Annotated in this window: 55 protein-coding genes and 1 riboswitch (2 of these 56 only partly in view); of the genes, 25 read left to right on the forward strand and 30 right to left on the reverse strand. The window is 66.7% G+C overall.

The features are described from left to right. The 5 genes from LOC60_RS02455 to LOC60_RS02475 form a co-directional block, all read left to right on the forward strand. On the forward strand, window positions 1-1205 hold the 3' portion of the coding sequence (locus LOC60_RS02455; protein WP_230021513.1) for an isochorismate synthase. The gene continues 145 nt to the left of window position 1, outside the view; only the last 1205 of its 1350 coding nucleotides appear in the window; its start codon lies beyond the left edge, outside the window; it ends in the stop codon at window positions 1203-1205. Window positions 1206-1386: 181 nt separating this feature from the next. After that, on the forward strand, window positions 1387-2166 hold the full coding sequence (locus LOC60_RS02460; RefSeq protein WP_230021516.1) for a basic amino acid ABC transporter substrate-binding protein: 780 nt from the start codon (window positions 1387-1389) through the stop codon (window positions 2164-2166). Between the two features lie 168 nt (window positions 2167-2334). Next, a complete protein-coding gene (locus LOC60_RS02465) occupies window positions 2335-3123 on the forward strand; it encodes a basic amino acid ABC transporter substrate-binding protein (protein WP_230021523.1) in 789 nt (262 codons plus the stop codon). Between the two features lie 73 nt (window positions 3124-3196). After that, complete coding sequence (locus tag LOC60_RS02470) at window positions 3197-3982, forward strand: amino acid ABC transporter permease (protein WP_230021525.1); 786 nt, start codon at window positions 3197-3199, stop codon at window positions 3980-3982. A 5-nt stretch (window positions 3983-3987) separates the two neighbouring features. Beyond that, complete coding sequence (locus tag LOC60_RS02475) at window positions 3988-4740, forward strand: amino acid ABC transporter ATP-binding protein (protein WP_230021527.1); 753 nt, start codon at window positions 3988-3990, stop codon at window positions 4738-4740. A gap of 256 nt (window positions 4741-4996) precedes the next feature. Here LOC60_RS02475 and LOC60_RS02480 read toward each other — a convergent pair whose 3' ends face one another. From LOC60_RS02480 to LOC60_RS02490, 3 genes are all read right to left on the reverse strand, one after another. After that, on the reverse strand, window positions 4997-5191 hold the full coding sequence (locus tag LOC60_RS02480) for a helix-hairpin-helix domain-containing protein (RefSeq protein WP_230021529.1): 195 nt from the start codon (window positions 5189-5191) through the stop codon (window positions 4997-4999). 67 nt (window positions 5192-5258) lie between these two features. Beyond that, the gene (gene menD / locus LOC60_RS02485; RefSeq protein ID WP_230021531.1) at window positions 5259-6974 is read right to left on the reverse strand and encodes a 2-succinyl-5-enolpyruvyl-6-hydroxy-3-cyclohexene-1-carboxylic-acid synthase; all 1716 of its coding nucleotides are present in this window, start codon (window positions 6972-6974) and stop codon (window positions 5259-5261) included. A 62-nt stretch (window positions 6975-7036) separates the two neighbouring features. Next, entirely contained in the window at window positions 7037-8023 is a 987-nt protein-coding gene (locus tag LOC60_RS02490; RefSeq protein WP_331460767.1) for an o-succinylbenzoate synthase, read from the reverse strand. Window positions 8024-8111: 88 nt separating this feature from the next. On the opposite strand from LOC60_RS02490, the gene LOC60_RS02495 reads away from it, so the two are divergent. Then, window positions 8112-9020: a phosphatase PAP2 family protein gene (locus LOC60_RS02495; RefSeq protein ID WP_230021534.1), complete on the forward strand. Its 909-nt coding sequence runs from the start codon at window positions 8112-8114 to the stop codon at window positions 9018-9020. Here the strand turns inward: LOC60_RS02495 and LOC60_RS02500 are convergent. From LOC60_RS02500 to LOC60_RS02520, 5 genes are all read right to left on the reverse strand, one after another. Beyond that, window positions 9017-10246 carry an MFS transporter gene (locus tag LOC60_RS02500; RefSeq protein ID WP_230021536.1) on the reverse strand — a complete coding sequence of 410 codons (1230 nt, stop codon included), beginning with the start codon at window positions 10244-10246 and terminating at the stop codon, window positions 9017-9019. The two genes, LOC60_RS02495 and LOC60_RS02500, sit on opposite strands and share 4 nt — an antisense overlap. 41 nt (window positions 10247-10287) lie before the next feature. Further along, on the reverse strand, window positions 10288-11145 hold the full coding sequence (locus LOC60_RS02505; protein ID WP_230021537.1) for an MBL fold metallo-hydrolase: 858 nt from the start codon (window positions 11143-11145) through the stop codon (window positions 10288-10290). A 62-nt stretch (window positions 11146-11207) separates the two neighbouring features. Beyond that, entirely contained in the window at window positions 11208-12830 is a 1623-nt protein-coding gene (locus LOC60_RS02510; RefSeq protein ID WP_230021538.1) for a dihydrolipoamide acetyltransferase family protein, read from the reverse strand. Continuing rightward, window positions 12827-14056: an alpha-ketoacid dehydrogenase subunit beta gene (locus tag LOC60_RS02515; protein WP_230021540.1), complete on the reverse strand. Its 1230-nt coding sequence runs from the start codon at window positions 14054-14056 to the stop codon at window positions 12827-12829. The genes LOC60_RS02510 and LOC60_RS02515 overlap by 4 nt, the downstream gene beginning before the upstream one ends. A 26-nt stretch (window positions 14057-14082) precedes the next feature. Beyond that, window positions 14083-15291: a thiamine pyrophosphate-dependent enzyme gene (locus tag LOC60_RS02520; RefSeq protein ID WP_230021543.1), complete on the reverse strand. Its 1209-nt coding sequence runs from the start codon at window positions 15289-15291 to the stop codon at window positions 14083-14085. A 184-nt stretch (window positions 15292-15475) separates the two neighbouring features. Between LOC60_RS02520 and LOC60_RS02525 the strand changes: the two genes are divergently transcribed. After that, window positions 15476-15928, forward strand: a complete 453-nt coding sequence (locus LOC60_RS02525; protein ID WP_230021545.1) for an Lrp/AsnC family transcriptional regulator — start codon at window positions 15476-15478, stop codon at window positions 15926-15928. Between the two features lie 178 nt (window positions 15929-16106). On the opposite strand, the gene LOC60_RS02530 is transcribed toward LOC60_RS02525, so the two are convergent. From LOC60_RS02530 to paaA, 7 genes are all read right to left on the reverse strand, one after another. Beyond that, window positions 16107-16355 carry a DUF6480 family protein gene (locus tag LOC60_RS02530; protein WP_230021546.1) on the reverse strand — a complete coding sequence of 83 codons (249 nt, stop codon included), beginning with the start codon at window positions 16353-16355 and terminating at the stop codon, window positions 16107-16109. 153 nt (window positions 16356-16508) lie between these two features. Beyond that, a complete protein-coding gene (locus tag LOC60_RS02535) occupies window positions 16509-17276 on the reverse strand; it encodes an enoyl-CoA hydratase/isomerase family protein (protein ID WP_230021548.1) in 768 nt (255 codons plus the stop codon). A gap of 9 nt (window positions 17277-17285) precedes the next feature. After that, window positions 17286-18419, reverse strand: a complete 1134-nt coding sequence (paaE, locus tag LOC60_RS02540; protein WP_230021558.1) for a 1,2-phenylacetyl-CoA epoxidase subunit PaaE — start codon at window positions 18417-18419, stop codon at window positions 17286-17288. A 4-nt stretch (window positions 18420-18423) separates the two neighbouring features. Then, on the reverse strand, window positions 18424-18939 hold the full coding sequence (paaD, locus tag LOC60_RS02545; RefSeq protein WP_230021566.1) for a 1,2-phenylacetyl-CoA epoxidase subunit PaaD: 516 nt from the start codon (window positions 18937-18939) through the stop codon (window positions 18424-18426). A 5-nt stretch (window positions 18940-18944) separates the two neighbouring features. Continuing rightward, a complete protein-coding gene (paaC, locus tag LOC60_RS02550; RefSeq protein WP_230021578.1) occupies window positions 18945-19763 on the reverse strand; it encodes a 1,2-phenylacetyl-CoA epoxidase subunit PaaC in 819 nt (272 codons plus the stop codon). After that, the gene (gene paaB, locus LOC60_RS02555) at window positions 19760-20197 is read right to left on the reverse strand and encodes a 1,2-phenylacetyl-CoA epoxidase subunit PaaB (protein ID WP_230021581.1); all 438 of its coding nucleotides are present in this window, start codon (window positions 20195-20197) and stop codon (window positions 19760-19762) included. Before paaB ends, paaC begins: the two co-directional genes overlap by 4 nt. A gap of 2 nt (window positions 20198-20199) precedes the next feature. Then, window positions 20200-21159 (reverse strand): 1,2-phenylacetyl-CoA epoxidase subunit PaaA, encoded by a 960-nt coding sequence (gene paaA / locus LOC60_RS02560; protein WP_230021590.1) that lies wholly within the window; start codon window positions 21157-21159, stop codon window positions 20200-20202. 156 nt (window positions 21160-21315) lie between these two features. Between paaA and LOC60_RS02565 the strand changes: the two genes are divergently transcribed. Further along, window positions 21316-21975, forward strand: a complete 660-nt coding sequence (locus tag LOC60_RS02565; protein WP_230021592.1) for a hypothetical protein — start codon at window positions 21316-21318, stop codon at window positions 21973-21975. A 75-nt stretch (window positions 21976-22050) separates the two neighbouring features. Continuing rightward, complete coding sequence (locus LOC60_RS02570) at window positions 22051-24228, forward strand: S9 family peptidase (protein WP_230021594.1); 2178 nt, start codon at window positions 22051-22053, stop codon at window positions 24226-24228. A gap of 95 nt (window positions 24229-24323) precedes the next feature. Here LOC60_RS02570 and LOC60_RS02575 read toward each other — a convergent pair whose 3' ends face one another. Then, a complete protein-coding gene (locus LOC60_RS02575; protein ID WP_230021596.1) occupies window positions 24324-25148 on the reverse strand; it encodes a DedA family protein in 825 nt (274 codons plus the stop codon). A gap of 210 nt (window positions 25149-25358) precedes the next feature. Between LOC60_RS02575 and LOC60_RS02580 the strand changes: the two genes are divergently transcribed. From LOC60_RS02580 to LOC60_RS02595, 4 genes are all read left to right on the forward strand, one after another. Further along, entirely contained in the window at window positions 25359-25853 is a 495-nt protein-coding gene (locus tag LOC60_RS02580) for a hotdog fold thioesterase (RefSeq protein WP_230021628.1), read from the forward strand. Continuing rightward, the gene (paaK, locus tag LOC60_RS02585; protein ID WP_230021634.1) at window positions 25850-27202 is read left to right on the forward strand and encodes a phenylacetate--CoA ligase PaaK; all 1353 of its coding nucleotides are present in this window, start codon (window positions 25850-25852) and stop codon (window positions 27200-27202) included. The genes LOC60_RS02580 and paaK overlap by 4 nt, the downstream gene beginning before the upstream one ends. Before the next feature lie 29 nt (window positions 27203-27231). Beyond that, on the forward strand, window positions 27232-27957 hold the full coding sequence (locus LOC60_RS02590; RefSeq protein WP_230021635.1) for a TetR/AcrR family transcriptional regulator: 726 nt from the start codon (window positions 27232-27234) through the stop codon (window positions 27955-27957). A gap of 108 nt (window positions 27958-28065) precedes the next feature. Continuing rightward, window positions 28066-29112, forward strand: a complete 1047-nt coding sequence (locus tag LOC60_RS02595) for a hypothetical protein (protein WP_230021636.1) — start codon at window positions 28066-28068, stop codon at window positions 29110-29112. A 30-nt stretch (window positions 29113-29142) separates the two neighbouring features. Here the strand turns inward: LOC60_RS02595 and LOC60_RS02600 are convergent, their stop codons facing one another. After that, window positions 29143-30447, reverse strand: a complete 1305-nt coding sequence (locus LOC60_RS02600) for an MFS transporter (protein ID WP_230021638.1) — start codon at window positions 30445-30447, stop codon at window positions 29143-29145. 200 nt (window positions 30448-30647) lie between these two features. Between LOC60_RS02600 and LOC60_RS02605 the strand changes: the two genes are divergently transcribed. Further along, complete coding sequence (locus LOC60_RS02605) at window positions 30648-31298, forward strand: CGNR zinc finger domain-containing protein (RefSeq protein ID WP_230021640.1); 651 nt, start codon at window positions 30648-30650, stop codon at window positions 31296-31298. A gap of 19 nt (window positions 31299-31317) precedes the next feature. On the opposite strand, the gene paaZ is transcribed toward LOC60_RS02605, so the two are convergent. Beyond that, window positions 31318-33393: a phenylacetic acid degradation bifunctional protein PaaZ gene (gene paaZ / locus LOC60_RS02610; RefSeq protein WP_230021653.1), complete on the reverse strand. Its 2076-nt coding sequence runs from the start codon at window positions 33391-33393 to the stop codon at window positions 31318-31320. Window positions 33394-33646: 253 nt separating this feature from the next. On the opposite strand from paaZ, the gene LOC60_RS02615 reads away from it, so the two are divergent. After that, a complete protein-coding gene (locus tag LOC60_RS02615; RefSeq protein ID WP_230021655.1) occupies window positions 33647-34621 on the forward strand; it encodes an SGNH/GDSL hydrolase family protein in 975 nt (324 codons plus the stop codon). Between the two features lie 74 nt (window positions 34622-34695). Here LOC60_RS02615 and LOC60_RS02620 read toward each other — a convergent pair whose 3' ends face one another. The 3 genes from LOC60_RS02620 to LOC60_RS02630 all read right to left on the reverse strand — a co-directional run bounded on the left by LOC60_RS02620 (window position 34696) and on the right by LOC60_RS02630 (window position 37884). Next, window positions 34696-36078 carry an FAD-binding oxidoreductase gene (locus tag LOC60_RS02620; RefSeq protein WP_230021657.1) on the reverse strand — a complete coding sequence of 461 codons (1383 nt, stop codon included), beginning with the start codon at window positions 36076-36078 and terminating at the stop codon, window positions 34696-34698. 170 nt (window positions 36079-36248) lie between these two features. After that, on the reverse strand, window positions 36249-37322 hold the full coding sequence (locus LOC60_RS02625) for an ATP-dependent DNA ligase (protein WP_230021658.1): 1074 nt from the start codon (window positions 37320-37322) through the stop codon (window positions 36249-36251). Between the two features lie 10 nt (window positions 37323-37332). Further along, window positions 37333-37884 (reverse strand): RBBP9/YdeN family alpha/beta hydrolase, encoded by a 552-nt coding sequence (locus LOC60_RS02630; protein WP_230021660.1) that lies wholly within the window; start codon window positions 37882-37884, stop codon window positions 37333-37335. 73 nt (window positions 37885-37957) lie between these two features. On the opposite strand from LOC60_RS02630, the gene LOC60_RS02635 reads away from it, so the two are divergent. From LOC60_RS02635 to LOC60_RS02645, 3 genes are all read left to right on the forward strand, one after another. After that, window positions 37958-38977, forward strand: a complete 1020-nt coding sequence (locus LOC60_RS02635; protein WP_230021662.1) for an LLM class flavin-dependent oxidoreductase — start codon at window positions 37958-37960, stop codon at window positions 38975-38977. Between the two features lie 595 nt (window positions 38978-39572). Next, a riboswitch (SAM riboswitch) is annotated at window positions 39573-39705 on the forward strand. A 15-nt stretch (window positions 39706-39720) separates the two neighbouring features. After that, complete coding sequence (locus LOC60_RS02640; protein ID WP_230021665.1) at window positions 39721-40125, forward strand: hypothetical protein; 405 nt, start codon at window positions 39721-39723, stop codon at window positions 40123-40125. Window positions 40126-40270: 145 nt separating this feature from the next. After that, on the forward strand, window positions 40271-40558 hold the full coding sequence (locus LOC60_RS02645) for a VOC family protein (RefSeq protein ID WP_230022817.1): 288 nt from the start codon (window positions 40271-40273) through the stop codon (window positions 40556-40558). Window positions 40559-40699: 141 nt separating this feature from the next. Here the strand turns inward: LOC60_RS02645 and LOC60_RS02650 are convergent, their stop codons facing one another. The 3 genes from LOC60_RS02650 to LOC60_RS02660 are packed head-to-tail and all read right to left on the reverse strand — an operon-like array spanning window position 40700 to window position 43127. After that, window positions 40700-41464, reverse strand: a complete 765-nt coding sequence (locus tag LOC60_RS02650) for a CPBP family intramembrane glutamic endopeptidase (RefSeq protein WP_230021666.1) — start codon at window positions 41462-41464, stop codon at window positions 40700-40702. Between the two features lie 60 nt (window positions 41465-41524). Further along, complete coding sequence (locus LOC60_RS02655) at window positions 41525-42406, reverse strand: NAD(P)H-hydrate dehydratase (RefSeq protein WP_230021668.1); 882 nt, start codon at window positions 42404-42406, stop codon at window positions 41525-41527. Then, window positions 42387-43127, reverse strand: coding sequence for a histidine phosphatase family protein (locus LOC60_RS02660; RefSeq protein ID WP_230021670.1), 741 nt, complete (start codon window positions 43125-43127; stop codon window positions 42387-42389). The genes LOC60_RS02655 and LOC60_RS02660 overlap by 20 nt, the downstream gene beginning before the upstream one ends. A gap of 163 nt (window positions 43128-43290) precedes the next feature. Here LOC60_RS02660 and LOC60_RS02665 point away from each other — a divergent pair, with 163 nt between their 5' ends. Genes LOC60_RS02665 through LOC60_RS02675 form a run of 3 tightly spaced genes read left to right on the forward strand, consistent with a single transcriptional unit; the run spans window position 43291 to window position 46320 of the window. Beyond that, the gene (locus tag LOC60_RS02665) at window positions 43291-44244 is read left to right on the forward strand and encodes a 1,4-dihydroxy-2-naphthoyl-CoA synthase (RefSeq protein WP_230021671.1); all 954 of its coding nucleotides are present in this window, start codon (window positions 43291-43293) and stop codon (window positions 44242-44244) included. A 7-nt stretch (window positions 44245-44251) separates the two neighbouring features. Next, window positions 44252-45388 carry an AMP-binding protein gene (locus LOC60_RS02670; protein ID WP_230021673.1) on the forward strand — a complete coding sequence of 379 codons (1137 nt, stop codon included), beginning with the start codon at window positions 44252-44254 and terminating at the stop codon, window positions 45386-45388. 47 nt (window positions 45389-45435) lie between these two features. Further along, window positions 45436-46320: a 1,4-dihydroxy-2-naphthoate polyprenyltransferase gene (locus LOC60_RS02675; RefSeq protein ID WP_230021675.1), complete on the forward strand. Its 885-nt coding sequence runs from the start codon at window positions 45436-45438 to the stop codon at window positions 46318-46320. Between the two features lie 36 nt (window positions 46321-46356). Here the strand turns inward: LOC60_RS02675 and LOC60_RS02680 are convergent, their stop codons facing one another. Continuing rightward, the gene (locus LOC60_RS02680; protein ID WP_230021677.1) at window positions 46357-46662 is read right to left on the reverse strand and encodes a DUF4229 domain-containing protein; all 306 of its coding nucleotides are present in this window, start codon (window positions 46660-46662) and stop codon (window positions 46357-46359) included. 84 nt (window positions 46663-46746) lie between these two features. On the opposite strand from LOC60_RS02680, the gene LOC60_RS02685 reads away from it, so the two are divergent. Next, window positions 46747-47118: a PLD nuclease N-terminal domain-containing protein gene (locus tag LOC60_RS02685; RefSeq protein ID WP_230021679.1), complete on the forward strand. Its 372-nt coding sequence runs from the start codon at window positions 46747-46749 to the stop codon at window positions 47116-47118. Window positions 47119-47260: 142 nt separating this feature from the next. Here LOC60_RS02685 and ccsB read toward each other — a convergent pair whose 3' ends face one another. From ccsB to LOC60_RS02710, 5 genes are all read right to left on the reverse strand, one after another. Then, entirely contained in the window at window positions 47261-48289 is a 1029-nt protein-coding gene (ccsB, locus tag LOC60_RS02690; RefSeq protein ID WP_230021681.1) for a c-type cytochrome biogenesis protein CcsB, read from the reverse strand. After that, entirely contained in the window at window positions 48289-50010 is a 1722-nt protein-coding gene (gene resB / locus LOC60_RS02695) for a cytochrome c biogenesis protein ResB (protein WP_442860358.1), read from the reverse strand. The genes ccsB and resB overlap by 1 nt, the downstream gene beginning before the upstream one ends. A gap of 64 nt (window positions 50011-50074) precedes the next feature. Beyond that, the gene (locus LOC60_RS02700) at window positions 50075-50872 is read right to left on the reverse strand and encodes a cytochrome c biogenesis CcdA family protein (protein WP_230021683.1); all 798 of its coding nucleotides are present in this window, start codon (window positions 50870-50872) and stop codon (window positions 50075-50077) included. A 4-nt stretch (window positions 50873-50876) separates the two neighbouring features. Further along, on the reverse strand, window positions 50877-51512 hold the full coding sequence (locus LOC60_RS02705; RefSeq protein WP_442860359.1) for a redoxin domain-containing protein: 636 nt from the start codon (window positions 51510-51512) through the stop codon (window positions 50877-50879). A gap of 59 nt (window positions 51513-51571) precedes the next feature. Continuing rightward, window positions 51572-52234 (reverse strand): histidine phosphatase family protein, encoded by a 663-nt coding sequence (locus LOC60_RS02710; RefSeq protein ID WP_230021685.1) that lies wholly within the window; start codon window positions 52232-52234, stop codon window positions 51572-51574. Between the two features lie 159 nt (window positions 52235-52393). On the opposite strand from LOC60_RS02710, the gene LOC60_RS02715 reads away from it, so the two are divergent. From LOC60_RS02715 to LOC60_RS02725, 3 genes are all read left to right on the forward strand, one after another. Further along, window positions 52394-52933 (forward strand): YceI family protein, encoded by a 540-nt coding sequence (locus LOC60_RS02715; protein WP_230022836.1) that lies wholly within the window; start codon window positions 52394-52396, stop codon window positions 52931-52933. 213 nt (window positions 52934-53146) lie between these two features. Further along, window positions 53147-53854, forward strand: coding sequence for a hypothetical protein (locus tag LOC60_RS02720; protein WP_230021686.1), 708 nt, complete (start codon window positions 53147-53149; stop codon window positions 53852-53854). A 273-nt stretch (window positions 53855-54127) separates the two neighbouring features. Then, window positions 54128-55673, forward strand: the 5' portion of a protein-coding gene (locus LOC60_RS02725) for a hypothetical protein (RefSeq protein ID WP_230021688.1). The gene runs 161 nt beyond the window's last position; 1546 of the gene's 1707 nt are visible here — the first part of the coding sequence; the start codon lies at window positions 54128-54130; the stop codon falls past the right edge of the window.

Raw genomic sequence — 55673 nt, forward strand, 5'->3', positions numbered from 1 at the left:
CCTCCAGCGGCCCTGAACGCTTTGCCCGGGCACAGGACTGGTGGCGGTCCATCCTGGCTGAAGCCGACGTCGAGGATCCCCTGGCCGCTCCCGGCACCGGCATCGTCGCCTTTGGTTCCTTTGCCTTCTCCAAGCGCTCCCCCTTCGAGTCCCGCCTGGTGATTCCGGAAATCGTTGTCGGCCTGCGCGACGGCGCCGGCTGGGTGACGTTCACAACCGCGGATCCCGACGTCGAACTCACCGCCGAGACCGCTAAGGCCGTCCTGGCGCGTTACCTGGAGGATCTGCCGCTTTACCGCGACAGCGATCCGGCGGACCGGGTCCTGCCCGGCATGCTGAGCGAGTCCGAGTGGAAGAACGCCGTGGCACGGTCGGTGGCCCATGTAACCGCCGGCGATCTGAGCAAGATTGTCCTGGCCCGCGACATTGCCGTGGAGCTGGGCAGCCCCCTGGTGGCTTCGCAGGTGCTGCGCGAACTGGCCGTCCGTTACCGCGACTGCTGGACGTACTCCGTGGACGGATTGATCGGCTCCACCCCGGAGATGTTGATCCGCGTCGAAAACGGCACCGCAGAGGCCCGCGTACTGGCAGGCACCCTGGACCGTGCCACTGCCCCGGCCGACGATCCGGACTATGCCAAGCGGGTGCTGGCAGGTTCCGCCAAGCAGCAGCACGAACATCAAATCGCCATCGACTCGCTCACCCGGTCGCTGGAGCCGTTTACCTCCTCGATGACCTCCCACACGGAGCCGTTTGTCCTCGAACTGCCCAACGTCTGGCATTTGGCCTCCGATGTCACAGCCGAGCTGGCAGCGGATGAGAGCGGCCTGGTTCCCACGCCGCTGACCCTGGTGGAAGCCCTGCATCCCACTGCCGCCGTCTGCGGCTTCCCCACCAGCGTGGCAGGCGAACTTATTAGTGAACTTGAACACATGGACCGTGGCCCTTATGCGGGGCCGGTGGGCTGGATGGATGCCGCCGGGAACGGTGAATGGGGAATCGCCCTCCGGGGTGCGGTGATTGAAAGTCCCACCGACATACGGCTTTATGCAGGCTGTGGAATTGTGGCCGGCTCCAATCCTGCGGCGGAACTAGAGGAAACCTGGAGCAAGTTCCGCCCGATGCTTGAGGCCCTGGGCCTGGACCGGCCACGCGCGGTTCCGGTGCGCAGCCCCGACTTCGCGTCGTCTCCCGCAGGCTCCTGAACCGCGCCGTCGGCACCGTCGCAGGGCCGCTGCATAACCGTTGGGTTTCTTGCATAAAATTACAGTGGGTAGAATAGAAACTCGGAAGTTAGCCCGAGGGCGGTTTCCGCCCGATGCCGCTATGGAGACGGTTTGGTTTCCTCCTGCGGCCCGTCCTACCGACTTGAGGTTCTGAATCGCCATGCCGTACAAAGCCCGCACCATCACTGCTGCCCTCCTAGCTGCAGGGGCACTTTCCCTCACTGCCTGCGGAGGAGGAAGCGAAGCCGACGAATCCGGCCTGTCCACGGTCAACGAGGGTTCCCTCACCGTGTGCTCCAACGTGCCCTTCAAACCGTTCGAATACGTGGTGGACGGTGAATACACGGGCTTCGACATCGAGCTCACCCGCGAAATCGCCAAGGGCATGGGCTTGGAACACGAAGTGCAGAATGTTGGATTCGACGGCCTGCAGAGCGGTACTGTCCTGGCCGCCCGGCAGTGCGATGTCATCGCCGCAGCAATGTCCATCACCGACGAGCGTGCCGAGAAGCTGGCGTTCTCCGACCCGTACTACGACTCGCCGCAGACCCTCCTGGTTCCAGCCGATTCCACCGTTTCCTCCCTGGCTGATCTGTCGGGTAAGAAGGTGGGCATCCAGCAGGGCACCACTGGTGAGACCTATGCACGGGAGAACGCTGCCGGCGCAGAGATCATGTCCTTCCAGACCGATGCCGAGCTGTTCCAGGCACTCCAGGCCGGAAACATCGATGCCGTCCTGCAGGACCACGCCGTAAACATGGACCACACCGAGGACGGCAAGTACCGGATTTCGGCGACGTTCGAGACCGGTGAGTCCTACGGCTTCGCCATGAAGAAGGAAGGGAGTGAGGAACTCGTCGCGAAGGTAAATGAGCAGCTTGCCGCTCTGCAGGAGAATGGGAAGTACCAGGAGCTCCATGACCGGTTCTTCACGAAGTAGTCGCCCGGAGTACCCGGTTCCGCAGCGGCGCATTGCCGCGCTTTGGTACCGCCGCTAAACAGCCGTGGACACGTTACCGAAATATGGACTGCGTACGCTCTAGACTGCTTCCCAATACCCAGCTACGGGTGAGATCGCTCACACCGTCCGACGTAAGGTTGTAAACCAATGCCGCACAAAGCCCGCACCGCTGCCTTTGCCTTCCTGGCCATCGGCGCCCTATCGCTGACCGCCTGCGGTGGTGACGACGCCGGAGCCTCCGACGAAGCCGCCAACGGATTCAACCTGGTATCCGAGGGCACGCTCACGGTTTGCTCGGACATCCCCTACGTGCCGTTCGAGTATGAAGAAAACGGTGAGTACACCGGTTTCGACATGGACCTCGTCAAGGAGATCGCAACCGGTCTCGACCTTGAACTGGCAGTCCAGGACGCCGGGTTCGAGGGCATTGCCAGCGGTACCGTGCTCGCTGCGGGCCAGTGCGACCTTGAGGCCAGCGCCATCACCATCACCCCGGAACGTGAAGAGGCCATGGGCTTCGCCGATCCGTACTATGACTCGCTGCAGTCGCTCCTGGTCCCTGTCGGCTCGGACATCAAGAGCATCGATGACCTGGAGGGCAAGAAGCTGGGTGTCCAGGGAAACACCACCGGTGAGTCCTACGCCCGCGAGAACGCACCGGGCGCGGAAATCCTGGCCTTCCCGAGCGACGCCGAACTCTTCCCCGCCATCCAGTCCGGTAACGTCGATGCTGTGCTCCAGGACCTGCCGGTGAACATTGGACACACGGAGGATGGTGACTTCACCATCGCCGAAGAGTATGAGACGGATGAGTCCTACGGCTTCGCCATGAAGAAGGACAACACCGAACTCATCTCCGCCGTTAATGAGCAGCTCGCCGAGATGCGGGACAACGGCAAATACCAGGAGATTTACGACAAGTACTTCACCGAATAACGCCTAGACCACTGAGTCGTCCCGGGCCGGGTGCCCGGGACGATCCCGTTTCTTCCCCGGAAGGCCCCCCACTTTGAAACCCTCCACCCGCAGACGCCTGATCCAGGGTGTCCTGTACGCCGTTTTTGTCATCGCACTGGTAGCCGTAGTCCTGGCTGCCGATTGGGAAGCCATCGGCGAAAACTTCTTCGACGCCGAGGTGGCGCGTGAAGCCTTCCCCACCATCCTTACGGTGGCGGTCAAGAACACCATTATCTACACCATCATTGCCTTTGCCGGCGGGCTCCTCCTGGGCCTGCTGCTGGCCCTGATGAAGCTCTCCCCCGTGGCTCCGTACCGCTGGGCCGCCACGGCCTACATCGAGCTTTTCCGCGGGCTGCCTGCACTGTTGGTGATCTTCGGCTTCGCCTTCGCGGTTCCCATTGCGTTTAACTGGCGTCCGCCGGGAGGCCCCGCAGGCGCAGGGCTTCTTGCACTGATCATTGTTTCCGGCGCGTACATTGCCGAGACCATCCGTGCCGGAATCCAGGCAGTGCCCTCCGGCCAGGCCGAGGCTGCACGGTCCCTGGGCATGGGCCCGGCCTGGACCATGGTTTCCGTGACCCTGCCCCAGGCCTTCCGGATCATCACGCCGCCGCTGACCAACGAGCTGGTCATCCTGATCAAGGACACCTCGCTGCTCTTCATCGCCGGCATGGCCCTCCAGGACCGCGAGCTGACCACGTTTGCGCGCGACTCCGTGTCACAGACCGCAAACGCCACACCCTTGGTACTCGCCGCCCTGATGTACCTGATCATTACGCTGCCGCTGACCCAGCTGGTGGCAAAGCTCGAACGACACAACCAGAGAGGCAGGTAGCAGCCATGAGCGTCCCGAAAAACAACAACGCCCCTGCCATCGAGGTCCGCAACCTTCACAAGTCCTTCGGAAGCAATGAGGTGCTGAAAGGCATCGACTTCCACGTGGACCAGGGCGAGGTGGTCTGCGTGATCGGTCCGTCCGGTTCCGGCAAGTCCACCCTGCTGCGCTGCGTCAACCGCCTGGAGGAGCCCACCAGCGGCACCGTCCTGGTGGAGGGCGTGGACATTACCGATCCCGATACGGACCTGGACAAGGTCCGCACCCGGATCGGCATGGTCTTCCAGCAGTTCAACCTCTTCCCGCATCTGAATGTGCTGCGCAACCTGACCCTGGCCCAGCGCCGGGCAAAGAAGCGCACCTTCGAGGAAGCCTCCAAGGTGGCCCTGAAGAACCTCGCCAAGGTGGGTCTGGAGGACCGCGCCTCCGCATTCCCGGCCCAGCTCTCCGGCGGCCAGCAGCAGCGTGTGGCCATCGCCCGTGCATTGTCCATGGATCCGGACATGATGCTCTTCGACGAGCCCACCAGCGCGCTGGACCCGGAACTCGTGGGCGACGTGCTTGCCGTTATGCGCCAGCTTGCCGAAGAAGGCATGACCATGATGGTGGTGACCCACGAGATGGGCTTCGCCCGTGAAGTGGGTGACCGCGTGGTCTTTATGGACGGCGGCGTCGTGGTGGAGCAGGGACGTCCCGAGGACGTCCTGGGCAACCCGCAGCACGAACGCACCCGGGCGTTCCTCTCCAAGGTTCTCTAAACCCGTTCCCTTCAGCCTCCGGCCTATCCCAGGCCCGGCGGCCAGGACCGAGGCAACACACCCGCCGGCGCGGCCCGCACCCCTGAGGTGCGGGCCGCGCTGTGTTTCCCGGGTTAGTTGTGCAAGGTTGGTTGCCCTGGAGTTGGTTGCTTGGATTTGGTTGCCTGGGACTCGTTGTCCGGATTTGGGTGTTCTCGACTTGTCGTCCGGGCTTGGTTATCCGGGCTTGCTTATTCCAGCCGGCCCGGCGCAGCACTCAGCCGAGTGCGAGTCCGTGCTCATCCAGGGCCTGCGCTATGAGCCGCAGAGCCTTCGGACCCATGCCGTGCAGCGAGGCGATTTCTTCCTGCGGTACCCCGGCCAGCGTGCGAAGTGAGTCATAACCAGCCTCGGCCAGGGCACGGGTGGCCGTCGCACCGATCTTCGGTAAGGCATCGAGCGGTATAGCCATGCAGCGACGCTACCCTTGGCCGGTGCGGGCGTACAGGCCGTCCCGCTCAGCTCCGCAGCGTGGCCGCTTAGCTCCTCAGCACTGCCGTGACCGCGGACTGCACCTGCTGATGCAGGCCGCGCAGGGATTCCCGTGCCGTGTGTACTTCGAGCACCGACCGTCCGCTCAGCGGTTCAGCCAGTGCGGCTTCGAGTTCGTCTGCAGAGTCGATCAACCGGTGACGGACACCGTAGCCACGGCACAACCCGGCCAGGTCTGCGCGGTGCGGTGTCCCGAAGAAGCGTTCCACCAAGGCCGTGTACCGCGGGTCCTCCCCCAGCGCTCCGTGTTCCAGCACGGAGAAGATGCCGCCTCCGCCATCGTTCAGCACAATGAGCTGCAGGTCCGGCTCGGCCTCTCCGTTCCCCAGAAGGAGCGCGCCGGCGTCGTGCAGGAACGTGAGGTCCCCCAGCAGCAGCCGGGTGGGAATGCCGTTGGCCAGCGCAATGCCCGTGGCCGTGGAAATGGTCCCGTCAATGCCTGCCAAACCGCGGTTGGCGTAGACATCCAGCGGATGCCACCCCGGGGACGCAACCAGGTCCATGTCCCGGATGACATTGGAGGAGCCGAGCACCAGGTTGGCGTCCGCAGCGTCCCACACCAGATCTGCAACCTGCAGCCCGGTCAGCCGGGCCTGATGCTCCATCAGGTTGTTCAGCGTATTCAGTGCTGCCTCGGATGCCGCTTGCCACTGCTCCAGCCAGCCGGGCGCGCCTGTGCCGGCGAACTCGAAGAGCCCCGGGATGTCGCTGATAACGGTTTCCGGGCGGCGTCCCTCGGTAAACCAGTTCACCGGCCGGGGGAGATAAAGCGCCTTCTCGACGTCGTCCCGGGCCAGCAGGGCAGCCACCGGACGGGACAGCGTGGGGCGGCCGAACACCACAACGCGTTCAATCTTCGGCCCCAGTTCCGGAAGCAGCAGCCGGTATGCGCCTACCGCATTGGGACCGAAACGGGCGTTGGAGGACGGTTCCGCGAGCAGCGGCAGTCCGGCACGCCGGGCGAAGAGCGCGGCGAGTTCCCCGGCGCCGTCGCCCGCCACCACCACGGTGCGGTGCGTCCCGGGAATCCGGGGATCGGTGGCCGTCGCCCGGTCCTCAGCCGGAACCTGTGCAGCGGCGGCCGCAGCAGCCACTGCCGCCGGGCCGGATACGGGCTCGAAGGACAGCGGATCGGTTTCACCGGGGGTCAGCGGATCGCGGAACTGGAGGTTCACGTGCACCGGCCCCACGGGAATCCCGTTGCCGAGCCGAGCCAGGGCAGCTGAGATGGCTCCGGCAGGATCAGTCCCTGCCTCCACATCCGCTGCAGCCACCGGGAAATGGGCAAAGATTCCCGGTTGAACGGTGGTCTGATTGGCGCCCGTGCCGTGCAGTTCCGCTGGCCTGTCCGCTGAGAGGACCACCAGCGGGACGCCGGCATGGTTGGCTTCCATGACGGCGGGCATCAGCTCACCCACGGCAGTGCCCGACGTCGTCACGACCGCGGCGGGACGGCGGCCGCCGCGGGCAAGGCCCAGGGCGGTGAAGCCGGCAACCCGTTCATCGATCCGCACATGCACCCGCATCCGGTCCTGGAGTTCCGCTTCCGCCAACGCGTAGGCCAGCGGCGCGCTGCGTGAGCCCGGGGCGAGGACGACATCGCGCACGCCGGCGGCTGCCAAGGCAGCAACGGCGGAGCGGGCTGCCTGGAGGGAGGTAAGGCTGGCGGAAGCTGGGGTGGGGGCGTTCGAGGATCCGGTCACGCTTCTATCCTAGGGTTAGCATCAGGGACGGGCGGTGACGGGGCCAGCCTAGCTGCCAGCCTCTAGTCCAGCAGCCCGTGCACACGCTCGAGCCGGTCCAGCCACCACTGCGTGCGCTCCGGAGAGGCCGCAAAGCGCTCGAGCAGCTCCTCGGAAACCGGTACGTCCCGCACGGCCAGCGCACCGCCGTCGGGCACCAGGGACTCTTCCGTCACGTCCCCGGCCATCAGCGAGAGCGTTCCGAGACCGCAGGCGTAGGGCAGTTCCGGCAGGGCCGCAGCCAGCGCAACTCCGGTGCGGATCCCCACGGAAGTGTCGATGGCGGAGCTCACCACTGCAGGCAGCCCGGCCTGCGCCACGATCTGGACGGCACGGCGTACCCCGCCCAGAGGTGCGGCCTTGATGATGATCAGGTCCGCCGCGTCTTCCCGGGCAACCTTCAGCGGATCGGATTCCTTCCGCACGCTTTCATCCGCCGCAATCAGCACCGGCACCCCGCGCCGGCGCAACTCGGTCCGCACGGCACGAAGCCCGGAAATGCCGGCGACCGGCTGTTCGGCATATTCCAGTCCGGCCTCGGCCAGCAGGGTCAGGGTGTCGACGGCGGTGGGTACGTCCCAGCCTGCGTTGGCATCCACCCGGATACCGGCGTCGGGCAGCAGCCGGCGCACCTCGGCAACCCTGGCCAGATCCTGAAGCGGTGACTGGCCGGCTTCGGCAACCTTGACCTTTACGGCGGACACTTTTCCGAACCGGGCCAGCACACCCTCCACCTGGTCAACGGCTACGGCAGGCACCGTTCCGTTGACCGGGACGGAGCTGCGCACGGGTTCGGGGTAGCCCTGCCAGGCCGCTTCGAGGGCGGAGGCAAGCCAGGGCGCAGCTTCAGCGTCGGAATACTCCGGGAAGGGCGCAAACTCGCCCCAGCCGGCAGGGCCCGAAAGCAGCAGGGCCTCCCGGTGGAGGATGCCGCGGAACTTCACCCGCATGGGGATGGAGACCACGCGGGCTCCGGCAAGGAGGGTGGGCAGATCAGTACTGTTTGGCACCCTGCCAGCCTACGCTTTGGCGTCCGGCACCCTGCGCAGCTTCGGGCCTAACGCGTAACGTCCATCATGATGTGGCAATCTGGAAGCAATGGATACTCGCAACTTGCTGGCACAGCGCGCCCGAGCCCAACGACCGGCTGCGCATAATCCGGCGCTCTTTCTTTTCGCAGCCCTCCTGTGTGCTGCCGGCGTTGCCGCAACCTACTGGTTCTTCGTCCGCACCACCACCGGCCAGCTTGCCGACGAGTCTGCCTTCAAGGAGGCAGAACTCATCGCCCCGGGCACCGAGCGTCCAGTGATCGCCTTCCTGGATGAGCTGCCGTTGATCTCGGTGTTCATCGCGGTGATCGTGGTGGTGTTTGTAACCATCCTGCGGCACCGGATTTCACCTGCGGTGATTGCCCTGGGCACTTTCGGAGCCGCGAATATCAGCAGCCAGCTGTTGAAGCGGACAGTGCTCGATCGGCCGGACCGCGGGGTGGTGACGCTGGACTTCAATTCCCTGCCGTCAGGCCACACCACACTGGCCGCCTCCGCCGCTGCGGCGGTATTCCTGCTCGCCTCACCCCGCTGGCGGCCTCTTGTCGCCCTGTTTGGGGGCAGCTATGCAGTGCTCGCGGGAGCTGCCACCTTCCTCAACCTCTGGCACCGGCCGGCCGACGTCGTCGCCTCGCTCCTCGTGGTGGCGGCCTGGACGCTTGTCGGCGGTCTGGTGATGATGCGGACCAACCCCGATTGGAACCGCTGGCCGGCAAACCCGGCGGCGCAAAGCTCCGCGAAGGTTATTTCCGTGCTCTGCGCCGTGCCGGGAGTGCTGGCCACGGCCGCCAGCCTGGGACTGTACTTCTATGCCCGCTGGGATCCGGCGGCGGTCACCGTGTCCGCTCCGCTGTATTTCTGGGCAGGCCTGGCACTGATTGTCGGCGTCGGCTACCTCGTCAGCGCCCTCGCCTGCTGGCTTTTCAACCAGCAGGCCGGGGACCCCGCCCGACGCTAGCCGCTCTCCCGGACGGCTGCGGAATCCCGGACGGCTTTCCGTCCGGGAACCCAGATCCACAGCACGACGGCGCCCAGCAGTCCCAGGACAGCGGTGGCCCCGATCCCTGCCGACAGTGAAACCAGTGCAGTGACTCCGGCGAGGATGCCGGGCCCGCCCATGGTGCCGATATCGGCCAGCAGCCGCCAGATGCCCAGGAACTGCGGGCGTCCCGGCGAGGGTGAAAAGTCCGCCCCGAGGGTCATGACAATCCCGGAACCGATGCCGTTGCCGAACCCGATCAGCAGGGCCGCCAACAGCAGTCCGGTCGCTTCGGAGGCCAGCGGCAGCAGCCCAAGGCCAAGCCCCATGATCAGCATGCAGGGCACGGCCACGGAGCGCCGGCCCCACGTGTCCATGGCCTTGCCTGCGGGGTAGAAAATCAGCATGTCAATGGCACCGGAGAGCCCGTAGATCAGCGCCGTCTGCGTGGGATCCAGGCCGATGTGCTGGCCCCAGAGCGGAATCACGGCCTGCCGCGTGGCACGCACGGCAGCGATCAGCAGCACCCCGATGCCGATGGTCCGGAACACCCGTGCATGGCTGCGCAGGATGGACCGCACAGTGGGTGCAGGGCCGGCGTCGGCTCCGGCAACTTTCGCCCCGGAGCCACCTGACCGGACAGCAAGGTCCGGCACCTGGAGGCTGAGGATCCCGGCGCCGACGGCGGCCGCGGCACCCACCCAGTACGCTCCCGTGGTGCCGAAAAAGGAAATCGCACCGGCAGCTGCGAAGGGGCCGATAAAAACGCCGATCCGGTTCACTCCGCCGAGCGTGGACAGTGCCCGGGCCCGGAAGTGCACCGGAACCGCCTCTGTCAGGTAGCTCTGCCGGGCCAGCCCGAACACCGAACCGGCCATACCAACCATAAAAACAGCCACGGCGAACACCGCCAGCACGGGGACGACGGCGGCGAGGACCATTGCCAGCGCGCACCAGGCCGAAGCGGCGACAAGCGCCCATTTTTCCCCGAAACGCGTGGTCACCATCGTGGCCGGGACATTGGTCAGGAGCGAACCGACTCCGGTCAGGGTAATGACCAGCGCAGCGAGGGCCACGGTGGCGCCAAGCCCGCGGGCACTGAGGGCAATCACCGGCAGGATCGCTCCGGTCGCCAGCCCGTAGAGCAGGGTAGGCCCGTAGGCCGGGATCGCTATCTTCCGAAGGCTGAAATTGTCCGCTGGCACGGCCCCAGACTATCGCCGTTCAGGTCGCGTTCCCGTCCGGCCTACTTCTTGAGCCACTTCCACCGCGCCAGGGTCCGCAGCCGGGTAAGCAATGCACGGGACTGGTCCGGACCGTACGGCAGGATGGGAATCGCCTTCGTCATGTCCACCGAGGCCTGGTCCATTGCGTTGCGTGTGACGGCGACAGCGGTGCGCATCTTGTTCATCTGGGTGGTTACGAAATCCACGGTGACGGGTTTGCCGTGGCCCGGGACGAAGACCGTGTACAGATCCTCAAGTGCTGCGATCTTCCCCAGCGTGCGGATCCAGTCCTTGGGGAAGGCATCCTCGAAGGCGGGATCCGCCCCCTGTTCCACGAGGTCTCCGGTGAAGAGGACGTCCCCCGCTCCCACCAGGAGGTCGTGATCCGTGTGCCCGCGTCCGAGGTGGAAGAGGGTCACGGAAATGCCACCCAGGTCAAGGTCCACGGGGGCCTCTTCCACTAGCTTCGTGGGTTCGGCAAGTTCCGTGTTTCCGCCCATGGCCACAGCCATCTCCGGCTCCGCGTCGGCCGCCTGCGGCCGGTGGCTGTTTCCGTTTTCACGGATGCTGGCGGCACATCCGGCCGTAGCCCAGATATCCTCCACGCCGTTGGCGAGCATCAGGGCGTTGCCGAAGTAATGGTCAAAGTGGGCATGCGTGTTCACTGCCGTCAGCGGCAGGTCCGTCAGCGTCCGCACGGCGTCGTAAATCTCCTGTGCCATGCCGGGGCCTGCCCCTGTATCGATAAGCAGGGCCCGCTCGTCCCCGATCACAAGACCGGAGTTAACGGCAAAGGCAGCATTGGCGCGCACCCAGATCCGGGGTGCCACCTCCTGCCATCCGCGCTGGGTGGTGACGTGCTGCGGTGTTTCGGTCATGTCAGCTTTCCTTTTCGCCGGCCGGTTTCCAACCTATCGCGGGTCGCTGCCCGCGGCATGTATTACAGGTCCGCGAGGACACGGCCCGGGTTTTCGACGGCGTCTGCCACGTAGCGCAGGAAGCCCCCGGCCGTCGCTCCGTCGCATACCCGGTGGTCGAATGCCAGGGTCAGCTGGGTGACTTTCCGGACCGCGAGCTGCCCGGAGACAACCCATGGCTTGTCGATGATCCGGCCCACCCCGAGGATGGCCGATTCGGGATGGTTGATGATCGCAGCGCTCCCGTCCACGCCGTAGACGCCGTAGTTGTTGAGGGTGAAGGTGCCCGAGGAGAGCTCCGCCGGGGTGGCCCGGCCGGCCTGGGCGGCCGTGGTGAGACGGCGGATTTCGGTGTCCAGGCTTCGGGTGGAGAGTGTGTCTGCCCGCCGGACGGAGGGGACTATCAGACCCCGTTCGCTCTGCACCGCGATGCCCAAGTTGACGCCGTCGAAGGTTTCGATCACGGCGTGCTGTTCTTCTGTTCCCTCCCCCGTGCCCTCCCCCGAGTCCTCCCGGGCGCTCCCTGCGTCCTCCCCTGCGGGCACAAAGCGGGTGTTGAGCTCGGGGAAGCGGGCAAGCCCGGCCAGGGTGAAACGGGCCAGGAAGGCCAGCAGGGAGGGCACATCCTGCCGCTGCCGGGACAGGTCCGCCCGCAGAACCGTCAGGGCCGTGGCATCCACGTCCACCCAGACGGTTGCTTCCGGGATCAGGCTGCGGCTGCGGCTCAGGTTTGCGGCAATGGCGCGCCGAAGCCCGCGTACCGGTGTGCGCGAGGTGACGACCAGTCCTGTCCGCACGTCCGTTGCGGTCCCCGCTGACCGGGCAACCTCCGGAGCCACGGGAGCCACGGGAGCCACGGGAGCCAAAGCCACCGAAGTCAGGGCCGAGTCGATATCGCGGCGCAGGATCAACCCGTTAGGACCGGAGCCCGCCACATCCGCCAGCTTCAAGCCGGCGTCCCGGGCCAGGCGCCGGACGAGAGGGGAAATGCACCGCGGAGCTTCCGGCCGGGCAGAATTCGAAGCAGCAGCACCAGCACCAGCACCAGCACCAGCACCAGCACCAGCCAAACCTACCCGCCGGCGGGGTGCACGGGTACGCCGCGGGGCTTGGCCGTTTGCCGGGGTGCCGTAGCCGATGAGCACGTTTCCGGACCCCGCTTTCTCTTCCTCCCGGTACGCCTCCCCGGCAGCAGTTTTACCCGCCGCCGCTTTTCCCGCAGCAGTTTCACGAGCCGCCGTTTCCCCGGCAGCAGTTTTACCCGCAGCGGTTTCGCCAGCAGCCTCCGCAGCAACCATTGCTTCGGCCGCTTCCGCCGGTCCCACAGCGGCCGCAGGTGCCATTGTTTTCCCGGTTCCCGAGGCCGTCATTCCGGATGCCAACCCAGCCCCCACTGCTGCCGCAGCAGCGGTCTCCACCGAGATCAGCGGACGCCCGACGTCGAGGCTTTCACCGGCTTTGCCATGCAGCTGCGCCACACGGCCGGCAAAGGGGGACGGAACCTCCACCAGGGACTTGGCCGTTTCCACCTCCGCCACAGGCTGGTCCACCACAACGGTGTCCCCCACGGCCACCAGCCAGTTGACGAGCTCAGCCTCGGTCAGGCCTTCCCCAAGGTCCGGCAGCAGGAACGTGCGCACACTCATCGCGGGCCCTCCGTGAAGCCGGTCCCGGTGCCACCTGCCGGGCGGGTCCCGGCACCAGCTGGCGAACTGAACGCTGCCGGACCGCCACCTGCCGAATCGAAGCCTGCCGAACGGCTTGGTTCCTGCTCGCCGGCAGCCGGCTCGTCCCACTGCAGCTCATCCACCGCGTCAAGGATGCGGTCCACCCCGGGAAGGAACCAGTGCTCCAGCTTGGGAGCGGGATACGGAATGTCGAACCCGGTCACCCGCAGCACCGGTGCGGCGAGGGAATGAAAGCAGCGTTCGGAAATGCGGGCAGCGATCTCCGAAGCCACAGAGGCAAAACCCGGCGCTTCGGCGATGACCACTGCCCTCCCCGTGCGCCGAACGGACGCATCCACGGTGGCGTCGTCGTACGGAACAATGGAGCGCAGGTCGATCACTTCCAGGGACCGCCCCTCGGCTTCGGCGGCGGCCGCCGCGGCCAGCGCCGTCGACACTGACGGTCCGTAGGCCACCAGCGTCGCATCGGTTCCGGTACGTGCCACCGCCGCTGTACCGATACCTCCCGCAACCCGTCCGCCCGTACGCAGTGCTTCATCGGCAGCGCGGCGCAGGGCGGCCAGATCCACTGTTTCCTTGCTCCAATACAGCTTTTTCGGTTCCAGGAACACCACGGGATCATTCAGCCGGATGGCATCGCGCAGCAGTGTGTACGCGTCCGCCACGGTTGCCGGCGCGACAACGGTCAGGCCGGGGGTGTGTGCGTAGTAGGCCTCGGAGGAATCACAGTGGTGTTCGACCCCGCCGATCCCGCCCGCATATGGAATCCGGATGACCAGCGGCAGTTTCACCTTTCCGCGGGTCCGGTTGGACATTTTGGCCACATGGCTGACCACCTGCTCGAACGCAGGGTAGGCAAAGGCGTCGAACTGCATTTCCACCACCGGACGCAGCCCGTTCATCGCCATGCCCACAGCCATGCCCATAATCCCGGATTCGGCCAGCGGAGTGTCAAAGCAGCGGTCGGTGCCGAACCGCGCGGTCAGCCCGTCGGTGATCCGGAAGACCCCGCCGAGCGGACCCACGTCCTCGCCGAAAACCACCACCGTCGGGTCGGCGGCCATTTCGTCGGCGAGCGCGGCATTGAGCGCCTTGGCGAAGGTCAGCGTTTCCGGTCCGGAGGCCGTTCCGGCTTCCTCAGCTTCCCGGACCTGCTGCCCGGTGTCCGTTGGAGTTGCTGCCATGGTGCTGCCTTTCGGATCGTGGGGAGTCACCGCGAAGCGCCTGAGCTGCCGGAGTGACCCGCCGGCCCGGAGGAACGGCGATTGAGTGCGTCGCGTTCCGCCTCGTCCCGCTGCAGTTCGCCGCGCAGCAGTTCTGCCTGCTCGCGCAGCTGGGTGGTGCGCACGGTGTGGACATGCTCGAACAAGTCCAGCGGATTGGGTTCGACGTCGGCGTTCAGCCCGTCCCGCATGGCTGCCGCGAGCGCTTCGGCCCCTGCGGCCAGTTCATCCTCGCTGGCGTCATCCAGCAGCCCGAGGCCGCGCAGGTAGTTCCGGGCCCTGATGAGCGGGTCACGCGGCACCCAGTCCTGCACTTCATCCGCCGAACGGTAGCGGGTGGCGTCGTCCGCATTGGTGTGGGCCTGCATCCGGTAGGTATGGGCTTCCACCAGGGCAGGACCGCCTCCTTCCCGTGCCCGCAGCACGGCCGTGCCCAGTACGGAGAGGAGGGCGGCGACGTCGTTCCCGTCCACCCGCTCCCCCGGCATGCCGTACCCGACGGCTTTGTGGGCCAGCGAGGGCGCAACGGACTGGTTTTTCAGCGGCACCGAGATGGCGTATTCGTTGTTCTGGATGAGGAACACCACCGGCACATGGAACACCGCGGCGAAGTTCAGCGCCTCGTGGAAGTCGCCCTCGCTCGTGGCACCGTCACCGCACAGGGCCAGCACCACGGTGTCCTCACCCTTGAGCTTCGCCGCGTGGGCGACGCCGACGGCGTGGAGCAGCTGGGTAGCCAGCGGTGTGGCCTGCGGAGCGACCCGGTGCTCGTACGGGTCATATCCGCTGTGCCAGTCTCCGCGCAGCAGTGTCAGCACCTGCAGCGGATCCACTCCGCGGGACATCACGGCAACGCTGTCCCGGTACGTGGGGAACAGCCAGTCCTGCGTGTCCAGCACCGCAGCAGCGGCCACCTGGCAGGCTTCCTGCCCGTGCGAGGAGGGATAAACGGCCAGCCGGCCCTGCCGCACCAGGGCGTTCGCCTGGTCATTGATCCGGCGCCCGGCAACCAGCCGGGCGTACGCGTCCAGCAGCAGGTCGGCGGCGGGCAGCGGATACCGGGAATCCGAATGGGCAACGCCGTCGGCGTCGATCAGCTGGACGGGAACATCAGAGGGAAGCAGGGCATCCACGGCACCCGAACCGCTTTCGGTGCCTCTGGCAGCCTGCGGGGTCCTGCCAGTAGAGATAGTCATCACGAGCCTCCGTCCGCAGCACCGCGGCATCTTTGCGCACGGAACTTCTGTCTTGCCAGTATGCTTTCGGCCTCCGAATCGTTACCAGCATTCCCCGAAATCTTGGACGACAGCGGACTCCGGGAGTAATCTGATGGACACCTTGCACATGTGACGCAGATTACTTGGGGAGAGCGTGGACATTATGGCTACAGCGCAGGTGCAGCCACTGGATGACACTGATCGGAAGATCCTGGCCGTCCTGCGAGCCGACGGCAGGGCCTCGTTTACCGCCGTCGCGCAGGCAGTCCACATATCCCGGGCGCACGCCTACTCGCGGATTGCCCGGCTCACCGAGTCCGGTGTCCTCAGCCGCTTTACCGCACTGGTGGATCCGGAAAAGGCCGGCCTGGGCTCCTCCGCGTATGTGACGCTGAAGGTCCGCCAGCATGCCTGGCGGGAGTTGAAGGACCGGCTCAGCGAGGTGCCGGAGATCCACCACATTGCCCTGGTGGGCGGTTCCTTCGATGTCATTGTGCTGGTCCGGGCCGAGGACAACATCCATCTGCGCCGGGTCATCTTCGATCAGCTGCAGTCCATGCCCGGCATCCTGGACACGCAGACCTTCCTGGTGTTCGAGGAACGCGATACCCGCTGACCCGCGCACGGGAAGAAAACAGGAGGACAAAAAGCAGGGCCCGCAGCTGCGGGCCTTGCTTAGAAAGAGCGACTGATTCTCCGCGGGTTAGGTTATTCCCGGCCTGCTCGTTCGGCGGGACAACAGTCGGTCAGAGCCGGCCGGTGGTCAACCACAGGCCGCCCCGGTATTCGACACCCTAGTTTTCGTCGTGGCCCTGGTCGGTGCTCATCTGGTCCTCCGCGGGAGGGGTCTCTCCCGGGGGAACACCGCCGCCGGGCTCGAGGCCGGTGATGTTGCCGTCCAGCGGATCAGGATTGGTACTGCCGGCCTTCGCCTCGCTGTGGGCGTGGTTGCCGGTACCTTCCTGCGTATCGGAGCCCTTCTGCGCATCCTTGGGCTTATCCGGGTTTGCCGGGTCATTGTTCGGGTTGTAGCTGTCGGCCATGTTCGTACCTCCTCGGTCTCTCAGAGTTCTTTGCGGGCAAGCAGCTGTTGTAAGCATGCTTACGAGTTACTTCCAACCTAGTCCGGTGTCCGCCGCATCACAAGCCGGAGAGAGCCGCCCCCCGGCCGAAGGAAACGAGGTCCACCCTGCCGCTCAGCTTTGGAAAACCGGCCTGCGCTTCTCCAGGAAGGCGCTGAAGCCCTCCGCATAGTCGGGGGTTCCGCTCAGCTTTTCCTGCACGGTATTCTCGGCGTCCAGCGCCTCCCAGAAGCCCAGCCGCCGGTCCCGGATCTGTGCCACGAGTTCCCGGGACGCGGTAAAGGCCTGAGTGGGTCCGGAGGCAACACGCAGCGCCGTGTCCCGGGTCCGGCCGAGCAGATCGGCGGGTTCCAACGCGCGGCTGAACAGCCCGCCGGCCACGGCCTCCGCACCGGTCATCAGGTCCGCGGTGTAGATCAGGTCCAGGGTGCGGTGCGGGCCCAGCCGTTCGGTGAACAGCCAGTGGCCGCCAGAATCCAGTGCAGCACCCAGGTTGGCGAACGGCGAGCCGATCTTCGCATCGGTAGCCACGTAGACGACGTCGGTGGCAATCAGCAGCCCGAGCCCCACCCCCAGGCACGCACCCTGGGCAGCTGCGAAAGTCGGTGCAGGGAAAGCGGACATCTTCTGCAGCAGGGGCAGCAGGTCATCCACGAGGTAGCCGCGGGCGTCGTCGTTTTCCGGCGAAACAGTGGAAAGGTCCCGCCCGGCACAGAAGCTCCGACCTTCCCCCCGAAGCAGCAGCGCCCGCACGCCGGCGGCTGCGGCGTCGTCATACGCCTGCCCCAGGTCAGCCAGGGCGGGACCGTCGAGGGCATTGAGTTTCTGCGGGGCGTTCAGGACAATTTCGGCTACTCCGCCGGAAATGAACAGGTCGATCATCGGGTGCTCCTAGGCGTCATAGTCAACGGCCACCTCCGGACTGGTGGGCCGGCTCTGGCAGGTCAGGACGTAACCGCGCTCCAGCTCCTCCGGCTCCAGGGCGTAGTTCTCCTCCATGTCCACCGTGCCGGAGACGAGCTTGGCCCGGCAGGTTCCGCAGACGCCGCCGGCACAGGCGAAGGGCACATCCGGACGGACACGAAGGGCGGCATTGAGCACGGATTCGCGGGCATGCACCGGACTGGCCACCTTGCCCTGCAGACCGTCCAGCCGGAAGGTGATTTCGAAGTTGTCGCCCGAGTCGTCAGGGAGGACAGGCCGGCCGGCGGAACCTTCCGGACGGTCGGGACGCCCGGTGGTAAACAGCTCAAAGCGCACCTTCACCGGGTCGACGCCGCGTTCGGCGAGGGCATCGCGGCACAGCTGGACCAGGTCGAACGGCCCGCAGAGGAACCATTCGTCCACGGCCGCGGCGGGCAGCACCGAATCGATCAGGGTGGTGAGTTTCCCGGCGTCGAGCCGCCCGCTGAGCAGCGGCGAGATCCGCTGTTCGCGGGAGAGCACATGATGCAGGGCGAACCGGGACGGGTAGCGGTCCTTCAAGTCCGCCAGCTCCTCCAGGAACATCACGTCCATGGCCGCCTTATTGGCGTAGACCAGGTCAAAGCGCGAGGTGTGGGAGGACGCCAGCACGGTACGGGCAATCGCGATCACCGGGGTGATGCCGGAACCTGCGGCCACGGCGGCAAACACCTGCCCGTGTGCCGGCGCCGGGCTCGGGTTGCCCGGCGCATGCCTGGAGATGAAACTGCCGGCCGGGCTCATCACGTCCAGCACATCGCCGGCCTTCAAATGCTCGTTCACCCAGGAGGAAAACCGGCCGCCCAGGTCCCGCTTGACGGCCACCCGCAGTTCGCCGGGCTTCGGCTCGGCACAGATGGAGTAGCTGCGCCTCAGCTCCGTGCCGTCCAGGACAGTGCGCAGGGCAACGTACTGCCCCGGCACATAGGAGTAGGCCCCCACCAGCCCGGACGGAACCGCGAAGGTGACCTCGACGGCGTTGCCGGTCAACCGGCGGACGGCGGCAACGGTCAGTGAATGGAAGGCACCGCGGCGGGGCGGCGCATCGGGAAGGGCGGTCATGGCTTCAGAGCACCTTGAAGTAGTCGAACGGTTCCCGGCAATCGCCGCACACCCACAGCGCCTTGCAGGAGGTCGACCCGAACCGCGTCAGCTCGCGGGTGTTCAGCGAGGAGCACTGGGGGCATTTCACGCTCAGGCCCACCCGCACGGGACCGGCGGCGGCCCGGCCCGACGGCGCTGCGATGCCGTAGGCGTCCAGCTTGGCTTTTCCTGCACTGCTCATCCAGTCGGTGGTCCACGCGGGCGCCAGCTCGAGGGAAACCCGGACACTGGAATAGCCGGCCGCACCCAGTGCTGCCGTGATGTCCTGCCGGATGGCATCCATGGCGGGGCAGCCCGAATACGTGGGCGTGATGGCCACCTGCACGCCGGCGTCGGAAACCTCTACGTGCCGGAGCACGCCGAGGTCCTCGATGGTCAGTACGGGAATCTCGGGGTCGCAGACCATGGCTGCGACGTCCCAGGCCGCTGCCGCGGCGGGGCTCGCCGGGCGGCCCTCCGCATACACCGGGGATTCCATCCGGCTCACCACGCGGCACCGGGATGGTCGCGGGCCAGGACCTGCATTTCCGCCAGGAGGTAGCCGAGGTGCTCACTGTGCTGTCCTCGCCGGCCGCCGCCGGGAGCGGAAGGAACCGCGGGCACTTCCAACTCGGCCTGCCGCAGCACTGCGGCGATGCCGCGGTCAAACGCCGGCTTCAGGGACGAGGGCAGGACGGCGCGGTCACCGAGCGACGCCGCCAGCTCGTCGTCGTCGAACAATTCGCCCACATACGGCCAGGTCAGTTCGAGCGCGCGGATCATGCGGCCCCGGGATTCAGCTGTGCCCAGGCCCAGCCGAAGCACCCACTGGGCGCTGTGGTCCCGGTGGTAATCCACTTCCTTGACCGCCTTCGCTGCGATCGCGGCAAGGGTGGGATCGGCCGAATGCTGCAGGGAGCCGTAAAGCTCGAACTGGTAGAAGGAGACCACCAGCTGCCGGGCGATGGTCCGGGCGAAATCCCCGTTCGGCTGTTCCACCAGGTGCGCCGAGCGGAATTCGGTTTCGTTCCGCCAGTACGCGAGGTCGTCCTCGGTGCGGCCGTCGGCGCTCCCGGCGTAGCTGAGGAAGGAGCGGGCGTGCCCGATCAGGTCCAGGGCAATATTGCCCAGGGCCACATCCTCCTCCAGCTCGGGAGCCCGGGAAATCCACCAGCCCAGCCGCTGGGCCAGCACCAGGGCGTCATCGCCCAGACGCAGTGCGTAGGCTGCGGTGTCCCGGTCTGCCCGGGTGCCGGCAGCGGCGATGTCCTCCGGCCGAAGGGCGTTGCCGGGGGTGATGCGGGTGGCGCTGTCCGAACTCACAGATGCTTCACCCCTTCCGACTTGGTGTAGTACGTGGCGTGCCGGTAATCCTTGCCCTGCGGGGACTCGAAGAACCGCCCCTTGGCATCGGGGTCGCTGGCGATGATGGCCGACGCCGGGACCACCCAGAGCGAAACGCCTTCGTTGCGGCGGGTATAGAGATCCCGTGCGTTACGCACTGCCATGTCGGCATCCGGTGCATGCAGGGAGCCCGCATGTACGTGGGAGAGGCCGCGGGAGGAGCGGACGAACACTTCCCACAGCGGCCAAGCGGCAGCCAAGGCCGGTGCGGCCACGGGAATAACCGCCTGCCCCGCCGTCGTGCCTGCGGCGGTAGGTGCCGTACCCGTGCCACCCGTCGCGCTGTCCGGCGCCGTGCTGCCCGCCGTGACCGGCACGGAACCGTCGTCGCCCGTTGTTGATCCACCGGTCATGGCTACGCTGCCCCCGTTTCGTTGGAGACGGCTCCCGCACCGACGCTGCCGGCCTGCCGCGCGGCGTAGGCTGCCGCGGCTTCGCGCACCCACGCTCCGTCTTCGTGGGCTTCCCGCCGTCGTGCCAGACGCTGCGAGTTGCACGGCCCGCGCCCCGCGAGGACTTCGGAGAATTCCTTCCAGTCCAGCGGCCCGTGTTCCCAGCGCTCCGTCTCCTCGTTGTAGCGAATATCCGTATCGGGAAGGGTCAGGCCGAGGACCTTCACCTGTTCCACGATCATGCCGACAAAGCGGGAACGCAGTTCATCGTTGGAGAAGCGCTTAATGTTCCAGGCCATGGATTGGCGTGAGTTCGGTGAATCCTCGTCCGGTGGTCCGAACATCATCAGCGACGGCGCATACCAGCGGTTGATCGCGTCCTGGGCCATGTCGCGCTGGGCAGCGGTGCCGTTGGCCAGTTCCAGCAGGATCTCGAACCCCTGCCTCTGGTGGAAGGACTCCTCCTTGCAGATCCGTACCATGGCACGCCCGTAGGGACCGTAGGAGGCACGGCAGAGCGGAACCTGGTTGCAGATGGCGGCTCCGTCCACGAGCCAGCCGATGGCACCCATGTCCGCCCACGTCAGCGTGGGGTAGTTGAAGATACTCGAGTACCGGGCCTTGCCGGCAATGAGGTCGGCGGTCATTTGGTCCCGCGGCGTGCCCAGCGTTTCGGCAGCGGAGTACAGGTACAGGCCATGGCCTGCCTCGTCCTGGACTTTGGCCATAAGGATCGCTTTGCGCTTCAGGGATGGTGCGCGGGTAATCCAGTTGGCTTCGGGCTGCATACCAATGATTTCCGAGTGAGCGTGCTGCGAGATCTGCCGGACGAGGGTTTTGCGGTAGCCCTCGGGCATCCAATCGCGCGGCTCCACCCGGGCATCCGCCGCAATCAGCGCGTCAAAATGCTCCTGCCCGCTCATGGTTTCTCCACTCATCGGTTACCTGCCTCATCGCTGCTTGTCGGGGCACCAAATATTTACCGACCGTTCGTTCAGGATATGGAGGTGCGGTGAGCCAGTCAAGGGGCCCGGCTATGGAAAACTGGTAAGGAGAACTAACGGTGCGAAAGGATTGTCATGGGTAGCTCCAAGCCCGGCACCGACCCCCGGACCACCCCCGCCGACGCCGTTTCGGGCAGCAGCGGATCCGCGCCGCGGCAGGCAGCAGCGCAGGAAACAACAACGCAGCAGGCAGCAACACTGCAGGCCCGAACCCAACAGACAGCAACACTGCAGGAGGATCGGCCGTCGGTGGCCGTCGTCGTTGTACCTACGCTCCTGGGCCTGCTGGGTTTCTTTGCCGTCGCTGCCGCAGTGACCGCTGATGCTGCGACGGTCAACGTCACCGTCCCCGGCCTGCTCCTGGCGCTTACCACCCTCGTGGTGGCCGGAATCAGTCCGCTCTACGCAGCGAATCCCGCACGGGCATCCCTGCGGAGGCCGGCCGCCCTGCTGACTCTTTGCCTGCTGGTGGAAGCCGCACTGTTCCTGTTTGCATCGCAGCTGGTCCTGTTCTCCGTGCCCGCACTGCCCCTGGCACTGGGCGGAGGGGCGGTCCTGCTGGCCACCAGCCTGTGGGGACAGTTCCGCAAAGGCCCCGTGCCCGAGCCGGTCCTGCTTCCCCGCCGCGAGGCGGCGGCCCGCCCCTTCGCCTCGACGCTGCTGGTGGTGGCGGTGAACTGGGCGCTCTTCCTCGCCGCGGCAGCATTCTGTGCCTGGCTGCTGCTGGGAGATTAGCGGGCCGGGCTAAGCCGCGAGCATAACGCCAGCGAGGTCCTTCGACGCCGCCGCCGGGATGGATATATTCGAATCATGACTACTCCCCAGCCCCCGGTTGCCAAGAAGGTCCCCACCGAACGTACCCGCCACGGTGACACGTTCATTGACAACTATGAGTGGCTCCGGGAAAAGGAAAACCCGGAGGTGGTGGAACACCTCAAGGCGGAGAACGCCTACTCGGCAGCAATGACCGCAGATCAGGAAGAGCTGCGCGGGCAGATCTTCAACGAAATCAAGAACCGCACCGAGGAAACGGACCTGTCCGTTCCGGCACGCAAAAAGGGCTGGTGGTATTACACCCGCACCGAGGAAGGCAAGCAGTACGCCATCCACTGCCGCACGGCCGCCCAGGACACCGGAAACCTCGACGCCGATTGGACGCCGCCCGCCGTGGTCCCCGGAGTCCCCGTTCCGGGCGAACAGATCCTGGTGGACGGCAACGCGGAGGCCGAAGGCAAGCCCTTCTTCTCGCTCGGCGGACTGGCGGTCACCGAAGACGGAAACCTGCTGGCCTACTCCGAGGACAACGCCGGAGACGAGCGCTTCACCCTGCGGATCAAGGACCTGCGCACCGGGGAACTGCTGCCGGATGTCATTTCCAACGTCTTCTACTCGCTGGCCTTCTCCCCTGACGGCACGCGGGTCTTCTACACCGTCGTGGACGATTCCTGGCGCCCGTACCAGGTCAAGGCCCACACGCTCGGCACTCCGGTGGAGGACGACGTCGTTATCTACCAGGAAGACGACATCGCCATGTGGACGGGCTTCGACCTCTCCGCGGACCGCCGGCAGCTGCTGATCGGCATCAGCAGCTCCGAATACAGCGAATACCGCGTCCTGGACTTCGATGACCCCAGCGACACCGTGCGCACCCTGATTCCGCGCAGCGAACGCATTCTCTACGAAGCCGAGCCACTGACCCTCGACGGAACACGCCAATACCTGGTGACCCACAACCGGAACGCCTTGAACTCCATGCTCTCGCTCGTCGCCGAAGAGGAATTCTCCAAGCCGCTGGCGGATCAGCACTGGCAGACCGTTATTGCCCACGACGACACCGTGCGTGTCAACGGTGCCGCCGTGACCCGCACCCACGTTCTCGTGTCGGTCCGCAAGGACACCACCGAGCGGGTGCAGATCCTTCCCGTGGAAGGCCTCGGCACCCCGGCGCAGGGCGCACCCGTGGAACCGGCCTTCGACGAAGAGCTCTACACGGCCAATCTGGCCAACGCCGAGTTCGATTCCCCGATCATCCGGCTCAGCTACACCTCCTACCTCACCCCGCCGCGTGTCTACGACTATGTGCTGGCCACCGGCGAATTGGAACTGCGGAAGGAAACCCCGGTCAAGGGCGGTTACCGTTCCGAGGAGTACGTGGCGGAACGGGAATGGGCGACGGCGGCGGACGGCACCCGCATTCCGCTCTCGGTCATCCGCCGGGCGGACCTGCAGAAGGACGGCAGCAATCCTGCCCTGGTCTACGCCTACGGCAGCTACGAACTGAGCATGGATCCGGCGTTCAACATTGCCCGGCTCTCCCTGCTGGACCGCGGCGTGGTCTACGTGGTGGCGCACATCCGCGGCGGCGGCGAGATGGGCCGCGCCTGGTACGACGACGGCAAGAAGCTGAACAAGAAAAACACCTTCACCGACTTCGTGGATGCCACGGACTGGGTTGCTTCCTCCGGCTGGGTGGATCCGGAGCGGATCGCGGCCATGGGCGGCTCCGCCGGCGGACTGCTGATGGGCGCCGTCGCCAACCTGGCCCCGGAAAAGTACCGGGCCATTGTGGCGCAGGTGCCCTTCGTGGATGCGCTGACCACCATCCTGGATCCGGACCTGCCGCTCTCGGCCCTGGAATGGGAGGAATGGGGCAACCCCATCACCGATCCGGAGGTTTACCGGTACATGAAGGAATACAGCCCGTACGAGAACATCCGGGCCGTGGACTACCCGCAGATTGCCGCGGTCACCAGCTTCAATGACACCCGTGTGCTCTACGTCGAACCGGCCAAATGGGTCGCGCAGCTACGTGAAACCACCACCGGCAGCGAGCCGATTGTGCTGAAGATCGAAATGGACGGCGGCCACGGAGGCGCCTCGGGCCGGTACGAGGCGTGGAAGGACCGGGCCTGGGACTTCGCCTTCATCCTGTCCGCCCTCGGTGCCCGGGAACTGCTTCCGGCTGCCAGCCGGGAGGACGCAGCCTAGGAGCTTAACGCGGGCAGGTCCGGACCCTTTCGGGGGTCCGGACCTGCCCGTTTTTTACGGGGAGTTCTTTGGCGGAATCCGCCGGGCGGAGAGGACTATTCGGCCGCGCCTTCGGCTTTCGGCTTCGGCGTGACAAGACGGCGCCCGTCGGCAGGAGCGGTGCGGCGGCCTGCACCCTCAACACCGTCGGCAGGGCGTCCGGCATCCGCGCTGCGGACAGGTCCGGCATCGGCTGCGGGGGCAGCCGCTTCAGCAGCGCCGTCCGCGGAGCCGTCTTCGTCGTCGGAGTCGTCTTTGGCTACGGCCTTGTGGGACTGGCGGACAACCTCGATGACAATCGGAATCACGGACAGCACCACCACGGCCACGAAGATCAGGTCCAGGTTTTCCCGGACAAAGGGCACCCGGTCGCCGAGCACATAGCCCAGCAGGGTCACCCCGACGCCCCAGAGGAAGGCACCCAGGGCATTGAACGAAACGAATGCCTTGTAGTTCATCTCTGCAACGCCGGCCACCACCGGGGTGAAGGTACGCACCACGGGAACGAACCGCGCCAGGATTACGGCCTTGCCGCCGTGGCGATCGAAGAACACCTGGGCGCGCTTCACGTTTTCCCGTTTGAAGAGCCTGCTGTCGGGCCGGTTGAAAACGGCGGGGCCTGCCTTTTTGCCGATGTAATAGCCGGTCTGGTCGCCCACGAAGGCGCTAATGAAGACCAGGATCCCGAGCAGCCACACATTAATGTCGATGGTTCCCGTGGCCACCAGGAGCCCGGCGGTGAACAGCAGGGAATCCCCCGGCAGGAAGAAGCCGATAAGCAATCCGGTTTCGGCGAACACAATGCCGCAGACCATCAGGACCACCCACGGTGCGAGGGCGGGATCGGCAAGGAACACCTGCGGGTCCAGCCACTCGGGCAAGAGGGAAGATGTTGGAGGCCGGACAGGACCAGAGACGGCTGTGGCCGCGGAGAGAGTCACCTCACTAGGTTACGCCATGGCCTCCGGCCACTCCCGGCCAGCCGGTAAGTTCAATCCGCCGCCGGAGCCCGCAGCGCAGCGGGCCTGTTCCTTGACAGCCGGACGACGGCGGGATTACCTAATGAACATTCGGTAAAGAAAAGAGGTCCCATGGCTGACCCCGACGTCACCCAGGGCACGGCCCCTGCCCATCCCATCCTGGTTGACGACGCCGCCTCGGCCTGGCTGGGCATCGAGGTCCTGGCGGTCAGCCCGGGGATGGCGCGTATTTCGATGCGTCTCCGCCCGGAGATGGTCAACGGCTTCGGCATCGGCCACGGCGGAATGGTCTTCGCGTTTGCCGACACCGCCTTCGCCCTGGCCTGCAATCCGGAGGGCAGCGGACCGGCCCGGGACAGGGAAACCCTCACGGTCGCCGCCGGTGCCGACATCACCTTCCTGGCTCCGGCCATGGCCGGCGACCTGCTGACCGCTTCCGCCGAGCACCGCGGCGGCAACGGCCGCAGCGGGGTCTACGACATTGAGGTGCGGTCCGAACGCCCCGACGGCACCGCCGCCGTCGTCGCCCTCTTCCGCGGACGTTCGCGCACCATCCGCAACCCCGCCCGGACACCGTCTGAGAACCCGACAGAAAGCCGCGCATGAAAGCCACCGCTGCTCCGATCAAGTCCACCGCCGCCGACCCTTCCACCTGGGACCGGGAGGAACGCATGGGCAGGGACGAGCTGGAGGCGCTGCAGCTGACGCGCCTGAAGCAGACCCTCGCCTATGCCTACGAACGGGTGCCCCTGTACCGGAGCAAGTTTGACGACGCCGGCGTGCATCCTTCCGACCTTCGGGAACCGGCCGATCTGGCCCGGTTCCCCTACACCACGAAGGAGGACCTGCGCTCGACCTATCCGTTTGGCATGTTCGCCGTTCCGCAGCAGCAGGTGGCCCGCATCCATGCCTCCTCCGGGACCACCGGGCGGCCCACCGTCGTCGGCTACACCGCCGGGGACCTGGAGCATTGGGCGTCGTTGGTGGCCCGTTCGCTGCGTGCCTCGGGTGTGCGGCCGGGCTTCAAGGTGCACAACGCCTACGGCTACGGGCTCTTCACCGGTGGGCTGGGAGCGCATTTCGGCGCGGAGAAACTCGGCTGCACGGTAATCCCGATGTCCGGCGGGCAGACGGAGCGGCAGGTCCAGCTCATCGTGGACTTCGAGCCGGACACCATCCTCTGCACGCCCACCTACCTGCTGGCCATCGCGGACGCCATGACCGCGGCGGGCATTGATCCGCGTTCCACCTCGCTGAAAAACGCCGTCCTCGGGGCCGAGCCGTGGACCGAGGAAATGCGGCACGAACTCGAAACACTGATGGATCTGGACGCCTGCGACATCTACGGTCTCTCGGAGGTCATGGGTCCGGGCGTGGCCGGTGAATGCGTGGAAAGCAAGGACGGAGCACATATCTGGGAGGACCACTTCCGGCCCGAAATCATCGACCCGTTTGATGACACCCGGGTCCTGGGCGACGGCGAACCCGGCGAACTGGTCTTCACTTCCCTGACCAAGGAGGCCCTGCCGATCATCCGCTACCGGACGCATGACCTCACCCGCCTGCTGCCCGGAACCGCCCGGCCGTCCATGCGCAGGATGGGACGCATCACCGGCCGCAGCGACGACATGATCATTCTGCGCGGAGTGAACCTTTTCCCAACCCAGATCGAAGAAATCGCCCTGCGCATCCCGGCCCTGAGCCCTCATTTCCAGCTCGAAATCAGCCGTCCGGAACGCCTGGACGAACTCACGGTACGGATCGAGCGGCGGGAGGACACCTCGACGCCGGACTCGGCGGCGGCTGCGTTGGAACTGTCGGCCCAGATCAAGAGCCACATCGGTTCCTCCTGCGCCGTAGAGGTAGTCGATCCCGGAACGCTGGCACGCTCCAGCGGCAAGCTCCGCCGGATCTACGACCTGCGGCGGAACACCGACGCCTTCCCGCCGCGGTGAACCCCCCGTTGACGTGGGAAAATGGCGCCATGCCTGCTGTCTCTTCCGGGTCGCCTGCCGATCCTGCTCCCGTTCCCGCCGCTGATGCCGAGTCCGCCGTTGACGCCGGATCCGCCGGGCCCGCGGCCGCCGTTGATCCTACGGCCGCCGGCGACCCTGTCTCCGGCCCGCGCCGCGGCCGTCCGGGATATGACCAGCAGACGGTGCTGAACGTGGCCGTCGACGTTTTCAACCGGCACGGCTACGAAGCCACCTCGATGGGGATCCTGGCCGAAAACCTGGGCATTACGAAGTCCGCGATCTACCACCATGTAACGTCCAAGGGCGATCTGCTCCGGCTGGCCCTGGACCACGCACTGGACGGGCTGGAGGCGGTTCTCGATGATCCCCGGGCCTCGTCCGGCGCTGCGGATGCCCGGCTCGAATTTGTCCTGCGCGGAACCATCGAGGTGCTGACGGAGCGGCTGCCGTTCGTGACGCTGCTGCTGCGCCTGCGCGGCAACACGGAGATTGAACGCAGTGCCCTGGCCCGCCGCCGGGAGTTTGACCACCGGGTGGCCGGGCTCGTGGAGGCGGCCCGCAGCGAGGGATCGGTACGCAGCGACATCGATCCGCGCACCACCACCCGGCTGCTGTTCGGCACCATCAACTCGATTGTGGAGTGGTACAAACCCGGCGGGCCGCTGCCGGCGCAGAAGCTCGCGGACAACATCGTCACCATGGTGTTTGACGGGCTGCATACCCGCCGCTCCTGAGCCCGTGTCCCCCGCAGCGCCACTGACTCCATCACACCGGCTTTGATCTGCGACTGGGCCATCCGGCGCAGCAACTGCTGAGCCGGTGCGGCGTGCAAGGATGAGCCCATGATGTCGCCGGCAGAACAGCTCCTTGAGGGACCGCGCGGACGGCGCCTGTGCCTTGAACTTGCGGCCGAGCTGGATCCGGATATCCGCTCGGCGGTGTTCTGGCTGGGCTACGAACTCGACCCGGGGAAAGGAACTTCAACGGTATTGTTCGGCTCCGCCGGCCCCGGTGGTCTGCCCTCGCCCGACCACCTCGCAGCCGGGATTCTGTCCCTGGATCTCCGCCGCCTGGATGGCGAACAGATCCAGGCGGCCCTCCAACGGTCCGTCGACGCGGCACGGTACTGGCAGGAACCCGACGGGGAGGATGCGCTGGCCGCACTCCCGGTCATCCGCAACGTCCTTCACCACGTGGCTGAAGGTGCACTGGGCGCACCGGCGGCACAGTGGTGGAGCCGGCCCGGCCCGCCGGAACAGTGGGCCATCGACTGGCGGCCGGCGGAGGACCCGGCACCCCTGCCCCTGGATCCCCAAGGCACCCTGCAGAAGTGGGGCACAGCTGTCCGTACCGAGGAAGCGCTGGCCGCCAAGGACCGGCCGCAGGATCCGCGGGCACCTTTCAGCGGAAGCTGGTGGTCCATCCCGCTCGGGCTGGTCCGCACCGTCGGGCAGATTCCCGCCGGATTGAGCCTCGTCGAGGACTCGAGTGATGTGGAAGAAGCGACCGCCATTCCGGTCAGCGGCACCGGCAGGATCCTCCACATCCGCTCCCCCGAGGACTGGATGACGCTGTGCCGTACCTACCCGTTGGAGGTCACCGCCTCCCGCAGACATGACTGGTTTCGCACCACGGGACGCGCCGGCCGCTGGGTGATCCCCGACTGGGAACGCGCAGCAGGACAATGGGACGCCGTGCACCTGACGGTCCAGGGCTACCTCAGCAGTGCAGGGCACGCCCTCCCCGTCGACGCCGGCACCGCCTCAGTGATTGCCGGCTGGGACCCGGACAGCACCTTGTGGCTGACTGACCGCGTCCGTGAGGTCGAAGGGGATCGGCAGATTTGGCGGCGGGCACAAATGGGCGACGCCTGGCTCCGTGTCACCTGACCCTATCCCCGGCCCCCGCAGGCCGGGAGGTTAAGCGGCGGCCGGGACAGGGATGGTGCGGAGCCGAAGGAATGCGGGCGTGAGCATTGGTACGGCAGAGAGCACCAGCCCCACGGCGCCGATCAGGACGCCGGCGCGGACCCCCATCGTTTCGCCGACGACGCCGGCAAGAAGGGCACCCAGTGGAATGGAGCCGTACATCACCTGGGTATAGGCTCCTGCCGACCGCGTGAGCTCATCCCGTGGAATGAGCTGCTGGCGCATCGTCAGCGAGTAGATGTTGGCGTTGCCCTCGCCGATACCCCGCAGCAGCATGACCGCAGCAATGACAGCTGCCAGGGTCCACCCGGTGGCCGGCCAGACCGGCAGCAGCAGCGGAACCCCGCAGGAAAGCACCAGCGAAATGGCGAAGGCTCGTCCGAGCCCCGCCATGTCGGCTAGGCGGAGTGCAGTCAGGGTGCCGAGCAGACCGCCGACACCGGCTGCGGCCAGCGCCAGGCCGTAGGCCCCAACACCGACATCCTGCTGCTGCACCGCCCAGAGAATCAGGTTCAGGATCAGGACCTGTTCGGCTGCGTTGTAGGTGGCAGCATGGACCGTCAGTGCGCGCAGATGGCGGTCACCGAACAGGATCCTCAGTCCGGTGAGGAGCGTGGGCCGCTTCTCCTGGGCTGAGGCAGCTCCCGGAGCCTGGCCGGGCTCGGGGACGGGGACCGCCGTCGTCGAGCCCGCACCTGCAGTCCGGGACCGCGGGCGGCTGGAGGCCACACCGGCCGCTGACGCCAGATGGCCCGCGATGGTGGCGATCAGTGCACCGGGAGCACCCGCCGCCGAGACCAGCAGCCCTGCCAGGCCCGGGCCGCTGATCTCGGTGACGGTCCTCGTGGCCTGCACCGCCCGGTTGGCGGGTGCAAGGTCCTTGTCCTCCACGAGTGCCGGTACGTAGGCGAAGGCGGCTAACCCGAAAACGAGCGCGCAGCAGCCGCTGAGGAAAGTGATTGCCGCGAGCAGCGGAACGCTGAGCCATCCTCCGGCCCAGGCGAGGGGAATCTGCGCCAGGATCACAACTTGCGCAATATCGGCCGCGACCATCGAGCGCCGCTGGTCCCGTCCCTGCAGGAGGTGCCCGGCCACCAGGGAGAACAACAGGTACGGCAGGGTGCCCGCCGCGGCGACAAGGCTGACCGCAGCCGGGCCGGCGTCGAGCGCGATTGCAGTCACCAGCGGGACCGCGATGCCGGTGACCTGTGCCCCCGCGCCGGCAGCGGTCTGCCCCAGCCAGTAGCGGCGGAAGCTGCGGTTCGTCCGCAGCAGCACCCAGCTTGGGTCCTTCATGCCGCCGCCGTCGGCTGCACGGCACCTGGGGGCGTGACGGGCAATAATGAAGGCATGTACCGGATACGCAGACCCGCTGCGGCGTGGAACCGCACGAGGCCGCCGAGACGACGACCCATCCTCAGCCGTGCTGACGCGTGCATCAATGGGTCCCCCGTCGGTTTGTCCGCTGCTCCGGCACACGTTACCGGTAAAGCACAGTGAGCGGTAACACTGACTCGGTCCCCTTCGACGGCGGATACCCCGAGCCCGGCGGACGTGCACCGGCACCTGCACCCCTGCGGCTTGCCCAGCTGTTCGTGAATACGGCGGACCGGGAAGGCGGGACGGACGCCCTGGGCAAGCCCGGCGATCTCGCGGCCTGGCTTGCCGGTTACGGGCTGGTCGAGAAGGGCGCCCGGGCCACAGCCGAGGACCTGATGCTGGCGCTCGATCTCCGGGAGGGGCTGCGGTCCCTCTTCCTCACGCACCACGACGGCGCGCACGGCGACCACGGTGACACGAATGACGACGGCGAGCGCAGCCATGGCATCCCGGCCGCCGACACCGCCGACGGCCTGCACCGTCTGGACCGCGCACTGGGCCAACTCCCCGTACGGGTGGCGGTCTCCGGCGGCGCGCCGCGCGTTGAACCGGCGACACAGCCGCCGGTCCGCACGGCCCTTGCCCGGATCGGCGCCGTCCTCGTCAGCGCCGACCCGTCCCAGCTCTCCCGCTTGAAGGCCTGCCGGCGGGACGTCTGCCGCTGGGTCTTTTTCGATGCGTCCCGCAACCGGGGCGGAACCTGGTGCGCCATGGAAATCTGCGGAGCGCGGACCAAGATGCGGACGTACCGCAGGCGCAGTACCTAGCCCGGCCACATCGGGGGACCTACTTTTCCACCAGGGTCAGCACATCGTAGGTGGCCACCAGTTCGTCGTCCTGGTTGGTGAGCACGGCATCCCAGGCCACCTCGCCGTACTCGTCCGTTTCACGAGGCGTGATTTTCTTGGCCGTCAGCGTGACCCGGATGGAATCCCCCGCAGCAACCGGTGTCAGGAACCGCAGGTTCTCCAGCCCGTAATTGGCCAGTACCGGCCCCGGTGCCGGATCCACAAACAGGCCGGCTCCCCAGGACAGCAGCAGGTAACCGTGCGCCACGATGCCCGGGAAGAACGGATTGGCCTCCGCCGCTGCAGCGTCCGTATGGGCGTAGAACGTGTCCCCCGTGGTCTCCGCAAAGGCGGCAATGTCCTCGAGCGCAACTTCCCGCAGGTCGGACCGCACGGCGTCACCCACCCGCAGCTCGCTCAACGCCTTACGGAACGGATGGCCGGCGTCGAACCGGCGGTCCGCACCCTGGTGCCAGATTCCGGTGATGCTGGTGAGCATGTTGGGCGAGCCCTGAACCGCGGTGCGCTGCATGTAGTGCCGGACGGCACGGATGCCGCCCAGCTCCTCGCCGCCGCCAGCGCGGCCCGGTCCGCCGTGCACCAGGTGCGGTACCGGTGAGCCGTGCCCCGTGGAACTCCGCGCGTCTTCGCGGTTCAGGAACAATACCCGCCCGTGGTGTCCGGCGATGCCGGTGAGCAGCTCCCGGGCAACCTCCGGGTCATTGGTGCAGACCGTGGCCACCAGTGAGCCTCCGCCCCGGGCGGCCAGCCGGATGGCGTCGGCAACGTCGGTATAGCCGACCACCGAGGCCACCGGCCCGAACGCTTCGATGCTGTGCAGCGCGTCGGCGCCGCTGTCCGGCCACGTCAGCAGCACCGGTTCCATAAAGGCACCCTCCGGTGCGGTTCCGATGTGCCCGTCGGCCAGTACGACGTCGGGGGCCTCCAGCGATCCCAGTGCCAGCTGGGCGCCGGCCGCCAGCATCTGCCGCACCGCCTCCCGGACGCCGTCGAGCTGTTCCCGGGAGGCCAGGGCGCCCATGGTTACGTTCCCGGCCCTCGGATTGCCCAGGACCACTCGCCCGCGGATGCGCTCGGCTGCGGCGGCAACCACCTCGTCCACCCGTCCGGCCGGAACAATGGCACGGCGGATGGCGGTGCACTTCTGCCCTGCCTTGGCGGTGATCTCGGTGACCAGGGACCGGATGAAGGCATCAAACTCGGGGGTGCCGGCAACGGCGTCGGGGCCCAGGATGGCGGCATTCAGGGAATCCGTTTCCGCCGTGAACCGGACACCTCCGACGGCGATCTGCGGATGGGCACGCAGGCGCTCCGCGGTGGCAGCCGAGCCGGTGAAGGAAACCATGTCCCGGTAATCGAGGTGGTCCGGCAGGTCCCGGGCGGAGCCGGAAATCAGCTGGAGGGATCCGGCGGGAAGGATGCCGGAGTCCACGATCATGCGTACGGCCGCTGCCGCAATGTACCCCGTGGGGGTGGCCGGCTTGACGATGCTGGGCACTCCGGCAAGGAACGCCGGAGCCAGTTTTTCCAGCATGCCCCAGACCGGAAAGTTGAAGGCGTTGATCTGCACGGCGACGCCGGGGATCCTCGTGTAGATGTGCTCGCCGAGGAAGGACCCGTCCTTGGCCAGCTGTTCCACGGCACCGTCAATGATCACGGTGGAGTTCGGCAGCTCCCGGCGCCCCTTGGAACCGTAGGCGAACAGGACGCCGATCCCGCCGTCAATGTCCACCAGTGAATCCGTCCGGGTGGATCCGCTGCGGGTGGAGACGGCGTACAGCTCCTCGCGCTGCGCGTTGAGCTGCATCGCGAGTTCCTTGAGCATAAGGGCCCGCTGATGGAAGGTGGACTTCCCCAGCTCGGCCTGGCCCACGGTTCTGGCGTGTTCGACGGCGGCGGCGGTGTCCAGGCCTTCGCTGCTGACCAGGGCCAGCAGCTCACCGGTGCTGGCGTCATGCACCTCGGTGCCGCGGGTGCCGGCGGGATCCGGTGTCCACCAGCCATCCCGGACATAGCTGGGAACGGTTTCGACGTCGATGGCGGTTGCCGTCATTTCGGTGCCTTTCGAAACGGGGAGAAACCGCAGCCGTCCTCCTGCACGCGTCCTTACCCGCAGGATTACTGACCATACGGTCGGTATATCGCCAGCGTAGCCGAAAGCGAGTTGGAACACACCCGTTGGTGCCCGCTGCGGCGGAAAGCCTGCCCGCGCACCCAATGCCGGGGTCTGCGGTTGCCGCGGAAAATCCGCTGCGACAGACTCTTGCCCCTGGGCAATGTTGTACCAGCCATAAAGGAGCACGATGATGAGCCCCAAACCGCTGTCTCTCCGCCGTCTGGCTGTCCTGTCCTTAACTACCGCTGCCCTTCTGGCCGGAGGTGCTGTCCCGGCCAGCGCCGGCGGCACCTCCGGATCCGATTCCCGCGGCGGGCATTCCCTTGAACACCGCGGCGGCCACGAACACGGCGGCAAACACGGCGGGAATGGGGGCTGGCGGGGGCACGGTCAGGGGAACCGCAGTGTCGACTACGTCGCGTTCGGCGACTCGTATGCCTCCGGCGTCGGCGGCGGACCCGAGCTGGATGCGTGCCGCCGCACCGCGCAGGGCTACCCCGCGCTTCTGGACGCCCTGGACCGGGTGGAGCTGGACGGTAATGTCACCTGTTCGGGCGCCACTGCCCTCACCACCCCGCTCGACGCTCCGGTGGACCTTCCCGAGCAGATCGACGACGCCGCTGCCCGGGGTCTGCTGAATCGAAGAACGGACACCGTCACGGTGACCATCGGCGGCGATGACCTCCGGTTCGCTTCCGTGATACTCGCCTGTGCCGGGCCGCAGCTGCCGGCCACCTGTACCCCGGCCATCGACTCCGCTGTCACCTATGCACAGACCGTCCTGGCACCGCAGCTGGCAGCTGAATTTGCCCGGATCACGGGACTGGCTCCGAGGGCGACCCTGGTGGTGACCGGGTATCCGTACCTGTTTGAAGCCGGAACCCCCGGACCGATCAGCACCGAGGCGCAGACCCTCCTGAACGAGGGAACCGACGCCTTGAACGCGGTCATCGCCGGTCAGGTTCCGGACAGCGGGGTGTTCGTGGATGTCGTGGACGAGTTCGCCGGGCACGGTGTCGGTTCCGCCGATTCCTGGATCATCTTCGAGGGCGGCCCGTTGGACCTGCACCCCACCGAGACGGGCTACCGCGAGGGTTACACCGCGGCCATCCTTGAAGACGCGGGCAGCGCCTTCGGGGTCGGCTGCCGCGGCGGGCACCGGTAGGTCTCCCTCCCGACCACCCTCCGGGCGGCGCCGGTCAGGCACCGGTCAGGCGCCGGTAGCTCCGGCGCCAGTCCTTACGGCACCGGCAGCGGAACCGGGGGCCCGAACCGGAAGAGGTTCTGCGGATCGTAGGCGGCTTTGGCGGCCTGCAGCCGCCGGAGCACCTCCGGATCCCAGGCCGGCCGGGCATCGGCCTCCGTACGGATATGCCCGCGGAGATTGATCAGCGCGCCTGCCGTGTAGGGCCCGACGGCGTCGTCGAGCCGGTCCAGCGCGGCCGCGGTGGCGTCCGCAACCGGCGGGACATTCAGTCCCAGCGCGTACAGGTTGAACGCTGCATCCCGACCGGACACCGCATCCTCAACCGGAGGGTCCATGGCCAGGGCCCCGCCCATCAGCCGGATTTCCGTCATCATCAAGGGAGTATTCGATCCGGGCCCGACCTGGCCCGTCAATGCATCGGTCAGTTCGTCAGGCAACGCGCCCAGCAGGCACCCCCGGTCGAGGCTGGGCACCGGGTCCTCCGGATCCATGTGGATGCTGTCTATTGCGCCGTAGTCCATCGGCCCCGCCGTATCCATGATGGGCGTGGAGATCCGCCGCATGGGCTCCAGCAGCGTGTCGCCCTCCTCCCGGCTGCCGAACAGCCCGAACCGCAGGTGCACCGGTGCGGTGCCACGCAGTTCCTCAGGCAGGAACGGAACATCCGGAAGGTGCAGGAAGGCCAGGGACGCCGAGGCGTCACTCGGCAGCTGGGTGGTCCAGGCGCGGAACGCAGCAAGCACCTCAGGGCCGGCATCCTCGGGATACATGATCCCGCCGCCGTAGAACTCGCGGAACGGAGTCAGTCCGAGGGTCATTGACGTGATGACGCCGAAATTGCCCTTCCCTCCGCGCAGCGCCGCGAACAGTTCGGCATCTTCGCTGCCGCCGGCTTCGAGCTGCCTCAGCCTGCCGTCGGGAGTGACAACCTCAATGCCCTGCACATGGTCACTGGCAAATCCCAGGGCCCGGCCCATCAGCGGCAGCCCTCCGCCGGACGCGTAGCCAACCACCCCTACGGTTCCGGAGGAGCCATGCGGCCCCGTAAGCCCGAGCAGCACGGTCTCCCCCAGCACCGAGCGCCAGCGGACGCCGGCACCCACGGTGGCCGTGCCGGCGTCGGGGTCCACCGCGAGGTCCTGCAGCCGGGACGTGTTGATCAGCAGACCCTCGTCCATTACGGCGGCAGCACCGTGACCCGTCGCCTGGATCCCCAGTGGAATATTCCGCTCAGCTGCCCAGCGCACGGCGTTCTGCACGTCGTCGACGCCGGCTGCACCAAGTACGGCATCGGGGCGCGGGACTGCGGAGGGGTTGAAACCGGCTGTATCGGCGGCGTACCCGGGGTTTCCGGGGCGGCTCAGCGGGCCGTGGACAACGCTGCGGAGGTTTTCGAGGTCTGTATCCTGGAGCATCGGCTTTTCCGGTGGGCTGGCAGACCAGGCGGAAGGTATCGCGGCCTGCTGTTGGCTGGGGCTGGTCTTAAACGGTAGCCGCGACCCGCCCGCTCCGGTCTACCCCCGGAGCGGATATCCGTACCGGCCAGCCACACATGCGCACCAGCTGCCCGCCGGAATCCACCTGGTCAGGAGGCGCCGTTCAGCACCTTCGCCAGGTCGAATTTCACCGGTTCCTCGAGCTGGTCATAGGTGCAGGATTCGGGGATGCGGTCCTGCCGCCAGCGGGAAAACTGGGCCACGTGGCGGAACCGCTCCCCTTCCATATGGTCATAACGCACCTCCACCACCCGTTCAGGGCGCAGCGGCACAAAGGAAAAGTCCTTTTTACCGCTCCAGCGGCTGCCTTCGGAGTTGCGCGGGGTGCGGGTGCCCTTCTCCTGCTCCCCCTCGGCCCAGGGGTGTCCGTCCCCGACGGCGACCAGCGGCTGGAGTTCTTCGAACAGTTCCCGGCGGCGGTCCATGGAAAAGGAACTTGCCGCGCCCACGTTCACCAGCACGCCGTCGGCGTTGTATAGGCCCAGCAGCAGGGATCCGATCAGCTCCGGACCGGCCTTATGGACCCGGTACCCGGCGAGCACGCAGTCGGCGGTGCGTTCATGCTTGAGCTTGGCCATGGTGCGCTTGTTAGGTGCGTACGGACCGGCCAGGGGTTTGGCCACGATGCCGTCCAGGCCGGCGCCCTCAAAGCGTCCGAACCAGTCCTGCGCCAGGTCTGCATCGTCGGTGGCGGCGGTGACGGACACGGGTGCCTGCGCCGTTTTCAGCGCCTGCACCAGGGCCTCCCGGCGTTCGGAGAACGGGCGCCCCCGGTAGTCGACGTCGCCCAGTGCCAACAGGTCGAAGGCCACGAACCGGGCCGGGCTTTCTTCCGCGAGGAGCTTCACCCGGCTTGCCGCGGGATGGATGCGCTGCTGGAGCAGTTCGAAGTCCAGCCGCTTGCCGTCCGGAGCCACCATAACGATTTCCCCGTCCAGCACACACCGCTCGGGCAGGTTCTGCCGAAGGGCCTCGACGAGTTCGGGGAAGTACCGCGTCATCGGCTTCTCGTTCCGGGAGCCGATCTCGACGTCGTCGCAGTCCCGGTAAATGATGGAGCGGAATCCGTCCCACTTGGGTTCGTACAGGTAGTCCCCGCGGGGCAGGGCGCTGACCGATTTGGCCAGCATCGGGGCAACCGGGGGCATCACTGGAAGGTCCATGTGCCCATTCTTATCCGATTGCCGCCGGTTCCCCCAGCCCTGCGGTGAACGCCGTGAGGAGGTCGCGGCCCTGCTGCCAGTAGCCCACACCGCTGTCCTCGTTGATGTGGGCCAGCTCGCCGACGTCAATGACGGGCACCTTCCAGGCGGCGGCGATGCTTTGGGCGGCAGGCAGCGCGCAGTACGGATCGCTCTCGCTGGCGATCAGCAGGCCGGGAACGGGCAGCTCCTGCATCCGCGGATTCCGGAACGTTCCGACCACTTCCGGAAAGGACGCGGCAAACGGATCCGGCGGGCTGACCAGGAACACTCCGCGGGCGCCGTCGGGGTTTCGATGCACCCATTCCGCCGCCGCCAGGCAGCCCAAACTGTGGGCCACAAGGACCGTCTGCCCGTTCCGGGCTCCGGCGGCCCGGTCCAGCGCGGCCATCCAGTCCTCCAGTTCGGGTTCATCCCACGACGACGGCTCGATGCGGGTGACGTTCGGCAGCTCCGCCTCCCAGCGGCTCTGCCACTGCTCCGGCGGCGAGCCCTGATAGCCCGGGACAATGGTGATATGCACTGTGCCTGCATCCTTTCGCTGGTTCCCGAATGTGAGCGGGAATACTGCCGACGTTTCCGGCGCTGGAGTTTCTATGAAGAAAATAGGGTTCCTGTCCTTCGGACATTACCGGAATGCCATCGGGTCCCTGACCCCTTCCGCCGGAGACGCACTGCGCCAGCAGGTTGAGCTGACCGTCGCGGCGGAGGAGATCGGCGTCGACGGCGCGTATCTGCGGGTCCACCATTTCGCCCCGCAGTTCTCCGCACCGTTCCCGCTGCTGGCGGCCATGGCTGCCCGCACCAGCCGGATCGAGCTGGGGACGGGTGTGATCGACATGCGCTATATGAATCCGATCGGGATGGCCGAAGATGCAGCCGCGACCGATCTGATCAGTGCCGGGCGGCTGCAGCTCGGCATCAGCCGGGGATCCCCCGAGCCCGCCCTGCGCGGGTATGAGTCCTTCGGTTACGTTCCGGGACCCGATTCCTCGGACGCCGAGATGGCCCGCCAGCACACGGAAGTCTTCCGGGCAGCCATTGCCGGCGCCGGTGTGGCACAGGCTGATCCGGCGATGACCGGCAGCACCGGCGCCATGGCCGTTGATCCGCTTTCCCCCGGCCTGCCGGAGCGTATCTGGTGGGGGTCCGGAACCCGGGCCACCGCCAAGTGGACCGGTGAGCAGGGCATGAACCTGATGAGCTCCACCCTCCTGACCGAGGACACCGGGGTGCCGTTCGACCAGCTCCAGGCCGAGCAAATCGCGGCGTACCGGAAGGCCTGGGCCGACGCCGGACATCAGGGAACTCCGCGGGTGTCCGTCAGCCGCAGCATCATTCCCCTGGTAACCGGGCAGGACCGGCACTACTTCGGGCTCCGGGCACAGGCCGAAGGACGGGACCAGGTCGGCCACCTCGACGGCGGCCTGGCCCGGTTCGGGAAGAGCTACATCGGCGAACCCGATGTAATTGCTGCTGAGCTGGCCGCGGACGCCGCCGTCCAGGAAGCCGACACCGTCCTGGTGACCGTACCGAACCAGCTGGGCGTGGAGTACAACGCGCATCTGCTGGAGAGCATCGTGAAGCTTGTGGCTCCGGGAGCCGGCTGGCGGTAGGTTGCGTCCCTGGACCGGGGCAGCCTCTGAAGGGCCGGCGGGTCCGCCGGGGTCCGCCCCCTGCGGGGCTGGAACGGCGGCAACGAAATTCCCCGCTCGCAGAGCTCGCGGAGAATATTAAAGCCGCCTTCCTCCAGCCCCTCCGGCGGCGGGTGTAGGTCCCAGCGCACCTTCGTCCAGCCCCTCCGGCGGCGGGTATAGCTCCCAGCGCACCTTCCTCCAGGCCCTCCGGCGGCGGGCAGCATCCCTGCCAGGGCCCGGCCTACGCGCATCTCCGACGGGGAGGGAGTCGTCCGCCCCCGAGGCCCTCGCACGGACGGGAAGGCGAGGTGCCAACATGGGCGCCGGACGGGCCGGGTTAGGCGGCTTTAATAATCCTTGCGAGCTCTGCGAGCAGGGATTTTCGTTGCCGCCGTTCCGGTCCGCCCGGCGGTACCCGGCCGCCCGACGACACCGGTCCGCCCGGCGGCACCCGGCCGCCCGACGACACCCGCGCGCCCGGCGCTGCCCACCCTCTAACCGCCAAACGTACACCAGGGCTCCGAAAACGGTCCCCTGTCGAAATGTCAGTGGCCTCCGCTAGAGTAGTTTTCAGCTTCACGAGATGTGGCCTTCGCCCGGTACCCCGGGCACAAAAGCTCCGACTGGCCCCACACCAACCCCACTGTTCGGCGGGTGGTTCGGATGACGAAGCGGCCTGCTTCGTCCGTTGCAGGCAAGGACAACCTGAAAAGGAACCCACTGTGAGCATTTCCAGTGTCAGCAAATCCGGCCTCAGCAACTGCAGCGGCTTCGCCCCGGGCCACAACATCCATTGGATCCACCGACGCCGGCTCGAGGGCTGGGAGCAGTGGTCGGACGTCGAAGTCACGGCCGATCCGCAGCTGGACCTCATTTACCTGGTATCCGAGGGAACCCAGCACCTGATGTGGTTCCACAATGTTGGGGCCGTCGCCGCTGCGCTTGCGGCCGCCGTCGACACTCCCCAGTGGTGCCGGCGTTATTCCACCCTGATGGTGCCGGGCGGATTCGATTCCGAGGCCCGGAGCTCTTTTTTCTACTTGGCCCGGCCGGAGCGGGTGGTTCCATGCAACGGCTCCGTGGTGCGGGCACCGGAAACTGAGCGGATCGAAAAGGCCGGCTCGTAGGTGTGCTGCTCCGCCCCGGAGTTCCGTCGGATTCCGGGGCGGAGCCAGCCCGGCCGGCATCGTCCGGCCGGAATCGGTCGCACTACCTGCAATACCCGTGCCGGAGAACCGCGCTAAACCTACGCTCGGCGCCATGGCCTAAAACATTCGAATCCGTGTCGACTGCGCCCATGCCCTCGCCCAGGCTGACTGGTGGGCCGAAACCCTCAAGTGGGAACGGGAACCCACCGACCAGGGAATCCTCCAGTCCGTCCTGGACCAGACTGTCAAGGACAGGATTCACCTCGACGTGAGGCTGGACGACATGGACAAAGAGGAGGCGCGCACCGCATTGGAACAGCGGGGTGCTACCTTCCTCTACGAAGCCAGCCAGGGACCGCAGTCCTGGTACACCATGGCCGACCCCGAGGGAAACGAATTCTGCATCAACTAACGACGCCGTGGCTCACCATCCGTACAGCAGATGCGCCCTGATCGGTCCACGGCCAGCATCAGCTGTACAGAAGCGGGCGACGCCGACGCGGCAGCCAGCATCCGCTGTACAGAAGCGGGCGGGCACTGGCGGAGACAGCCGCTACTGCTGCAGCAGCTCCGGCGGCACGGTGTAGATGAGGATGACACTCAACAGGTTTTTCGCGGCATGCACACCGTAGGAAAGCATGAAGTTGTTGCCTGCCCAGACGTAGATGCCCACGAGGGTGGCGCCCATCGCCAGGTAGGGCATCAGCACCGCCAGGGACAGGGATTCCTTGCCCACAATGTGGATGGAGGCGAACAGCAACACCGACAGGATGCAGCAGCCCCAGAGATTCCAGTACCGGCTGAGCTTGCCGATCAGCAGGTGCCGGAAAATGTACTCCTCGACAAAGGGCGCCAGCACCACCAGCAGCGGCACCACCAGCCAGGGCGAAACAGACCCGACGAATCCCTCCACGGCTTCCTGGTTTACGGCTGTTTCAGCCTGCCCGGTAACCAACACCGCCACCATGGTGACAATCAGCATGGCGATGACGCCGACAGGGATCAGCGAAAGGGACAGCACCGGCCGGGTAGCCAGGATCTTCGTTTCCCGCACCACGTAAGGCCGGGCCGCTAGGAAGGCCAGCAGACCGGCAACCCCGTAAAAAGCCAGGTTAAGGACGTAGGCGGCCGCAACGGGATCCGGTACCAGCATCACCAGCACCGGCATCACGAGTCCGGGCGCAAAACTCAAGACCAGCAGGAACAGCGCGTAGAACCCTGCCGCTACGGCATCACGCCGGGTAAAGCGGTAGGAAAGCCACGGTATCTGAGCCGGTGGACGCCCCGCCGGTCCGGTCCGGTATTCGTTCGCAGTCATACCCTCAGGATATGGGCCGGCCCGGACGTATGGGGCATCCAGCCAGGATACGGCCCCGTGCTAGTTCAGCTCCGCGATCACCGGAGGCATGGCTTCGAGCAGTTCCCGTGCCAGGAAGCTGAGCGGACCCCGTGAAGCAGAGAGCCGGTCCCCGCTCACGGCGTGCAGGTAAGTGCCCCAGCAGGCGGCCTGTTCCGGCGTCGCCCCGCGCGCCAGGAATCCGCCCACCGCGCCGGCCAGGACATCTCCGGAACCCGAAGTGCCCAGGCCGGAATTCCCGGCAGGGACCTCCCAGCTTCTTCCGTCGGGAGCGGAAATGACGTTGTGCGCGCTGACCACCGCCTGATACTTCCGCGCCACCTCCAAGGCCGCCTTCGGCAGGTCCAGGGAGTCCTCGTCGGCGTCCTCATCGTCCAGGAGCCGCACGATTTCGGCACCGTTCGGGGTCAGGACCAGCCGGCCGGCCAGCGTGTCGTAGAGTTCCGGCAGCCCGGGCAGCACTCCGAGGGCGTAGGCATCCAGCACCACCTGGGTCTTTTCCCCGAGCAGCGGCACAACTGACCGCAACAGCGCTGCGGCCTGGTCGGGGTCGTCCAGGCCCGGACCGATCACCACCGCTGACGCCGTCGAAAGATCGGTTTCGAGCAGCCTTCCTGCCGCGCCGCCGTCAATTCCGCCGTCTTCCTCGGGCAGTCCCACCACCCCAGATTCGGGGATGGCCACGGCGACGGCGATCGCCGCCGAGTCCGCCAACGCCATGGTCAGGCGGCCGGCGCCGACCCGCAGCCCGGCAAGCCCGGTCAGCATCACCGCCCCCGGAGTGCTGCGGGCTCCGCCGACCACCAGCACGGTGCCGCGGTCCTCCTTGCCGGAGGCCTCGGTGGAAAGCCGCCAGCCGCGCAGCAGCGCGGGGGTAACAAGCTCAGCGGGGGTGGATGTCATCAGTTTCTCCTGCATGTTCGGTTACCGGTGCTCCGCTGTCCTGCAGGTGGAGCACGCTGTTGAAGGTGTGCAGCTTCCAGGGCCCGGATCCGGCAGGGCGCACCAGCCGGGTCACTGAGCCGTTCCGCACGCTGTTGGCGGCGGCGGTGTCCAGCAGTTCCTGCTCGCTCATCCGTTCCAGGACGTAGCGGATCAGCAGGATCACGGCGTCGTGGCAGACCACCGCCACGCGTTTGCCGTCTTCCTCGTCATCGAGATCCCGGAACACCGAACGCAGCCGCAGCGCGACGTCGGCCCAGGACTCGCCGCCCGGCGGACGGTAGGCGAATTTGCCCAGCCAGGACCGCCGTTCGGCTTCTTCAGGGAAGCGCGCGGCCACGCCGGCGGAGGTCAGCAGGTCCAGGATGCCCAGTTCCCGGTCCCGCAGGCGTTCATCGATGCGCATGCCGCCGGTGATGCCGGGCAGCCCTGCCAGTTCCGCTGTCTGCCGGGCGCGCAGGTAGGGCGAGCACCAGACAGAGTCGGGCAGCTCTTCGGCGGGAAGCCCGGCAAACCAGCGGCCAAGGGCTGCAGCCTGCTGCTCGCCGTCGGAGCTGAGCGGAACATCGGGATCCCGCCAGGGAAGATCAATACGTTCGGCACCCTCGCGGCCGGCGCGGGTAGCGGCCACATTGCCGGCGGATTCACCGTGGCGGACCAGAATCAGTTCAGTTGCACCCATGCTCCGACTCTACCCGCCGGGCCCGGGCGGCCAAGGGGAAAGGCACCTGCCCGTCCCGGGATACGGGTCAGCGCCGCCGCGGGAGAACCTTGTTGGCTTCTGCTTCCGGACGTACGACAAGGCGCTGTCCGGCCGGTTTGGCCCCGGGCGATAAACTCGATTCGTGAGCATAGAACTTCCAGCACAGGTGTCCGATATCTTCGACCCGCAGCAGTGGCGTCTTGTTTCCGGGTTCGAGGACCTGCAGGACATGACGTACCACCGCCAGGTGGAACGCGACGTCGACGGCGCCGTCGTGCGTGACCTGCCCACGGTGCGTATTGCGTTTAACCGGCCGGAAGTCCGCAACGCCTTCCGTCCCGGCACCGTTGACGAGCTGTACCGGGCCATGGACCACGCGCGGATGACCCCCGACGTTGCCACCGTGCTGCTCACCGGCAACGGTCCCTCTCCCAAGGACGGCGGGCACTCGTTCTGCTCCGGCGGGGACCAGCGGATCCGCGGCCGTGACGGCTACCGGTATGCCGAGGGTGAGACCAAGGAAACCATCGACCCGGCACGCGCCGGCCGCCTGCACATCCTGGAAGTGCAGCGCCTGATGCGCACCATGCCCAAGGTGGTCATCGCCGTCGTCAACGGCTGGGCCGCGGGCGGCGGGCACAGCCTGCACGTGGTGTCGGACCTGACCCTCGCCTCGCGCCAGCACGGAAAGTTCAAGCAGACCGATGCGACCGTGGGCAGCTTCGACGCCGGCTACGGATCGGCGCTGCTGGCCCGGCAGATCGGCCAGAAGAAGGCCCGCGAAATCTTCTTCCTGGCCCGGGAGTACTCCGCCGAGGACATGGTGGCCATGGGAGCCGTCAACGAAGCCGTGGACCACGAGAACCTGGAAAAGGTTGCCCTGGAATACGCAGCGGACATCGCCCGGCAGTCGCCGCAGGCCATCCGGATGCTCAAGTTCGCCTTCAACCTGGCCGACGACGGCCTGGCCGGGCAGCAGGTCTTCGCAGGCGAAGCGACGCGGCTGGCCTACATGACAGACGAGGCGGTGGAGGGCAAGGAGGCATTCCTGGCCAAACGCGACCCGGACTGGTCCTCGTTCCCCTACTACTTCTAGGACCTCCTTGGAACTGCTCCCAGTCCTGATTACCCCCGGCTTCGACGCCGGCATGCTGCTCTCCCCGCTGGCCGACGCGCTGGCAGGGGAAGGCCCCGCAGTGGCGCCGCACACCGATCCGGCGCAGACCTTCACCGGTGAACTGCCCAATGACGACATTGCCCTGGTGGTCAGCACCTCCGGCTCGACCGGGCTGCCGAAGCAGACCATGCTCAGCACCGATGCGCTGGCCGCGTCCTCCCTGGCCACCGCCGTCGCCCTGAAGGCTGACGGGCAGTGGCTGGCTGCCCTGCCGGTCAACTACATTGCCGGAATCCAGGTTCTGGTCCGCTCCCTGTATGCCGGGACGCAGCCGGTCTTTATGGACCTGTCCGTACCTTTCAGCGCCGAGGTGTTCACCCGGGCCGCAGAGGATATGACGGACCGCAACCGCTTTACCTCGCTGGTCCCCACCCAGCTCCACCGCCTGCTGCAGGATCCAGCCCCGGAGACCCTGCGCGTGCTGCGCCGCTTCAACGCCATCCTGCTCGGCGGCGCACCGGCCGGCGCTCCCCTGTTGGAAAAGGCCCGCGGCTACGGGCTGAACATTGTCACCACCTACGGCATGAGCGAAACCTGCGGCGGGTGTGTTTACGACGGCGTGCCGCTGCCCGGCGTCGACGTCATCCGGTGGGAGGGGCGCCTCTGGATAGCCGGTGACGTCCTTTCGGACGGGTACATGGGCCGGCCGGACCTGACCGAGGACCGTTTCCGCTTCAACTCCGGACGCCGCTGGTTCCGCACGGACGACACGGGCGTGGTGGACGACACCGGCAGGGTCACCGTCGCGGGCCGGCTGGACGACGTCATTGTCAGCGGCGGGGTCAAGGTTTCCGCGCAGGCCGTTGCCGGCGCCGTGGAGACGCTTGGCGGCGTCGAGCAGGCGTTTGTACTGGGCCTGGACGACGCCGAGTGGGGCTCAGTCGTGGGCGCCGCCGTCGTTGGCAGCGTGGATCCGGAGCTGGTGCGCGACGCCGTCCGTTCCAGGCTCGGAGCCGCAGCAGTCCCGAAGGTGGTCCTGCTGCTTGAGTCCCTGCCCCTGCTGCCCAACGGCAAGGCGGACCGGATGACCCTGCTGCGGCTGCTGGCCGCTGCACGGCACTGACCCGCCGTACTGCACCTGTCTCAACTCAAGAACTAAGGAATAACACAGTGGCTACAGCCGCCCAATGGTTAGAAGGCGCCCGCCCCAGGACGCTGCCGATGGCAATCGCGCCTGTGATCATCGGATCCGCCGCCGCCTATGACCTCGGGGATTTCCGCCCCGTCCGGGCCGTCCTTGCCGCCCTGATTGCCGTGCTGCTGCAGGTGGGCGTGAATTACGCGAACGATTATTCCGACGGAATCCGCGGCACCGACGATAACCGGGTGGGTCCGCTGCGGCTCACCGGTTCCCGGCTGGCGTCCCCCAAACAGGTCAAGTACGCGGCCTTCGGCTGCTTCGCCGCCGCCATGCTGGCCGGAGTGGCCCTCGTGGTCCTGGCCGGCACCCCGTACCTGATCCTCGTGGGCCTTGGCTGCGTTGCCGCCGCGTGGGGGTACACCGGCGGGAAGAACCCCTACGGCTACCGCGGCCTGGGCGACGTGTTCGTCTTTGTGTTCTTCGGGCTGGTGGCCACGCTGGGCACCACCTACACGCAGGCGCTGGAGATCAATGCGGCCGCGGTGCTGGGCGCCATCGGTACCGGCCTGATCGCCATGGCCCTGCTGATGGCCAACAACGTCCGCGACATCCCCACGGACCGGGTGGCCGGCAAGCGGACCCTGGCGGTGCGGCTGGGCGACGGGGCGGCACGGATCAGCTACGTGATGATGCTGGCGCTGGCGCTGCTGCTGCCGCTCTTCATCGCGGGCGGCTACCCGTGGATCCTGCTGGTGCTGCTGCTTATTCCGGCGTGCATCCTGCCCTGCGGGCTGATGCTCACCGGTAAGAAGGGTTCCAGCCTGATCCCGGTGCTGAAGCACACCGGCCTGATCAACCTCGGCTTCAGCGTGCTGTACGGCGCCGGGCTCGTCCTCACCCGCCTGCTGGCCTAGGTCTTCCGCCTAGCCGGCGGGCGCGTAGCCGGCAGGCTAGGCGTCGCGGCGGCGGTCGTTGTCGATCTGCACGTCGGGGTTTTCGGCCACCAGGGCGTCCTCGGCGGCCGAGTCATCCAGTTCGCCGCGGTTGCGCTTGGGGGCGCGTTCCTCGGTGAAGCGCCGCTGGACCGTGCGGGCCGCTTCGTCCCGCATATCGCGGGCAAAGAGGTAGGTCACGCACCAGGCCAGAACCGCAGCAGCAAGCGCCGAGAGCAGGACTCCCAGCTGAAGCAGCATGCAGATCACGAAGAAGACGGCCACCAAACCCAGGCGGAGAGCAGTAAATTTCCAGAAAGCCACGTCTTCATTCTAGGCGCTTGGCTGCCTTGGCGTTCCTTTCGTCCGCCGGGGGCCACCGACCGTACCCTCCACTACAATGTCGGTATGCCTCGTCTCGTCTTGTTCGGCGTCATCATTGTTGCTGCCGTGATCATTTACGCCGCCATCGACTGCATCATGTCCCGGGCACACGAGGTGCGCAGCATCTCCAAGGTGTCCTGGCTGTTCACCATTGTCCTGATTCCGGTCCTGGGTGCAGTCCTCTGGTTCCTGTTCGGCCGCCCTTCCGGCGGCCCCGGTCCGCGTGAGCCCCGGCGCCCATCGGCGCCCGACGACGATCCCGAGTTCCTGCGCAACCTCGAGATCCGCCGGCGTCAGGCACAGAAGGAAGCCGAACTGCGGGCCCATGAGGCCGAGCTGCGGGCCAAGGAAGAACGCCGGGATAAACAGAACGACGACGGCAAACCCGGCTCCTGACCCCTGCCCGCTGCGTTCCTGCAGTGCTTCCCAAGACACGTTCTGCGGCCCGGTACCGCACATAAAAAGACCCGTTCCGGCAGTACCGGAACGGGTCTTTCCATGTCTCGAGGACGTACTCGGGCGGCAGAGCCCTGGGGAGTTAGACCCCGGAGTAGCTGTGCAGGCCGGAGAAGAACATGTTGACGATCGTGAAGTTGAAGACCACGCAGAGGTAGCCGACGATCGAGAGCCAGGCGGAACGGGTTCCGGTCCAGCCGCGGGTGGCACGGGCGTGCAGGTAGCCGGCGTAGACCACCCAGATCACGAACGTCCAGACCTCCTTGGTGTCCCAGCCCCAGTACCGGCCCCACGCCTGTTCGGCCCAGATGGCACCGGCCATAAGGGTGAAGGTCCACAGCACGAACGCCACGGCGTTGATGCGGTAGGACAGGTTCTCCAGGCTCTGCGCGGAAGGCACGATGCGCATGAACGGCAGCCGCTCCTTGCGACCGGAGCGGATCCGGGTCTCCCGGTCCGCCTGCAGCAGCTGCAGCACGGACATGGCGAAGGTCAGCGTGAACAGTGCCGAGGCGATCACGGCAACCGAGACGTGGATGATCAGCCAGTAGCTCTGGAGCGCCGGAACCAGGTGGGCCACCGGCGTCGGGAACCCGATGGTGGCAGCCATCATCATCACAAGCACCAGGCCCAGCACCACGGTGCCCAGGAACCGCAGGTCCCGGCGGGTCAGCACCAGCAGGAACACCACGGCCACCACCAGGGCGCCCGTAGTGCAGAACTCGTACATGTTGCCCCAGGGGACGCGGTGCGCGGCCAGGCCGCGGGTGACGACCCCGGCTGCGTGGATAGCGGCGGCGAGCACGGTCAGGGCAACGCCGACGCGGGCGGCGTTGCGGCGCGGGCCGGTGTAGCCCATGGCGCTGTCGGCGGTCTGCGCTTCGCGGCTGCCGTCGGCGTCCCAGTCCCGGGCGGAGCCGTTACCGGCACCGGCGGGAACGGTTTCCCGCACTCCGGCCTTGTTTTCCAGCCTGCTCTCCACCGTGCGGATGGTCTTGCTGCTCCTGGCCATGTCCCACGTGAACGCCAGGAAGGCGACCGTGTAGGCGAACGCCGCCAGCAGCATAAAGCGCTCGCTGTAAAGAGCGAGGGTGTAATCGATGGAGGGCATTACTGGTCCTTACCTGATTCTTCTGCGGCATTGCTGTCCGCCGATGCGTTTGCGGGTACGGAGACCCGTCCAACATTCTGTCCTTCGGTGTCCTGCGGCGCCAACCACTTCGCGGTAAACAGGCCGCGGAGGGCTGCCGCTTCACTGGTGAGCCGGGGATCTTCACCCCGGGCCAGGAGCCCGTATTCAACCATTACCCGGCCGTCGGGATGCTGGCCTGCCCGGACCCAGACCCGGCGCCGGGCCAGGAACAGCGAGGCAGCGAGGCCGGACAGGGAAAGCACGGCGAACACAAGGACACCGGTCTTTCCCGGATCGTAGTGGATATCCAGGGCCGCGTACCGCTTGAGGCCGTCGAAAGTGATCGAGCCCTTGCCATCGGGCAGTTCGTAGGTCTGATTGGCGCCCAGCACAATGCCGCCGGCATCAAGGTCACGGTTGTTCAACGGCGTCAGGTCCTCGGTCTCCAGCACGTAGACGTTCGAGGGAACTCCTTCGTCCAGCCCCAGGTCTCCGTAGTAGGAGTTGAGGTTCAGCTGGGGATTGAGCGGATCGGGGTCGCCGGAGTAGCTGACCCCGGCCTCGTCGATCATGGCGGTGGGAAGGAAGAAGCCAACGAAACCGAGCTGGTCCGGCTTGGCATCCGGTGCCTTGACCACGGCGAGGGAGGTGTACATGGCGTCGGTGGGCACCGCGACAACGGGGCCTTCGAATGCCACGTTGCCTTCGCCGTCGCGCACTGTCACCGTCGGGGCGTAGCCGTTCCCGACCAGGTACACCCGGGTGCCGCCAAGCGTCAGGGGCGAGTTGACCTTCAGGACCTGTTCCTCTGCCTCGGCCTCGGGATCCTCCTTGACGGTCACATTCGCGGTGAAGTCCAGGGGCTGGCCGTAGTGGGTCGTGGATTCGCGGTCGAATTCAATCTCGAACTCATCCAGCGTCAGCGAATAGGGGCTCAACTGGTCTTCGGTGAAGTTGGATCCCGGGGTGAAGGTGTCGTAGCTGACCAGGGTGTTGACGAAGGACTCACCCTCCACCACGATCTTCTGTCCGCTGTAGCCGAACAGTCCGCCCACAGCCACGCAGGCCAGGACACCTATCAGGCTGGTGTGGAAGACCAGGTTGCCCAGTTCCTTGGCGAACCCGCGCTCGGCACCGACGGACGGCCGGTCGCTGTCCTCGTCCCGGACATCCACGCGGTAGCCGCGGCGGCGCAGGATCTGCGCGGCGTCCCGCACGGCGTCGGCCGGGGCAAGGGACATCGACGCCGGAACGGCCAGCGTGCCGTACTCGGGCATCCGGGAAAGCCGGCTCGGCGTGCGCGGCGGCTTGGACCGCATGGCCTTGAAATGCGCCTTGGCCCGGGGAATAACGCAGCCGATCAACGAGATAAACAGCAGCAGGTAGATGGCCGAGAACCAGACGGACGAGTACACGTCGAAGAGCTGGAAGCGGTCCAGCCACGGTCCGGTTTCCGGATTGTCCTTGAGGTACTGCGTCACCACTGCGGGATCGGCGGGGCGCTGCGGGAACAGGGAACCCGGCACGGCGGCGACGGCGAGCAGCAGCAGCAGGAACAGTGCCGTCTTCATGCTGGTCAGCTGGTTCCAGGCCCAGCGCAGCGTGCCGAGCAGCCCCAGGGCGGGCAGCGCGACGTCGTCCCGGCCACCCTTGGCGGGGCGGGGCTTGGACGGGCGGGGCGTTGTTGCTTTGTCTGTCACGTCATCCGGTCCCGGGGTCAAAGTGTTCTCATTGTTCGTCTGTTCTCAGAAGTTCGTTGGTGCATCAGATCGGCAGGGACACGTTACCCAACCAACCTTGGAGCTGGTTGATCCAGATATTCCAGACGCCGCTGACCATCAGCAGTCCGAGGGCAATCAGCATGCCGCCGCCAAAGCGCTGCAGGGCCAGCCGGTGCCGGCGGAAGACGCCCAGGGCACCCATTCCGCGGCGGAACCCGATGGCGATAAGCAGGAACGGCAGCCCCAGCCCCAGGCAGTACACAAAGGTCAGCAGCGCACCCTTGGCGGCGCTGGCGTCACTGCCGGAAAAGGAAAGCAGCTGGACCGCGGAAAGCGTGGGGCCGATGCACGGCGCCCAGCCCAGGCCGAAGGTGATGCCGAGCACCGGGGCGCCCCACAGTCCGGCGGGAGGCTTGGCTTCGATCTTGCGGTCACGCTGGAGCCAGCTCATGCCGCCCATAAAAACGATGCCCAGCAGGATCACCACGAGACCGAGGGCCTGCGAGATCCAGGCCTGTTCGGAGCCTTTCAGCCATGCCCCCAGCTGTCCGATTCCGGCGCCCAGGGCCACGAAGACCACGGAGAAGCCGAGCACGAACAATCCGATGCCGGCGAACATCCTGCCCCGCCGCTGCTTTTGCAGGTCGACGCCGGTCAGTCCGGTGACGTAGCCAAGGTAACCCGGCACCAGGGGCAGCACACAGGGGGAAAGGAAGGAGACGAGGCCGGCCAGGGCAGCCACCGGGATGGCCAGCAGCACGGACCCGTTCAGGACGGTATCGGCAAAGGTGTTGGCGGTGGACTCGGCTACCGGGGCTACGACGGCGGGAAGGAAGGACACGTCCCTACGCTGCCAGCGCGTCGGTGATCAGGGCCTTCAGGGTGCCCTTGTCCGCCAGTCCGAGGATGCGTGCAGCGACACGTCCCTGCCGGTCCAGCACCAGCGTGGTGGGCACGGCCTGCGGCGGGACAAAGTTGGTCATGGAAAGCAGCACGCCGCCGTCCTTGTCCCTGAAGCTGGGGTACGGAATGTTGAAGTTCCGTTCGAAGGCTTCCGCGGTGGCCTTCTCGTCCCGGATGTTCACGCCGTAGAAGCGCGCACCGTCACCGGCGAAAGTATCGTGCAGTTCCACCAGGTCCGGTGCTTCCTTGCGGCACGGAGCGCATGCCGCGTACCAGAAATTGAGTACGACGACGTCTCCGGCCCAATCGGCCGACTTCACCTCGGTGCCGTCAAAAAGGGTTCCGGTGAGCTGCACCGACTCGCCGCGCTCGGAGGCATCGTATTCAGTCACCGAGCCGTCGCCGGCGATGTAGTTCTTGTTGTCTCCAGCATTTGCCTGTTCGGCCAGGGGGTCATCCGTGGAGCAGCCGGCAGCGGTTGCGGCGAAGGGGACGGCGAGGGCCAGCCCGGCACCGAGCCGAAGGAAGGAGCGGCGCCCAAGGGCTTCCGGCTCAGCAGGGCGTGTGCGGTTCTTCAAGGATTTCCAGCTTTCATCGCGGCAGGGAGGAGCCACTTCTACAACGCGTAGTAATTCTATTATGCTCCCGGAACATTTGCTGCACCGGCAAGGAGGTCCGCACTGGGCTCTGCGTAGCGCACGCCGGTGAGCACGGCGCCGTCGAACTCCAGGGTGGTGACGGAGGTCAGGGTGCACTCGCGCTGGCGGGGATCGTGCCAGAGCTTCTTGCCTTCGGCTGCGCGCCGGGTAACCCAGATGGGTAGCTGGTGGCTGACCAAAACCGCTTCGGCGTTGTCTCCGCCCAGTTCCACTGCGCGCATCCGCGCGTCGTCGACGGCGGACATCACCCGGGCAACCTGCTTGGCATACGGCTCGCCCCAGGACGGACGCATGGGATTACGCAGGAGCGGCCAGTAACGCGGATTGCGCAGCTTGCTCTGAATGCGGGACATCCCCTCAAAGCGGTTTTCCGCCTCGAGGATGCGTTCGTCGGTGACGATTTCCAGGTTCAGGGCTGCTGCCAGCGGCGCCGCCGTCTCCTGGGCGCGTGTCAGCGGGGAGGCAACCAGATGGACCAGGTTGGCACCTTGGTCGCGCTGTTCGCTGAAGTGTTCCGCCACCCGGTCCGCCATCCGGCGCCCGAGGTCGGACAAATGGAACTCCGGAAGACGTCCGTAAAGGACCTTGCCCGGATTGAAGACTTCACCGTGGCGCACGAGGTGTATGGATGAACGGGACATGTGTCCCAGTTTCGCAGAGTTGGAGCCAGCGGCTAAATCTCTGCGAGTCCTGGGATCCATTTCACTTGAACCTTTAACCAACTCGTGCAACACTGTATGCAAATGCATGAAAGTGCCGTCGGGACCTCCCGGCAGCACGGCTATCAGAAGGAGCTCTCCATGATCCCCAGCGGCCTCACCACCGGAACCTGGAATTTCGACGCCTCCCACAGTGAAGTTGGCTTCACCGTCCGCCACGCGGGCATCAGCAAGGTCCGCGGCAACTTCGACAAGGTCGAAGCTACCCTGGCTGTCGGAGAAACCCTGGCAGAAACTGCTGTCACCGTCGTGATTGCCGCTGATTCATTCAACTCCAATGACGCGAACCGTGACGCCCACGTCAAGAGCGCCGATTTCTTCGACGTCGAGCAGTTCCCGGAGTTGACCTTCACGGCCACGGGTATTGAAGCCAGCGGCTCCACCTACAAGGTCACGGGCGATCTGATGATCAAGGGCATCACCCATTCCGTGGTTATGGACACCGAGTTCAACGGCGTAGCTGTGGATCCCTTCGGCGCCACCCGCTCGGGCTTCTCCGGCAGCACCGTCATCAGCCGCAAGGACTTCGATCTCACCTGGAACGCTGCACTGGAAACCGGAGGCGTCCTGGTGGGCGACAAGGTCACCATCAACGTTGACGCAGCGTTTGTAGCTGGCTAACACCCTCCCCCTCTCCCCCCACATACCCCCCACGGGGCAGCCCCGGACCATTGGTCCGGGGCTGTTTTTTTCGGCCATCTTTCCCGGACCCCTGATCTGCATGAGGCCGCCGCGATACGCTGGGTGTTTGGCTGCGGGGGCGCCCCGGCCACTTCCGCGCCGATGGCACACCGGTTCAGCCGCTTCAAAACACCAACCAGCAAGCAGGCGGACATGAGTACACCAGAAAATCCTTCCGAGCCGGGCCGCGACCCGAATTACCCGAATAATCCCGCCGGACCCGGTAGCCCCGCCGGACCCGCGGGACCCGCGGGACCCGACGGGTTTACGCGTCCCGGCGCTGCGGCGGGACCCGGCGAGGCTCCCGACTCCCGACCGGTGCCGCAGTACGGCCAGTATGCTCCGGACCCCAACGCCTATGCCCAGCCCTCCGGCTACGCCTACCCGCCGCAGCCGGTCAGACCGGCGAAAGGCTCCGCCCCCCGCGAGGTGGTCATCGGTTCCTGGTTGATCATCGCTGCAGGCGTGCTGAGCCTGATCAATAACGTAATCACCTCGTTCGTCCTCCCCTCCTTCATGACTTCGCAGGAGCGGCAGGCCTTCGCCGACGCCGGTCTGGAAGAACAGGGCGTGAACACATTCCTCATTGCCTTCGGCATTGTTGTGGCCCTCATCGGCTTTGGAATCTATGTACTGATCGCGCTCTTTGTGCGGCGGGGGAAGAACTGGGCCCGAATCCTGGGCACCGTGTTTGCCGCCTTCTCCCTGCTCGGCATCTTCACCATGCTGGGCGCATACTTCACCTCACCGCTGAGCCTGATTTCGCTGGCCTCCAGCCTGCTGGGAATTGCCGGGATCGTGATGCTGTATCTGCAGCCGTCCACCCCGTACTTCCGCAAGGCTCCGTTGTACCCCTACTAAACCCCTACTAAACACGCAAGGTCCCGTCGGTTTCGGCGGGACTTTTCCCTTGCCGGATCGGGTTCCGCGGTGGAGGGGTCACACGCAGGCCGTGCCCGCGTAGCGTTGTGTTCTCTTCCGGCGGTGCGTTGCATGCGGACCGCCGGAAAGTGCCGTTCCGCCGTGAAGGGGATGACCATGGCCGCACTGCTTCCGAACCCGCCACAACACAAAAAACGCCTTCCGCTGCGCTATCTGCGCCACCCAACCGATCCTGCGGGACAAACAGCGGTAGTGGCCGTTTCCGTTCCACAACCGCCGGCCTATCCCCCGACGACAGTATCCGAGACTGCACCATCCCGGACCCCTGCAGCCCAGTCTCCGTCGGAAAAGTCTCCTTCGGAAAACGGCATCCCTGCCGGAAGCGGAATTACCTCCCTTGGCCCTGACTCGTCCGGCAGCGCCAGGGAAGCCAGCGGCAGGCATGCCGCCTACCTCTGGCTCCGGGCGGGACTGCACGGTGCCTTCGCCTGGATCGGCACGGGAATGCGAGGCGTCTACGCCTGGCTCCGCACCGGAGCGCAGGGCACCTACGCCTGGCTTGGCGCAGGTGGGCAAGGCGCGTACGCCTGGCTCCGCAGCGGTGTACAAGGCATCTACGTCTGGCTCCGCAGCCTGGCGATTAGCGCGTCCCATCAAGTCCGGTCCGCGGCGCATGCCACGTCCAACCGGATACAAGCGGGAGCCCACGCTACTTCTGCCGGAGCCCATGCGGGGGTGGTTCGGGTCCGGAGCGGGGCACATGCCGCCTCGTTGCGGGTCCAGGCCGGAGCCCACGCCACCTCGGCCGGAGTCCAGGCCGGCGCACATGCCGCATCCGTCCGGACCCAGGCCGGTGCCCGCGCCACCACCGCAGCAGTCCAGGCCGGGGTCAACCGGGTCCGCTCGGCGGCCCATGCCGTGTCGGTCCGAACCCAGGCCGTGGCCCACGCCGTGTGGAACTGGATCCAGACACTGGCACATGCCGTGGCCCACGGGGTATCTGTCGCAGCCCGCACCACTGCACATTCCCTATCGGTCGCTGCCCGGGCCACCGCACACGCGGTAACGCTGGCAGCGCGCACCGTTGCAAACGCGGTAACGCTGGCAGCCCAAGCCACCGCCCACGCCACAACCGTCGCAGCCCGCACCACCGCCCACGCCACAACCGTCGCAGCCCAAGCCACCGCCCACGCCACAACCGTCGCAGCCCAAGCCACCGCCCACGCCACAACCGTCGCAGCCCGCACCACCGCCCACGCCACAACCGTCGCAGCCCGCACCACCGCCCACGCCACAACCGTCGCAGCCCGCGCCACCGCCCACGCCACAACCGTCGCAGCCCGCACCACCGCCCACGCCGTTTGGGTCTCGGTCCGCGCCGTCGCCCGGGCAACTGCCGCGGCCGTCCACGCCGTGCAACGCAGGCTTCCGGCGAACACCGGGAATCCGGTTCCTGCCATCGCAACGGCATGTGCCCTCATTGCGGGGGCCGGACTGGTCAACCTTGGAGACACCATCTCAGTGGTTTCCCGCATGCCCGTACCGGATTCGCTGCCGCCTGCCCTGGCCCTACTCGAGCGGTATGGAGTAACCGGCACCCACTATGCGCGGACCCTCGAGGCCATAGCGCTGGCCTACGCCCTGGTGATCCTCGGAATTGCGCTCCTGCTTGCGGTGACCCTCCGGGACAAACGCCGCTGGGCCCGGATAGTCTCCGCCCTGCTGGCGGGCACAGCACTGTTCTACGCAATCAATGCGGGCACTCCCACTCAGGCAACTGCGGCAGCCCTCGCGGCCG

Origin of the sequence: Arthrobacter sp. zg-Y769 (assembly GCF_020907405.1) — a bacterium.
In the GTDB taxonomy this organism is placed as follows: Bacteria; Actinomycetota; Actinomycetes; order Actinomycetales; family Micrococcaceae; genus Arthrobacter_B.

Coding starts and splice junctions, on each gene's coding strand:
- LOC60_RS02460 (WP_230021516.1), top strand. CDS start 1,387: ATGCCGTACAAAGCCCGCACCATCACTGCTGCCCTCCTAGCTGCAGGG.
- LOC60_RS02465 (WP_230021523.1), top strand. CDS start 2,335: ATGCCGCACAAAGCCCGCACCGCTGCCTTTGCCTTCCTGGCCATCGGC.
- LOC60_RS02475 (WP_230021527.1), top strand. CDS start 3,988: ATGAGCGTCCCGAAAAACAACAACGCCCCTGCCATCGAGGTCCGCAAC.
- LOC60_RS02480 (WP_230021529.1), bottom strand. CDS start 5,191: ATGGCTATACCGCTCGATGCCTTACCGAAGATCGGTGCGACGGCCACC.
- LOC60_RS02495 (WP_230021534.1), top strand. CDS start 8,112: ATGGATACTCGCAACTTGCTGGCACAGCGCGCCCGAGCCCAACGACCG.
- LOC60_RS02505 (WP_230021537.1), bottom strand. CDS start 11,145: ATGACCGAAACACCGCAGCACGTCACCACCCAGCGCGGATGGCAGGAG.
- LOC60_RS02510 (WP_230021538.1), bottom strand. CDS start 12,830: ATGAGTGTGCGCACGTTCCTGCTGCCGGACCTTGGGGAAGGCCTGACC.
- LOC60_RS02515 (WP_230021540.1), bottom strand. CDS start 14,056: ATGGCAGCAACTCCAACGGACACCGGGCAGCAGGTCCGGGAAGCTGAG.
- LOC60_RS02520 (WP_230021543.1), bottom strand. CDS start 15,291: ATGACTATCTCTACTGGCAGGACCCCGCAGGCTGCCAGAGGCACCGAA.
- LOC60_RS02525 (WP_230021545.1), top strand. CDS start 15,476: ATGGCTACAGCGCAGGTGCAGCCACTGGATGACACTGATCGGAAGATC.
- LOC60_RS02530 (WP_230021546.1), bottom strand. CDS start 16,355: ATGGCCGACAGCTACAACCCGAACAATGACCCGGCAAACCCGGATAAG.
- LOC60_RS02535 (WP_230021548.1), bottom strand. CDS start 17,276: ATGATCGACCTGTTCATTTCCGGCGGAGTAGCCGAAATTGTCCTGAAC.
- paaE (WP_230021558.1), bottom strand. CDS start 18,419: ATGACCGCCCTTCCCGATGCGCCGCCCCGCCGCGGTGCCTTCCATTCA.
- paaD (WP_230021566.1), bottom strand. CDS start 18,939: ATGGAATCCCCGGTGTATGCGGAGGGCCGCCCGGCGAGCCCCGCCGCG.
- paaB (WP_230021581.1), bottom strand. CDS start 20,197: ATGACCGGTGGATCAACAACGGGCGACGACGGTTCCGTGCCGGTCACG.
- paaA (WP_230021590.1), bottom strand. CDS start 21,159: ATGAGCGGGCAGGAGCATTTTGACGCGCTGATTGCGGCGGATGCCCGG.
- LOC60_RS02565 (WP_230021592.1), top strand. CDS start 21,316: ATGGGTAGCTCCAAGCCCGGCACCGACCCCCGGACCACCCCCGCCGAC.
- LOC60_RS02570 (WP_230021594.1), top strand. CDS start 22,051: ATGACTACTCCCCAGCCCCCGGTTGCCAAGAAGGTCCCCACCGAACGT.
- LOC60_RS02580 (WP_230021628.1), top strand. CDS start 25,359: ATGGCTGACCCCGACGTCACCCAGGGCACGGCCCCTGCCCATCCCATC.
- paaK (WP_230021634.1), top strand. CDS start 25,850: ATGAAAGCCACCGCTGCTCCGATCAAGTCCACCGCCGCCGACCCTTCC.
- LOC60_RS02590 (WP_230021635.1), top strand. CDS start 27,232: ATGCCTGCTGTCTCTTCCGGGTCGCCTGCCGATCCTGCTCCCGTTCCC.
- LOC60_RS02595 (WP_230021636.1), top strand. CDS start 28,066: ATGATGTCGCCGGCAGAACAGCTCCTTGAGGGACCGCGCGGACGGCGC.
- LOC60_RS02600 (WP_230021638.1), bottom strand. CDS start 30,447: ATGAAGGACCCAAGCTGGGTGCTGCTGCGGACGAACCGCAGCTTCCGC.
- paaZ (WP_230021653.1), bottom strand. CDS start 33,393: ATGACGGCAACCGCCATCGACGTCGAAACCGTTCCCAGCTATGTCCGG.
- LOC60_RS02615 (WP_230021655.1), top strand. CDS start 33,647: ATGAGCCCCAAACCGCTGTCTCTCCGCCGTCTGGCTGTCCTGTCCTTA.
- LOC60_RS02620 (WP_230021657.1), bottom strand. CDS start 36,078: ATGCTCCAGGATACAGACCTCGAAAACCTCCGCAGCGTTGTCCACGGC.
- LOC60_RS02625 (WP_230021658.1), bottom strand. CDS start 37,322: ATGGACCTTCCAGTGATGCCCCCGGTTGCCCCGATGCTGGCCAAATCG.
- LOC60_RS02635 (WP_230021662.1), top strand. CDS start 37,958: ATGAAGAAAATAGGGTTCCTGTCCTTCGGACATTACCGGAATGCCATC.
- LOC60_RS02650 (WP_230021666.1), bottom strand. CDS start 41,464: ATGACTGCGAACGAATACCGGACCGGACCGGCGGGGCGTCCACCGGCT.
- LOC60_RS02655 (WP_230021668.1), bottom strand. CDS start 42,406: ATGACATCCACCCCCGCTGAGCTTGTTACCCCCGCGCTGCTGCGCGGC.
- LOC60_RS02660 (WP_230021670.1), bottom strand. CDS start 43,127: ATGGGTGCAACTGAACTGATTCTGGTCCGCCACGGTGAATCCGCCGGC.
- LOC60_RS02685 (WP_230021679.1), top strand. CDS start 46,747: ATGCCTCGTCTCGTCTTGTTCGGCGTCATCATTGTTGCTGCCGTGATC.
- ccsB (WP_230021681.1), bottom strand. CDS start 48,289: ATGCCCTCCATCGATTACACCCTCGCTCTTTACAGCGAGCGCTTTATG.
- LOC60_RS02710 (WP_230021685.1), bottom strand. CDS start 52,234: ATGTCCCGTTCATCCATACACCTCGTGCGCCACGGTGAAGTCTTCAAT.
- LOC60_RS02715 (WP_230022836.1), top strand. CDS start 52,394: ATGATCCCCAGCGGCCTCACCACCGGAACCTGGAATTTCGACGCCTCC.
- LOC60_RS02720 (WP_230021686.1), top strand. CDS start 53,147: ATGAGTACACCAGAAAATCCTTCCGAGCCGGGCCGCGACCCGAATTAC.